The organism is Saccharopolyspora sp. NPDC045941 (genome assembly GCF_056431445.1).
Genome location: NZ_JBWKKU010000023.1, coordinates 1 through 41091 on the forward strand (window position 1 = coordinate 1; position 41091 = coordinate 41091).

The window sequence follows — 41091 nt, forward strand, 5'->3', positions numbered from 1 at the left end:
CACCCCACGCCCCACTTCCTCCGGGCATGTCTCAGCCGATCACCTGCCACGTTTCCGATCGGCACCCACAAACGATTCTTACTGAGATCACCTCAATGGAAATCACGTCTCCGATTTCCATTGAAATTGCGGGAGTTGTCCACAGCCGTCGGCGTGTCGTGGTCCGACGCGCCGACGGTCCGCAATTTCCATTGAAATCGAAGGTTCGATTTCAATAATGGAAATTGCGGGGGATCAGCCGTGGCGGAGGGTGGCGTGGGTGGTGTTGAGGTCGTCGATCGCGTGGACGCCCAGCAGTTGGAGGGTCCGGACGATTTCGGCGCGGAGGATGTCCACCGTCTTCTGGACGCCGCGTTCGCCGCCCGCCATCAGGCCGTACAGGTAGGCCCGGCCGATCAGGCACGAGTCCGCTCCGAGTGCGATCGCCGCGACGATGTCGGCTCCGCTGACGATGCCGGTGTCCAGCAGGATCTCGGCCCGGCCACCGATGGCCTCGCGGACCGACGGCAGCAGTTCCAGCATCGTCGGGGCCCGGTCGAGCTGTCGCCCGCCGTGGTTGGACAGCACCACCGCGTCGGCGCCCCGCTCGACCACGCGCCTGGCGTCGTCGGCGTTCTGGATGCCCTTGACGATCAGCGGCCCCTGCCACAGCTCCCGCAGCCACTCCAGGTCGGCGAGGTTCAGCGACGGGTCGAACATCGAGTTGATCAGTTCCTGCACGGTGCCGGACCAGTGCTTGAAGGAGGCGAACGACAGCGGCTCGGTGGTGAGCAGGTTGAACCACCACGCCGGGTGCATCGCGCCGTCGGCGATGGTCTTGAGCGTCAGCTCCGGCGGGATCGTCAGGCCGTTGTGGGCGTCGCGCAGGCGCGCGCCGCCGACCGGCGTGTCGACGGTGAGCATCAGAGCCTCGTAGCCGGCGTCCTGGGCGCGCTGCACCAGCTCGCGGCTGGCCTCGCGGTCGCGCCAGAGGTAGAGCTGGAACCACTTGCGGGAGTTCGGCGCCGCCGCGGCCACGTCCTCGACCGAGGTGGTGCCCATCGTGGACAGCGCGTAGGGGACGCCCGCGCGGTCCGCGACGCGGGCCACCGCGGGCTCGCCCTCGTGGTTCATCATGCGCGTGAAACCGGTGGGGGCGAAGGAGAACGGCAGCTCGGAGCGGCTACCGAGGATCGTCCTGCTGGTGTCCACCTTGGACACGTCCTGCAGCACGGAGGGGCGGAACTCGACGTTGCGGAAGGCCTGCCGGGCGCGGCGCAGGCTGATCTCGGCCTCGGCGGCGCCATCGGTGTAGTCGAACACGGCGCGGGGCGTCCGGCGGCGGGCGATGGCCCGCAGGTCGGCGATCGAGTGGGCGGCCGATAGGCGCCGCTCGGTCGTGTTCAGCTGTGGGGGCTTGACCCGCAGCAGCGGACGCAGTTCGGACCAGCGCGGAAGTTGCCGCTTGACCATTCGTGTTCCCTTCTCGCCGTGCGCCGGGGCGCGAAGGGCACATTACCTTTTCGTGGCGGCGGAAAAACCCGGCGAAGACGGGGGGAGGGCGCGTCCCGCCCGGACGCGCCCTCCGCCGATCGCGCTCGGTGCTCAGCCGTTCGCGCCGAGCCGCACGATCTCGCCCGTGGCGTTGACCGCGTGGTACTCCAGCAGCGAGCCGGTGCCGGAGAGCACCGGCTTGACCTGCGCCAGTTCGACGGCCTCGGCGGTCGACCCGCTCGTCCCGCCGAACTCGCGCACCGCGTAGTAGTAGATGTTCGCAGTGCCCTTGCAGACCACGTCGCTGCCGCAGACCGAGTACATGTCGGCCTTGAAGTTGTCGTCGACCTTCTTGCGGTCGTCCTCGCCGAACCGGTCCTGCCGCTTGTAGTTGCGGTAGCCGAAGTCGTGCCGCTCGCAGCTGGTGCGGAACTTGTAGCCCAGCGGCTTGTCCGGCGACATCGAACAGCCGTCGGAGGACCAGTCGAGCTGATCCGCATGGGGCTGCTCGGCGCGGGTTTCGGTGAACGTGTCGAGGGAGAACTCGTACAGGTACTCGTCGGTCACCACCCGCAGCTGGGTCTGGCTGAGGTCGGCGTGCGCGGTGCCGGCGGTGAGCAACAGCGCGCCGGTTGCCGCGGCGCAGGTGAAGAAGCCACGGCGAGCAGGGGAACGTTCCACGGCTGGTCTCCTCGGAGCCGAACGGATCACTCCCCGTGTTATAGCTGTTGCAGGTGGTGTTCGCGGGACGTTCGGGCATCCGGCACGAGAACGATGACCCCGAATTCGACCGGTCGGGCGTTATCGGTCGAGTTCGAGGAGCATCCGGGTGTTACCGAGCGTGTTCGGTTTGATGTTGGCGAGGTCGAGGAACTCCGCCACGCCCGCGTCGACGGAGCGGCGCATCTCCTCGTAGACGTCCGGGCTGACCGGGGCTCCGTCGATGGTGCGGAAGCCGTGGCGGCCGAAGAACTCTGTCTCGAAGGTCAGCACGAACACCCGGGTCAGGCCCAGCTCGTGGGCGAGGTCGACGAGCTGGTGCACGAGGCGGTGGCCGATGCCGTGGCCCTTCGCCGCCGGATCCACCGCGACCGTGCGGATCTCGGCGAGGTCTTCCCAGAGCACGTGCAGCGCGCCGCAGCCGACGACGCGGCCGGCGCCGTCCGGCTCGGCGCGCTCGGCGACCCAGAACTCCTGGATGTCCTCGTAGAGGGTGACGAGTTCTTTGGCCAGCAGCACTTCGCCCGCGTAGGCGTCGACCAGGGACTTGATCGTCCGCACGTCGGCGATGCGAGCCCGTCGAATCGTTATCGCCGATGACGCATAGTCATTCATGGGGGCATCGTAGCGCCGCTATCCTGGCGTGGCATGCGCATTCTCGGCGCGTCACGAGCCCAGTCGCAGCAGCATGCGCGAGTTGCCGAGGGTGTTCGGCTTCACGTGCGCGAGGTCCAGGAACTGTGCGACGCCTTCGTCCGGCGAGCGGCGGATCTCGTCGTAGACGTCCGGCGGGACCGGGGTGTCGGCGATCGGCAGGAAGCCGTGGCGGCCGAAGAACTCGGTCTCGAAGGTCAGCACGAAGATTCGCGACAGGCCCAGCTCGCCGGCGGCGGTGACCAGGCTGGCGACGAGCGCGTGGCCGATGCCGCGGCCCTTGGTCGTCGGATCGACGGCGACGGTGCGGATTTCGGCGAGGTCTTCCCAGAGCACGTGCAGTGCGCCGCAGCCGACGATCTGGCCTGCCTGTTCGGCGACCCAGAACTCCTGGATGTCCTCGTAGAGCGTGACGAGTTCCTTGCCCAGCACCACTTTCCCCGCGTAGTGGTCGATCAACGCCTTGATCGCGCGGGCGTCGCGGACTCGGGCCGGACGCACCTCGACGAGAGCTGTCATGTTAGGCAAGCCTAACCAACCGCGGGTTCGAGTGGTCGGGTGGTGGCCGTAATCTTGACCACGGCCGGGGTTTTCGCCCGACGGGCTCGTGCGCAGGGGGCGGCGGCGGGGACGTTACGCTCCTCGCATGTCAACCGAGCAAAATCACCGCCGAGTCGCCATGGTCACGCTCGGTTGCGCCCGCAACGAGGTCGACTCCGAAGAGCTCGCCGGCAACCTGCACGGTCGCGGCTGGGAGCTCGTCGACGCCGACGACGCCGACGTCGTGGTGGTCAACACCTGCGGCTTCGTCGAATCGGCGAAGAAGGACTCCGTCGACACGCTGCTCGCCGCCGCCGACACCGGCGCGAAGGTCGTCGCCGTCGGCTGCATGGCCGAGCGCTACGGCGCCGAGCTCGCCGAGCACATGCCCGAGGCCGACGCGGTGCTCGGCTTCGACCACTACGCCGACCTCGCCGACCGGCTCGACGACGTCGTCGCCGGGCAGGCCATCCAGTCGCACCAGCCGCGGGACCGGCGCAAGATGCTGCCGATCACCCCGGTCGCCCGGCCCGCCGCGGCCGCCGAGGTCTCGGTTCCCGGGCACGGCTGGGTCCCGGCCGCCCGCGCGGTGGCGCGCCGCCGGCTCGACGACTCGCCGGTCGCCGCGTTGAAGCTGGCCTCCGGCTGCGACCGGCGCTGCTCGTTCTGCGCCATCCCGTCCTTCCGCGGTTCCTTCCTGTCCCGGCCGCCGGAGGAGATCCTGGGCGAGGCCGCCTGGCTGGCCGAGCACGGCGCGAAGGAACTGTTCCTGGTCAGCGAGAACTCCACCTCCTACGGCAAGGACATGGCCGACGCGCGGGCGCTGGAGGTGCTGCTGCCGAAGCTCGCCGCCATCGACGGCGTCGACCGGGTGCGGGTGTCCTACCTGCAGCCCGCCGAGACCCGTCCCGGCCTGGTGCGGGCCATCGCCACCACGCCCGGTGTCGCGCCGTACTTCGACCTGTCGTTCCAGCACTCCAGCGAGTCGGTGCTGCGCCGGATGCGCCGGTTCGGCTCCACCGAGTCGTTCCTGGCGCTCATCGAGCAGATCCGCGAGCTCGCCCCGGAGGCGGGCATCCGCAGCAACGTCATCGTCGGCTTCCCCGGCGAGACCGAGGACGACTTCGCCGAGCTGCAGGACTTCCTCACCCGGGCGCGGCTGGACGCCATCGGCGTGTTCGGCTACTCCGACGAGGACGGCACCGAGGCCGCCGGCTTCGACGGCAAGATCGACCCGGACGTCGTCGACGAGCGCGTCGAGAAGCTATCCGACCTCGTCGACGAGCTGATCGCGCAGCGCGCCGAGGACCGCATCGGCACGGAGGTGCGGGTCCTCGTCGAGCGCGTCAGCGACGAGGAGTGCGCCGGCCGCGCCGAGCACCAGGGGCCGGAGGTGGACGGGGAATGCCTCGTCACCGATCCTGGAGAGGTCAACGTGGGTGATGTGCTGCTCTGCCGGGTGGTGGACAGCGAAGGCGTGGACCTCGTGGTGCGCCCGATCGACAGCACGCCCGCGCAGAACAGGCCCGGGGAGCAGCCATGACGGCCGATGGCGCGACGTCCGACTCCGCAGCGGCGAACCCGACCGGGGCGCGGTCCGAACCCGTGCCGCTGGTCAACATCGCCAACATCCTGACCGTCTCCCGGCTCGCGCTGGTACCGGTCTTCCTCGTCGCGCTGTTCTGGGAGGATGGGCACGACACGCTGTGGCGGTGGATCGCCACGGCGGTGTTCGCGATCGCCTCCATCACCGACCGCATCGACGGTGACCTGGCCCGCAAGCGCGGCCTGGTCACCGACTTCGGCAAGGTCGCCGATCCCATCGCGGACAAGGCGCTGACCGGCGCCGCGCTGGTCGGGCTGAGCCTCCTCGGCGACCTCGGCTGGTGGGTCACCTGGATGATCATCGGCCGCGAGGTCGCCGTCACGCTGCTGCGGTTCTGGGTGATCCGGCACGGCGTCATCGCGGCCAGTCGCGGCGGCAAGGTCAAGACGCTGCTGCAGGCACTCGCCATCGGCTTCTACCTGTTGCCGCTCGGCGCCTGGGCCGACGTGCCGCGCTGGATCGTGATGGGCGCGGCGCTCGTCGCCACGGTCGTGACCGGGCTCGACTACGTCGTGCGCGCGGTGCGGCTGCGCGCCGCCGGCCGGGCCAAGGTCGGCGCGTGATCGTCGATCAGATCGGGTTGTCGTTGTCGCAGGTCGCGGCCTTGATCGAGGCATTGCGGCGGCGCGGCGAGACGGTCGCGACCGCGGAATCGTTGACGGCCGGCCTGGTCTCCGCCGTGCTGACCGACGTGCCAGGGGCCAGCGACGTGGTCCGCGGCGGGCTGATCGTCTACGCGACCGACCTGAAGGCGGAGCTGGCCGGGGTCGATCGCGATCTGCTCGCGGCGCACGGCGCGGTGCACCCGCGGGTCGCGGAGATGCTCGCGGACGGCGCCCGGCGGCGCTGCGGCGCGGACTGGGGCATCGGGCTGACCGGCGTGGCCGGGCCCGACCCGCAGGACGGGGTGGCGCCGGGCACTGTGCACCTCGGGTTCGCGGGGCCGGATGGCGCGACGGTGCGGTCGGTGCGCCTCGACGGCGACCGGCACGCCGTGCGGGCTGCGGCCGTTCGGGTGGCGCTGGAACACTTCGCGGGTCTGCTGCGTTGATTCAACGGGGCGCTGTGCGCTGGCAGAAGGCTGCGCCCGGGAACGGTCACCGTGCGTTCGCCCTCGGCGGACTTGTGGACGATCGTTCTCGTTCGGGCCCTCGGATGAGTAACGTAGGTGGCGTTCACGCGTGGTGCACGCGGTAGGCGACGAAGGAAGGGAGGCGCGCGATGACCGTATTGTTGCGGGAGGCGGTCGGTGAACGACTGCGCCGCGCCCGGACCGCACAGTCTCGGACCTTGCGGGACGTTTCGCGCGCTGCCCGGGTGAGCCTCGGATATCTCTCCGAGGTGGAACGGGGCCGCAAGGAGGCGTCCAGCGAGCTGCTCGCCTCGATTTGCGACGCCCTGGACCTGCCGCTGCCGGAACTCCTGGTCACCGTGGCCGGCGATCTCGACGAGACGCTGGTGGTGCCGTCGGTCGTCGAGCAGGCAACGTCGGCGGAGATCGACGGCGGCCGCCTGGTGCCCAGCCTGATCGGCACCGAGCTCTCCGACGCCGAACTGGCCAAGCAGCAGCTGGCCGGCGCCGAAGCCAGCGCGGACGCGGAACCGCGCGCCTGCGCGGACCGGCTGCAGCCGATGCTCAGCCAGCGGATCAGCGCGCCGGTGCGCAAGCCCGGCGGCGTAGTGGTGGCTGCGTAGGAGCAAGACCAACCTCGTGAGTGCCGGAGCGGGTATATGCCCGTTTCGGCACTCACGACCGTTTCGGGGCCCGGTGGCCGGGCGGTGGCGGCTTTCTGGTTCGATCTTGGGTCGTAGCTCCCGGTAAATCCCGGAGAACTACCGTGTTTGGTGGAAGCCGACACGACTACCTGACACGATGGAACCAGCGGGCACGCCCGGTGCGGTCGTGTCGGCATGGGGCAGCCGAGCACAGAAGAAGGCAGGCGGAGGAGATGGCCAACCCGTTCGTGAAGGCCTGGAAGTACTTCATGGCGGCGTTCTCGTCGAAGGTCGATGAGCACGCGGACCCGAAAGTGCAGATCCAGCAGGCCATCGAGGAAGCCCAGAAGCAGCACCAGAGCCTCTCCCAGCAGGCCGCTTCCGTGATCGGCAACCAGCGCCAGCTGGAGATGAAGCTGAACCGGCAGCTCGGCGAGGTCGAGAAGCTGCAGGCGTCGGCGAAGCAGGCGCTGGTGATGGCGGACCAGGCACGTGCCAACGGCGACGAGGCGACCGCGCAGAGGTACGAGGAGACCGCCACCCAGCTGGCCAGCCAGCTGGTCACCGCGGAGCAGGGCGTCGAGGACCTCAAGACGCTGCACGACCAGTCGCTGGGCGCCGCCGAGCAGGCGAAGCAGGCGGTGGAGCGCAACGCGCAGATCCTGCAGCAGAAGATCGCCGAGCGGACCAAGCTGCTCAGCCAGCTGGAGCAGGCCAAGATGCAGGAGCAGGTCTCCGCGTCGATGCGGCAGATGACCGAGATCGCCGCGCCCGGCACCACGCCGTCGCTGGAAGAGGTCCGGGACAAGATCGAACGCCGCTACACCACCGCGCTGGGCGAGGCGGAGCTGGCGCAGAACAGCGTGCAGGGCCGGATGCTGGAGGTCCAGCAGGCGTCCATCGACGCCGCCGGCGCCAGCCGGCTCGCGCAGCTGCGCGCCTCGATGGGCACCGGGCAGCAGCAGGTGACGGGCGGACAGCAGCAGCAGATCGCCGGCGGTTCGCAGGCTGCCGGTGAGCCGGCGACCCAGCCCCAGCAACAGCAGAATCCGCAAGCCGGCCAAGCCTGAGCGAGCGAGGCGTGAAGTCCCGCAAGCAGGAACTGACGCAGTTGGGCGAGGCCGCGCTGGAACAGATGCGCGGCCCGCTCCTCTCCGAGGTGCGGCGGAGGTTCGCCAACTGGCGCGATCCGCGGGCTCGGCTGCTGCGGCAGCGCAAGCGGACGAAGCGGGCTGCTGCGGGCAGCGCAGCCTCGGCCGGCGTGTTCGGCGCCGGCGCCGCCGCCTCGGCGTCCCTGCCGGAGATGTGGAGCGCGCTGGGCGGCATGGGGGAGTTCCTGCAGTACACGAGCACCGTCGGCCTGGGCGGCCTCGCCGTCATCAGCGGCGTGGGCGCGGTCAAGGTGGGGCTGAAGTACCGGCGGCTCATGAGGACGCCGTTGCCCGAGCCACAGCCGGAGCCCGCGGCGCTGCCCCCGCAGGGGTCGGCGGCGCGGGCTCCGATGCAGCGGTTGCGCGATGCGGAGCAGAGCCTGCGCCATGCGCTGGCGCAGCTGACGTCGGCGGGCGCGGGCAGCGCCGCAGCCGACGCGCGGGCCACCGCGGACATCGCGGCAGCGGAGCTGCGGCGCGTCGCAGAGCGGATCGTCGCCGTGGAGGCGGCGATCCCGCACGCGCCGGAGACGCAGAAGCCCGCGTTGCAGGCTGATGCGCAGCGGTTGCGCGAGGAGCTGGACGAGGGCCTCGACGGTTACGGCGGGCTGGTCGCCGCCGCGGGGCGGGCCGTGGCCGCCAGCGGTGCTCCGGAGCAGAAGTACCTGATGCAGGACGCCACCGATCGGCTGGCCGGGCTCGCCGCCGGATTGCGGGAGATCTTCGGGCCGGACGGGCCCAGCGCGGACCCGCAGCGCCGATCCGGCCAGGACTGACGCGACACGCCGGGCCGATATCACTGCTGGTAGTCGACGTTTTCGTCGATCCACCGAGCGGGTTGGCTTGATTGTGTGATGCGAAATAGTAATCTTCCCTCTGTCATCACATGCCGTGGCAGGGCCTCGCCCGACCGGGCGGCTCGGGGGAGGACGATGTGGCGTTGTGGACCGTGCACGGCAACGGTCGACGCCTGGTGCGCGATGCCGTGGTGGCCTCCGAGGAGCGGCTCAGCTGGCCGCTGACCATCGGATTCGGACTGCAACACCTCGTGGCGATGTTCGGCACCACGACGCTCGTGCCGCTGCTGACCGGCTTCCCGCTGACGACCACGCTGCTGCTCTCAGGCGTCGGCACCCTGCTGTTCCTGCTGCTCACCCGGAACCGGGTGCCCACCTACCTCGGCGCGTCGGTGGCCTTCGTGGTGCCGTTGGGAGCTGCCGCGGGCGAGGCCGGTGCGAGCCCGGCCGCCCTGCTCGGCGGGATCATGGCGGTCGGCCTGGTGGTGATGGCCGTCGGCGTGGCGGTCAAGGCGCTGGGCGTGCGATTGCTGGAGTCCGCGATGCCGCCCGTGGTGACGGGCGCGGTCGTGCTGATGATCGGGCTCAGCCTCGCGCCGCAGTCGGTGTCCTGGTTCAGCGAGCAGCGCGTGCCCGCGGCGCTGACGCTCGGCACGATCGTGCTGCTCACGGTCCTCAGCCGGGGCATGGCCGGGCGGGCCGTGGTGCTGATCGGGGTGCTGGTCGGGTGGATCTACGCCGTGCTGGCCGGTGACCTCGTCCCGGAGCGGCTCGACGAGCTGGCCGCCGCGCCCTGGTTCGGGCTGCCCCAGCTGATCGCCCCGCAGGCGCACATCTCGGTGATGCCGTTCGTGCTGCCGCTGGTGATCGTGCTGGTCGCCGAGCACGTCGCGCACCTCAAGGCGGTCGCCGCGATGAGCGGCCGCGACCTCGACCCGTACGTCGGGGACGCGCTGATCAGCGGCGGTCTGGCCACCACGCTGGCCGGCTCGGCGGGCGGGTCGGCGCTGAGCAGCTACGCGGCGAACATCGGGGTGATGGCCGCGACGCGGGTGTACTCGACGGCGGCCTGCCTGGTCGCCGCGGTGGGCGCGATCGTGCTGTCGTTCTCGCCGAAGCTCGGCGCCCTGATCAACACGATTCCGCTCGGCGTGCTCGGTGGCGCGACGCTGGTGCTCTTCGGGCTGCTGGCGCTGGTCGGGGCGCGGATCTGGCTGGACGCCGCGGTGGACTTCGCGGATCCGGTGAACCTGGTGGTGATGGGCACCGCGGTGATCGCCGGGGTCGGCAACCTGACGCTGCAGGTGGGGGAGCTCCGGATCACGGGCCTGGTGTGGGGCTCGGTCGGCATCGTGCTGGTCTACCCGATCCTGCGGAGCCTCGCCGACGCCCGCGACGCGGCCGCCGAAAGCTAGCCTGCGATTCCGCCGGCCAGGTGTCGTGCGTGTTTTGTGCTGCTATGGCGACACAACTCACTCACGGGCACTGACCAGTGGAAACCTGGCCGTGCTGGTCAGGGTTGGCAGCGGGGGCAGTGGTAGGTGACGCGCGCTTCGACGTCGTCGCCCTGGGTGCCGCGGCGGACCGGTCCGCCGCACCGCAGGCAGGTGCGCCGGTCGTAGACCCAGTGCCGGGTGCCGCGCCGCAGGCTCTTGGTGGTGGACTGCTCGGGGTGCCAGGCGTTGCGCAGCAGCAGTTCCCGGCACAGCCGCACCGCGCGGGCCGCGTCGATCTCCGCGACGGGCGTCCACGGCGAGCGGCCCAGCAGGAAGCACACCTCCGTCTTGTAGATGTTGCCGACCCCGGCCATCACGGTCTGGTCCAGCAGCGCCCGGCCGAGTTCCCGGTCCGGGTCGGCGGTCAGCCGCCGGATCGCCTCGGTCGCGTGCCCGTCGTCCCACGCCGGATCGAGCAGGTCCGGCCCGAGATGGCCGATCAGCTCGGATTCCGCCGAGGTCGGCAGCCAGCGGAGGTCGTGCAGGTTGAACCCGACCGCCACCCGGTCGGCCGTGCCCAGGACGGCCCGGGCCTGGTGCGCAGGCCGCCGCCACCTGGTGCCGGGGGAGTAGAGGTGCCAGGCGCCGTCCATGCGCAGGTGGTTGTGCAGGGTGTGGCCGTCGTCGAAGCGGATCAGCAGGTGCTTGCCCGCCGGGCGCACCTCGCGCACCCGCCGACCGTTGAGATCCAATGTGGACAGACGGGGGTGCCGCAGCTCGCCGCGGGTCAGTACCTGCCCGGCCAGCGCCTCGTGCAGCCGGTGGCAGGTGAGGAAGACCGTGTCGCCTTCGGGCAGGGCTCGCTCACCCCTCGGCTGCCAGCTTCAGGCCGAGGCCGATCAGCACCGTCGCGGTGATCCGGTCCAGCCAGGCGCGCACCCGCTGCCGCTGGAACAGCGCGCGGGCCCGGCCGGCGAGCCACACCAGCGCGGTGGACCACAGCAGCCCGATGGAGATGTGCGTCGCCACGAGCAGCGGGCCCCAGGCGAACGCCGCCGCCCCGGGCGGCAGGAACTGCGGCAGCAGGCTGACGTAGAACACACCCACCTTGGGGTTGAGCAGGTTCGTGACCATCCCCGAGCGCAGCGCGCCGAAAGCGGTCAGCGCCACCGGCTCGACCGGGACGTCGTCGGCCTGCGGAACCCTGTTGCGGGGCAACGACTTCCACAGCGCCGAGCCGCCCAGCCAGAGCAGGTAGGCGGCGCCCGCCACCCGCACGATGTCGTAGGCCACCTGGGAGGCGGTGAGCAGCGCGGTCAGGCCCGCGATGCTCGCCGTGCCCCAGATCAGGCAGCCGAGGTTGATCCCGAGGAACGTCGCCACCCCGACGCGGCGCCCGCCGAGCAGCGAATGCCGCAGGATCAGCATCGTGTCCAGGCCGGGCGTCAGGACACCGATCAGCGCGACGAAGACGAACGTCAGGAACAACGTCGTGGTCATTCGGCACCGTCCAGCAGTTCGTCGTCGTCGGGCTCGGCGCGGCGCGGCCGCCCGGCCCGCAGCGTGCGGGCCAGCACCAGGTTGAACGCCAGCGCGACCTCCCGCGCTCCCGGCGTGCCCCACTGGTGGATCGGCATGCACGCCCCTTGCGCCTGCTGCACGGCCAGCCGATCGGGCAGCGCGACCGGCAGCACCAGCGGGCCGAAGATGTCCCGCAGCTCGTCGATGCGGAACTGGTGCTCGTGGGAGCGCGGCCGAACCCGGTTGACGATGACGCCGAGCGGCTGCAGGTCCGGGTTGGTCGACTGGCGCTCAGCCTGCACCGCCTCGAATGCCCGCTGCACGCCGGAGACCGCGAAGATCGTCGGCTCGGTGACCAGCAGCGCGCGATCGGCGGCGATCAGCGCGGAGCGGGTCAGCCGCCCCAGCGACGGCGGGCAGTCCAGCAGCACCAGCTGGTACGGCAGCTCGCCGTCGGCGATCAGGCCGTCCAATTCGGACAGTGCCGTGGTGAGGCGGGACAGGTGCTCGCCGTCGCCGTGCTGGCCGTTGTGGCTCTCGGCGTCCTCGGAACCGACCAGGACGTCGACCTCTTCGCCCCAGGAGCTGCCGGTCACCGCCGCCCGCAGCACCTCCGGGCTCGGATCGGCCAGGACGTCGCTGAGACCCTTGGTGGTCTCCTCCGGCTCCAGGCACGCGGTCGCGTTGCACTGCGGATCGAGGTCGACGACCAACGTCCGAACCCCGCGGCGCATGGCGGCCGAGGCAAGCCCGAGCACCACGGTCGTCTTGCCCACGCCACCCTTGAGACTCAGCACTGCCACCGTCTGCACGGTCGTAGCCTACGGAACCGGGGACCGTCCCAGAACTGCTCCCTGAAACTTGATCAACGCCAGTGGTGCGGGTGGCGGAATGGATTCTGCGGAATGCCGCCGGGGATCCGCCGATCCGCACTCCGGTGAAACCCGCCCGCGATCCCGCATTACGCTGCTCACCATGAGATCCGACGCCGTCCACCAGGTGCTGGAAGCCGAACTCGACGCTGCGCGGCGGCGACGCGGCGGGCGCCCGCCGCGGGTGCTCGACGTCGGTGGCGGCAGCGGCGTGTGGGCCGTGCCGCTGGCTTCCGCGGGCTGCTCGGTGACGGTGGTCGATCCGAGCCCGAACGCGTTGGCGATGCTCCAGCGCCGGGCCGTCGACGCAGGCGTGGCAGACCAGATCACCCCGCTGCAGGGCGACACCGACGCGCTGTCGGCGCTCAGCCCGGAAGGCGGCGCCGATCTCGTGCTGGCGCACGGGCTTCTGGAGGTCGTCGACGACGTCGAAGCGGCGGTGTCGGCGCTGGCCGAGGCCACCGCACCCGGTGGTGCGGTGTCGGTGCTGGCCGCCAACCGGTACGCCGCGGTCCTGGGCTGGGCGCTGGCCGGCCGGCTCGCCGAGGCGCTGCAGCTGATCCAGGACCCGAACGGGCGGCTCGACGAGGCATCGGACACCCTGCAGCGGCGGTTCGACACCGACGGCCTGCGCGAGGCCCTGACAGGTGCCGGATTGACCGTGGAGCTGATCCAGGGACAAGGCGTGCTCAGCGACCTGGTGCCCGGCTCGGCGCTGGACAACAACCCCCGGGCGGCCGACACGATGGCCGAGCTGGAGCGGGCGGCGGCACGCCGAGCGCCGCTGCGCGACATCGCGACCCGGCTCCACGCCATCGCGCGCCGACCGGCCTGACGTCGCCGTTTCCGCCAGGCGTGGAGGCGCGGTGCGGATCGATCACTGCCCCGAGGGGATGATGTCGGCAACCTCGCACAGTTCCGGTGCCGGGACCGGGTAGTACTCGCGTGCCGGGAACCGTATCCTCGGGGGTGACGCCCCCAAGCGTTCGCCGGTCCCCAGCCTGTGTGGGCAATTGCCCACCGGGTCTCCGGCGCCACTGAGAGACCTGTGCCGGAGGAGGAGTCATGCCACTCTCCGAGCACGAGCAGCGACAGCTCGAACAAATCGAGCGCGCGCTCTACGCCGAGGACCCCAAGTTCGCCTCCACCGTGCGCGGAGGACGGCTGCATCGCCCATCCAGACGTCGGCGGCTGCAGGGCATCGCCGTCTTCGTTCTGGGGTTGGCCCTGCTGGTAATCGGTGCGGTGATCCCGGCCCTCAGGCCGGCCGACATCCCCGTGTTGAGCGTGGTCGGCTTCCTCGTGATGTTCGGCGGAGCAGTGATCGTCCTGTCCGCGTTGCGCGGTGGCGGGGACGACATCGAGTCGGGACTGGAGAACGGCGGTGGTGGTCGGCCGAAGCGGGGCGCGGACCGCAGCAAGCCCGGACGCAGCTCCTTCACGCAGCGCATGGAGGAGCGTTTCCGCAAACGCTTCGATCAATAGCGGCTGATCGACCCGGAGATCGCCGCCGGTTCCGCACCACGAAGCGGAACCGGCGGCGATCTCCGCTATGCGCGCACTTTCACGCCGGCCGGTCTCTGCGGCCGTCGCAGGGGAACTTCGCGCCGATTTCGCGAATCGGCGGTCTCCACGCCTGCCGATTGGCGATTTCGCGCGAAATCGCCCACCCTCACCGCAGGGCTTCGTCACTGCAGAGGCAGATTCCTGACGTCGCGGCACCACATCACGCCGTGGCAACCCAAAAGGTTTCCGCGCGTTGCTCCGGGTCAGCGGTTGGCTTGGCGGAGCTCCAGCACAGAGCGGGGGAACAGGCGCGAGCGCCAGTCCAGCGGCGCCGTGCGACGGAGGCTGTCCAGGACGCCGCGCAGCGTCTCCGGGAGCGTCGCCTCCGGCTGCTGCCCCGGTGGTGCGTACCACTCCCGCTCCACCGCCACCACCAGCGCTCGCATCGCCTTGGCGCCGGACTCGTCCAGGCCGTGGCGCTCGATCAGCCCCGTCGCGACCCGGCGCGCGGTATCGGCGGCCGCCGGCCGCGTGCCCCGGTCCTGGAACTCGTCCAGCACCTCCCGCCACGCGATCCCCGCGGCGCCCTCCGCGCCTTCGGCGACCGCGCGCAGCCGTCGCCTCCGGCGGATCTCCCGCACCGCGGCCGGCGCCGCTAGCAGAACCGATGCCAGCACCAGGACGCCGATCACGACCGGCCACGGGTTCGAGCTCTCCGTCTCGCGCGGTGCCCGGGGGGTACCGACGTCAGCGCCGTCCGGGTGCTCCGACCCGGGCACCGAGCCGGCGGTGGGCGGCGTGCTCGGCTGGGGCCGGCCGGGCTGCGGCGCCGGTTGCTGAGCCTGGTTCAACTCGCCGTCGAGGAACTCCGGCAGCGCGGCCCGGCCGTCGCTCAGCGGCGTCGGGTCGAAGGTCTGCCAGCCCCAGCCGGGGAAGTACGCCTCGACCCAGGCGTGCGCGTCCTCGGTGGTGATCACCCGCTCGTCGCCGTCGCGGTAGCCGGGGGTGAAGCCGATCGCCACCCGGGACGGGATGCCGACCGAGCGCAGCAGCACCGCCATCGACGAGGCGTACTGCTCGCAGAACCCGCGCTTGCCGCGGAACAAGAAGTCGGACAGGGCGTCGCCGCCGGTCGACGGGGCCGTCTGCAGGTCGTAGCGGAAGCCGTTGGCCGGGTCGGTGAAGTAGCGGTTGAGCGCGACCGCCTTGTCGAAGTCGGTGGGCGCGTTCGTGGTGAGCCGCCTGGCCAGGTCGGCCACCTGCGGCGGGATTCCCGCGGTGTCCAGGTACGCGGGCGCGATCGGCGCCGGGCCGTGGGCCTGGCGCAGCTGGTCCGGCGTCGGCCGCTGGACGAGCAGCTGCTCGACGTAGGGGCGGCTTTCCTGGTTGGTCTGGGTGAACACGATCCCGGCGGCCGGGTCGTAGCGCCAGTTCGTGCCCATCCCCGAGACGAACAGCGGGACGCCGAACATCGGCAGCCACGGGTCCCGGTAGCCGATCGGCTGGATCTCGACCCGTTCGTAGTCGCCGAGCATGATGTCCGTGCCGTCGGGCAGCGCGAGCTTGGCGTTGGCGTCGACGCCCTGGGTGAGGCCCTCCAGCTCCCAGCCGCGCTCCGGGTCGAACTTCCGCAGCGTCATCGCCCGCAGGTAGGTGTCCTGCCGCAGGCCGCGGACCCGGAACAGCTCGACGACGCGGTCCCGGTTGAGCTGGCCGCGCAGCGAGGTGAACGGCTGCAGCCCGATGCCGTCGGTGCCGCTGAACTGCTCCGGCACGGATCCCGGCAGCCGGCCCTCGGTGCCGACGCCGGTGAACACCACGCCCGTGAGCACCGCGATCACCCCGGCGGTTCCGGCGATCGTGGCGGTGGAGCGGCCGAACACGGTGTGCGCGACCTGGTTGCGGTCCTCCTGCCGCCGCCACCTGCGGTGCTGGCCGCCGGAGGCCAGCAGCACTGCGTAGCCCAGCGCGCCGGCGGTGAAGGCCCACCACGGCAGCATGTCGTCGGCCAGCGACGCCGGGACGGCGAACACGCACAGCAGCACCAGCCCGGCCACCGCCGGGCTGCGGTAGGCCACCACGATGACGTCGACCGCCAGCGCGACCAGCCCCAGGCCGAGGCAGACCATCAACTGCAGCGCCGGTTCGGCGGGCACCGGCGGCACCCCGGTCCGCACCAGGTCGCCGGACTCGGCCAGCAGGTGGCCGAGCTCCCCGAGGGCCGCCGGACCGGGCAGCACACCGAGCACCGCGCTCTCGGCGAACTGCGCGGTCAGGACCACCAGCAGGCCGAACAGCTGCGCGAGCACGGTCAGCGGCAGCGACCACCGGACCCGGCGGCACAGCGCCCCGATGACCGCGATCACCAGCACGGTGATCATCGCGGGGAAGACCCACCGGCTGTCGGCCAGCACCCCGGCGAACGCCGTCGACGCGCACAGCACGGCCAGCGCCGCGGCCGCGGTCGCCACCAACGACATGTCGATGGCCGCCGTCATCCGGTTCGCGGTCACGTCGCGACCTCCGATTCCGGTGCGGTCGTCTCCCGGCAGAGCCGCTGCCAGGCGTCGGAGATCGCGACCTCCGGGCCGTCCACGACGACCACCGTCCAACCGGCAGCGCGCAGCCGCCGGGCGGTCTGCTGCGGGTCGAAACCGCCGCCGTTCTCCCCGTTCCAAGCGCCGACGTCGAGCAGCAGCGCGAGGCTTCGAGTCTCTTGTGGACGAAGCTTGGTCAGCTCGGCGACCGCCGCGGTGGTCGTCTCGCCGAGCACCGCGATGAGCTCCTGCCCGCTGCCCGGGTCGCGGGTGGCCACCAGGTCGCGCTGCGGCGAACTGCGCACCGCGGCCAGCGCGTCCAGCACCGCGTCGTCGTCGTGCCCGCCGTCGGACGGCCCGGTGCCGCCGGTCAGCACTTGCCCGTCCTCGGTGACCAGCCGGACCTGCTGGCCGCTCTGGTGCAGGTGCAGGCAGATGCTGGCCGCCGCGGAGATCGCCCACTCGACGCTGCTGCGCGCGCCGCTGCCCCGGTGGGCTGCCGAACGCCGGTCCAGCAGCACCGTGACGCCGCCGTGCCAGGGCCGTTCCTCGACCCGCACCATCAGTTCGTCGCGGCGCGCGGTGGACTTCCAGTGCACCCGCCGGATGTCGTCGCCGTGCCGGTACTGCCGCACCATCGTGTCGTCATCGCCGTGCCCGGAGCGCAGGCGGGTCGTGCCGTCGTCGCCGGTGCCCAGCCCGGAACCGGCGGGCAGCCCGGTGAGCCGGAACACCCTCGGCACCGCCACCAGCCGGTTGCGGCCGGCGAGCTCCCGTTCGAACTCGGAGAGCCCGAAGGGATCGTTGATCCGGGTGCGCAGCGGCCCGATGTGGTGGATGCCGCGCAGCGTCGGCGTCACCGAGTACTCCAGGATCGTGCCGCCGTGCCGGGGCGCCGCGTCCAGCCGGAACCGCGGCCGCCCGCCGAGCGCGTGCGGGGTGTTGTCCTCCAGCACCAGCCCGTCGACCGGGAGCCGGCCGCTGCCGGTGACGTGCAGCTGGATGCTTGCCTCGGTGCCGACCGGGACGCGCGGCTGCACCACTTGCCGCCGGGCCGCGATGCCGAACCGGGTGCGGCTGGCGAGCACCAGTGCCAGCAGCGGCAGCGCGATCACGAACGCCGACACCCGCAGGAGGTCCCGCTCGTCCAGCACGAGCGCGCAGATGCCGGCGGCCACGCCCGCCGCCAGCAGGCAGCGCCCGCGGATGGTCAGCCCCGAGAGCACGACTACCTGCGTTCGCCGTCGCTGTCGCCGCGCGGCACCGGGATCCGGTTGAGCAGCTGCCGCACCAGGTCCGTCGCCGAGCGGCGCGACGCGCGGGCCTCGCTGGTCAGCACCAGCCGGTGGGCCAGCACCGGGACGGCGATCGCCTGCACGTCGTCGGGGACGACGAACTCGCGACCGGACAGCGCGGCCTGCGCGCGGGCGGCGCGGACCAGCTGCAGGGTCGAGCGGGGCGATGCGCCCAGCCGCAGCTCGGGCAGCTGGCGCGTCGCCGTCACCAGGTCGATCGCGTAGCGGCGGATCTCGGTGGACAGGTGCACCCGGCGCACGGCCCGCAACAAGGCCTGCACCTCGCCGCCGTCGGCGACGGGGCGCAGGTCGCGCAGCGGGTCGTGCCCGGCGTGCTCGTCCACCATCGCCAGCTCAGCCTTGGCGTCCGGGTAGCCGATCGACACCCGGGTCGTGAAGCGGTCGCGCTGCGCCTCGGGGAGGGCGTAGGTGCCTTCCATCTCGATCGGGTTCTGGGTGGCGATCACCATGAACGGCGCGCTGAGCCGGTAGGTCTCGCCGTCGACGGTGACCTGGTTCTCCTCCATGCACTCCAGCAGCGCCGACTGGGTCTTCGGCGAGGCCCGGTTGATCTCGTCGCCGACGACGAGGTTGGCGAACACCGGGCCGGGCCGGAACTCGAAGGACTCGGTCTGCCGGTTGTAGATGGACACGCCGGTGATGTCGCTGGGCAGCAGGTCCGGGGTGAACTGGATCCGGCTCACCGAGCAGTCGATGGACCGGGCCAGGGCCTTGGCCAGCGAGGTCTTGCCGACCCCGGGCACGTCCTCGACGAGCAGGTGGCCCTCGGCGAGCATGGTGACCAGCGCCACCCGCACCACCTCGGGCTTGCCCACCAGGACCTGCTCGACGTTGGCGGCGATGCGCTGGATGGTGCCGTGCAGCCGGTCGATGCTCGGTGCGGGCTCGGTGCCGGCCGGCGCAGCGCCGGACAGCTGGGCTTCAGGCGTCACGCCACCTCCTGCATGTTGCGGCGCGGCAGCACGCCGGAACGGTCGCGCATGCGAACCTCCAAAGTCTGCGGCCGGCGGGTGGCTGTCGCGGTCCGCGCCGGCATCGCCCGGCAAAGCGGAAACGATCACCTGATCGAGACCGGCGGGCACGTGCAGTGTGCCAAACCGGCGGTCCCCGGCGGGACACCCGCACCGAACCTCGCCGCGGGCGGCGGACCGCCTCGCCCCACTTCGCCCCACCGAGCTCGCCCCCACCGGCCGGCCACCGGTGCCCGGTCGGGCGGTTCCCGAGCATAACCGCGCGCTTTGACGGGTTGATCAAGGTCGGGCCGGCGTTACCCCCCACTTCGCCGCCACGCTGTGCTACCAGGGCAAACGGGGCCAATCCTGCCGGGGGAACCGGGGCAACTCGTGTTGACGGTGGAGTGAAGTGGGGTAGTGTGGGGGAAGGTGGGGCTAACGGGGGTCCTGCCGCTTGAGGTGGGGCACCGCTCGAAGTGGGGCGCCGTTTCAGGCGGGCACTGCTTCCGATGGCCATCGGGTTTGGCGACCAGCGGGAGCACCGGCTCGGAGGCCGTTCGGGGAGTGGGCGGCGCCGGGGCGGTCCGGGGTCGTCGTGCGGGCGGCCTGGGTGGGGAGGTGGACCGGGATGTTCCTCGGCACCCACCACCCGAAGCTCGACGACAAGGGGCGCTTGACGCTGCCGGCCAAGTACCGGGAAGCATTGGCGGGGGGGTTGATGGTCACCAAAGGACAGGACCACTGCCTCTACGTCTTCCCGCGCGACGAGTTTGAGCAGATGGCGCGCAAGGTCGCCGAGGCGCCGTTCACCAACGAGGCGGTCCGCGCCTACCAGCGGTACCTGTTCGCCGGCACCGACGAGCAGCAGCCCGACGGGCAGGGGCGGATCAAGATCGCGGCGGAGCTGCGGCGCTACGCCGGACTGGCCAAGGAGTGCGTGGTCATCGGCGCGATCAACCGCCTGGAGATCTGGCACTCGGAGAGGTGGCAGAGCTACCTCGACGAGCACGAGGAGGGCTATGCGAAGGCGCAGGAGGAGGTGTTGCCCGGCGTGTTCTGAGCGTTCCGCCGACCGGCGGGGCGGGAGTTGACGGCAAGGGACCCGGGTTTCGTGAGGCCTCGGTCCGCTCGGCTATCGCATGCCTGGTGCATCTTCCCCGGCACCAGGACGCGACGGGCGGGCGGGGACCTGACGGGATCCGGAAAACCAGGGGGCTTACCGAAGATCGCCACGCGCCGTTCGCGCGTGGCGATCGGCGGTATTTCGACCGCGGTGTCGAACCGGAACGGGGCACGCGGGAAGGGAGGGACCGCCGTGGCCGAACAGCGGCATGATCAGGGCGGATCCGCCCGCGACAAGCACGTTCCCGTGCTGCTCGACCGGACGCTGGAGCTGCTCGCGCCCGCGCTGTCCCGCGAGGGGGCGGTGGTCGTCGACGCCACGCTCGGCATGGGCGGGCACTCCGAGGCGATGCTCGCCGCGCACCCCGGGCTGACGATGGTCGGGCTGGACCGCGACACGGACGCGCTGCGGCTGGCCGGTGAGCGGCTCGCGCCCTACGCCTCCCGGATCCACCTGGTGCACGCGGTGTACGACGAGTGGGCCGACGTGCTCGCCGACCTCGGACTGCCCGAAGTGGACGGTGCGCTGTTCGACCTCGGGGTTTCCTCGCTGCAGCTGGACGAAACCGCCCGCGGCTTCGCCTACGCGCACGACGCCCCGCTGGACATGCGGATGGACCCGGGCGCGCCGCGCACCGCCGCGGACGTGCTCAACACCTACAGCGCGGACGAGCTGGCGCGGGTGCTGCGGACCTACGGCGAGGAGAAGTTCGCGGGCAAGATCGCCGCGGCGATCGTCCGGGAACGCCAGAAGGAGCCGTTCACCAACAGCGCGCGGCTGGTCCAGCTGCTCTACGACACCGTGCCGGCGGCGAGCCGGCGCACCGGCGGGCATCCGGCCAAGCGCACCTTCCAGGCGCTGCGCATCGAGGTCAACGCCGAGCTCGACGTGCTGGACCGCGCACTCCCGGCGGCGCTGGACTCGCTGGCCGTGGGCGGTCGGATCGTGGTGATGTCCTACCACTCGCTGGAGGACCGGATGGTCAAGCGGGCCTTCGCCGACCGGACGAAGTCGCGCACCCCTGTCGACCTGCCGGTGGAACTGCCGGGCCACGGACCGGAATTCCGGTTGCTCACCAGGGGCGCCGAGCTCGCCGGTGAGCAGGAGATCGAGGCCAACCCCAGGGCCGCGTCGGTGCGGCTGCGGGCCGCGGAGCGGGCCGGCCGGGGGAACGCATGAGCGGCAAGGCGAGGGAGGCGAGATGACTGCACCTACGCGTGCCGGCAAGAAAGCCGCTTCGCGGGCGGGTTCCGCCGAGCGAACGCAGCAGACCGCCCAGAAGACTGCGCAGAAGAGCAGCCAGAAGAAGTCCGGGCAGAAGCCCGCCCAGAAGTCCGGGCAGAAGACGAGCGAGAAGCCGCGGACGCGGTCCGCCGCGGCCGAGCGCGCCTACGCGCGTCGCGAGGAGCGGCGGGACCGGTCGGCGCGGGAACCCGCCGAACGGCGGCCGCGCCAGCTGCGGCAGGGCGTGGAGGAGCGGCGTCCCGCGGCGAAGCCCAAGGCGAAGGCGAAGCAGCTGCACGAGCGGGTTTCGCTCGCGCGGTTGCCGCTGGTGGTCGTGGTGATGGCGGTGCTGGCCACCGGGCTGGCGGCGACGTTGTGGCTGTCCATCGCCGCGGTCAGCGGCAGCTACCGGCTGCAGCAGGGTGAGGACCAGATCAACGCGCTGAGCGAGCGCAAGGAGCAGTTGCTGAGCGAGGTCAGCTCGATGGGCGCGACGCCGGAGATCCAGCGTCGCGCCGAGGAAGCTGGCCTGCGGCAGGCGCCGTCCCCGGCCCGCCTCGTCCAACAACCGGACGGCTCGGTGACCGTCATCGGTGAGCCGAAGAAGGTCACCGCGGCACCGCCGCCCGCTCCGCCGCAGCCGCCGGCGGAGCAGCCGCAGGCCGGGCAGCCTCCGGCGGCGGAAGGCCAGGCGCCGCAACAGCCTTCCTCGGACCAGCAGGTCGCGCAGGCGGGCCGCTGATGGCCCGAGGGTCGACCAGCGGCGTTCGGCGGCGCACCGCGCGCACGAACGTGGCCGGCAGCAACCGGCGGCTGCTCGTCGGCCGGTTGCTGCTGGTGATCGCTTTGGTGCTCACCGGCGGCAAGCTGATCCAGGTGCAGGGGTTCGAGGCCAGCGCCCTGTCCGAGAGGGCGCAGGCGCAGCGCGCGGCCAAGCAGATCATCCCGGCCGAGCGCGGATCCTTCACGGACCGCAGCGGGAACGTGCTCGCGTTCAGCGGTGAATCGCGGCAGCTCTACGCCAACCCGAACCAGCTGACCAAAACCTTCGACGAGGAGCACGCGAAGAACCCCGCGAAACCCACTTCGGAGCAGTACAAGCGGGAGATCGCCCGCTACATCGCGCAGGTGCTGCCGGGGGTGATCAGCGAGCAGGAAGTGCTGGACGCGCTGTTCAAGGACGCCGGGTTCACCTACTTCGGCCCGCCGATCGATCCGAGCCAGGCGCGGCTGATCACCGAGAAGTACCCGCACATCGGGGCCGAGTACCGGGCGACCCGCGAGTACCCGGCGCGCGACGTGGGCTCGAACATCATCGGCGTGGCGAACTGGCGACGGGACGACCGGAAGATCAAGGGTCTGATGGGCCTGGAGGCCTCGATGGACCCGCTGCTGGCCGGCACCGCCGGTGAGAAGGTCTCCGACACCGCGAGGGGTTCGAGCCTGGTCATCCCCGGCACCGAGCGGGAGCTGAAGGCGGCGGTCCCGGGCTCCGACGTGCAGCTGACCATCGACTCGGACCTGCAGTTCATGCTGCAGCGCCAGCTCGCCGACTACACCCGCGCGGCCCAGGCCAGGAGCGCCAGCGCGGTGGTGCTGGACGCCAAGACCGGCGAGATCTACGCGCTGGCCAACGACAAGGCCTTCGACCCGGGCGCCCCGTCGTGGGGCGACAGCCCGGACAGCAACCCGGCGGTGACCACGCCGTTCGAGCCGGGCTCGGTGGGCAAGGTGATCACCGCGGCCGGGGCGATCGAGAACGGCATCGTCAAGCCGGACACCGTGCTGCAGGTGCCGGGCTCCATCAAGGTCGCCGACCGGACCGTCGGCGACGCCTGGCCGCACGGCACGCTGCCGCTGACCTTCACCGGCGTGCTGGGCAAGTCCTCCAACGTCGGCACCCTGATGGTCGCGCAGCAGCTCGGCGAGGACCGGTTCTACGACCTGGCCAAGAAGTTCGGGCTGGGCCAGGTGACCGGCAGCGGCCTGCCGGGGGAGAGCGCGGGCAGTCTGCCGCCGCGCCAGTCCTGGTCCGGGTCGACGTTCGCGAACCTGCCGATCGGCCAGGGTCTTTCGATGACGGTGCTGCAGATGGCGGGCATGTACCAGGCGATCGCGAACGACGGGGTGCGGGTGCCGCCGCGGATCATCGCCGCGGAGACCGGGCCGGACGGCTCGCGCGTGGAGCGACCGCGCCCGGAGAGCGTGCGGGTGGTCAGCCCGGAGACGGCGCACACGGTTCGGGACATGCTGCGCTCGGTGGTGCAGAACGGGCCGGGGCGCGAGCAGGACGGCACCGGGCCGGGAGCGGCCCTGCCGGGATTCCAGGTCTCCGGCAAGACCGGGACGGCGCAGCAGGTCGACCCGGCCTGCCGCTGCTACAGCCAGTCGAAGTACTGGATCACCTTCGCCGGGATGGTGCCCGCGGACAACCCGCGCTTCGTGGTGGGGCTGATGCTGGACCAGCCGGCGTACGGGACGCAGGACGGTTCGTCGGCGGCGCCGCTGTTCAACGAAGTCGCGTCGTTCCTCACCCAGCGCTACCAGATCCCGCCGTCCAAGGAGCAGGCGCCGATCCAGACCCTCCAGGTCCCCTGACGGCGGACGTCAGGGGACGAGGGGCGTCTGGATCAGCTGGCGTCCGTCGAGGCGGCTGAGGAGGGTTCCCCGGCCGGGCGGGAGCGGGCGGGAGGGTGTGTTGCCGATCAGCGTGCCTTCATCGGCGTTCGCGCTCATCGCCAGTGCCGGAGCGTTGGTTTCGCGCAGCGTCGCCATGAAGCGCTCGAACATCCCGCGGATCGCACCGGCGGAGTCACGGGTCAGCACGACGTGCAGGCCGAGATCGGCGGCCATCGGCAGGAACTCCGCCAGCGGCGTGAGCGGGTTCTCGCCGCCGGACGCCACGAGTTCGTAGTCGTCGACGACGATGAACAGGTCGGGGCCCGACCACCAGGAGCGGTTCCGCACCTGTTCCTGCGTCACGTGCGGTCCCGGCATCCGCTTCCGCAGCGCCGGGATCACGTCCTCGACGTGGCTCCTGAGCTGGTCGGGGTTGATCACGTGCGCGCCCAGGTGCTCGGTGGCGAGGAACCCGAGCAGCGTGCGCCGGTAGTCGACCAGCAGGATCAGCGCTTCCTGCGGCGTGTACCGCTCGGTGATGCCGCGGATGATGGCCCGCAGCAGCGTGGTCCGGCCGGATCCGCGTTCGCCGATCGCGTAGAAGTGCGGCTCCCGGCGGAAGTCCAGGTGCACCGGTTGCAGGGCCTGCTCGCCGATGCCCAGCGGGATCAGCTTCTGGTCGTGCGTCGGTGGGAACCGGTACGGCAGCTCCGCAGGCAGCAGCCGCACCGGCGGCGCCAGGTATCCGCGCCAGCCGGACCGCACGCGGTCGACCAGGTCCGCGACGGCGTCGGCGTGGCTGTCGCGGTAGACCTCCTGCGCCGGACGGGCCCGCCGTCCCTTCTCCCGGGCGGCTTCCACCAGGTCTGCCAGCTTCGCGCCGTCCACCCGGGGTAGCGCGGTGCGGAAGTGCTGCTTGCTCGGGTGCATGCCGCGGCCCGGCCGGGCCTGCGGCACACGTTCGGCATCCTCGGGGTCGATCTGGGACTGGTCCGGTTCGCCGAGTCGCAGTTCGATGCGGGTCTGCAGCAGATTCCGCAGCCCCGAGCGGATTTCGGACCACCGCTTGGCCGTGACGAACACGTGGATGCCGTACGCCAGGCCCCTTTCGGCCAGGTGGTGCACTGCGGGCGGCAGATCCACGGATTCCTGGTAGAGCGTTCCCCAACCGTCGATCAGCAGGAAAACGTCGCCGTACGGGTCGGGATCCGGCTCGCCGCGCAGCCTGCGGTCGCGTAGTTCCGCCATGTCCTGGACGCCCAGCTGCTGGAAGAGCTGCTGCCTCTTGGCCAGTAGCTCTTCCAGCTCAAGAGTGGTTCGCCGCACCGCATCGACGTCGGGTTCGGTGATCACCGAACCGATGTGCGGCAGGTCCCGGAACGCCGCCAGCGAACCGCCGCCGAGGTCGACGCAGTAGAACTGCACCTCGCGCGGCGTGTGCGTCAATGCCAGCGACGCGATCAGCGTGCACATCGCGGTGGACTTGCCCGAACCGTCCCGGCCCACGATCGCGCCGTGCGCGTCCAGGTCCAGCACCATCGTGTCCTGTCGGCACGAGTACGGGTCGTCGAGCAGCCCCATCGGCACCTGCAACGGCCGGTCTCCCGGGCGGCGAACCGCCGCGTAGCCCCGGACGTCGTTGTGCTGCAGCGGGGGAAGCAGCGCGTCCAAAGTGGGCGACGTGTCCAGTGGCGGCAACCAGATTTGGTAAGCCGACGGGGCCTTGCCGCGCATTTCGGCCAGCGTGGTTTCGAGGAGGCTGGTTTCGGGCTCGCCGCCGGACACGTATGCCGTTTTGAACCGCTTGATGCCGTCGGGGGTGCGCAGGTATCCGACGCCGGGCTCCGGCGGCAGGTCGCAGGCGTCGGGAACTCCGATCGCCGCTCGGGAATCGGCGGCGGTGTAGGTCCTCAGCGCGATGCCGTAGGACAGGTTTCTCCAAAAGGGGCACCACTTCTCGTCGTCGGCCCGTTGCGAGGCCAGCAACATGCGGACGCCCAACGAGCGGCCCGTCCGGTGGATCGTCACCAGCGTGTCGATGAAATTCGGCTGTTGCGCCAGCGTCCCGTCGAGCTGTTCGAGGATCACGAACAGCATCGGCAACGGTTCCTGGCAGCGCTGGTCGCCGGATTCTCGCAGCTGGCGGTATTCCCAGATGTTCCTCGCGCCCACGCCGCTCAATGCATCCATCCGGCGCTTCAACTCGCCGTTCAGCGTTTCCTGGAACCTGCCGAGCAGGTCGTCGGAGATCAAGGCGGGGGAGGTGGCGGAGACGTGCGGCGCGTTCTTGAAGTGGCGGAACGTCGCGCTGCCCACGTAGTTGGCCAGCACGAAGTTGACGTCGGACGGCGGATGCGTGGCCATCAGTCCGAGGACGATGGTGCGCAGGAGTTCCGACTTGCCGGAGCTGCTCGCGCCGATGATCAGGCCGTGCGGCCCGATTCCGCCGAGTTCGGCTTCTTTGAGGTCGAGCTCGAACGGATTCCCGGCTTCGTCCACGCCGATCGGGATCCGGTAGAGGTCCTCGATCGGGCGCGGCGCCCACGCTCGGTCGACGTCGAAGCCCGGCCCTAGGTTCAACAGGTCGGCGGCCAAGTTCGGCGGTGCCTCGGGCGGCAGGATCTGTCGCGCCGGAGCGGCTTTGTCGCGCATCGCTGCCAGGGTGGTTGCGAGCAGCCCGTTCCCGGAATCGCTTTGGGGCACGGTCGCGGTCTTGAACTGCTCGATGCTGTCCGGAGTGCGCAGGTATCCGCGGCCGGTGCCGACCGGTATTTCGCTGGCGTCGGGGATTCCGATCACCATGCGCGACTCGTCGGCGTTGAAAGTCCTCAGCGCGACGCGGAAGGGCAGGAACGGTTCGAGAGATCGCAGATCTCCCTGTTCCAGCCGGTGCGAGGCCAGCAGCATGTGGACGCCCAGAGAACGTCCCAACCGACCGACCCGCACCAGGATCTCCACGAAGTCCGGCTTTTCCTCCAGCACTCTGCGGAATTCGTCGATGACCACGAAGAGGGCAGGCAGCGGTTCCTGGCAACGCTGATCGCCGGACTCCCGCATCTGGCGGTATTCCCAGAAGTTCTTCGCCCCGGCGGCCCTCAGCAATTCCATGCGGCGGCTCGACTCGACTTCCAGCGAGTCCCGCAGCCGCCGGACCAGATCCGGATCGGACTCCAGGCCGGGGGCGAAGGCCGAAACGTGCGGCGCTTTCTCGAAGTCGCCGAACGGTGGGCCGGCGATGTACTCGGCGAGCACCAGGTTCACATCGGTCGGGGAGTGCGTCGTCACAAGCCCGGTCACGATCGAGCGCAGGAGGCTCTCCCCTTGCCGGAGCCGCTACCGCCGATGATCAGGCCGTGCGGACCCATTCCACCGAGGGCCGCTTCCTTGAAGTCGAGCTCCACCGGGGTGCCCGACTCGTCCACGCCGATCGGGATCCGGTAGAGGTCCTGCGCCGGGCGTGGCGCCCAGGCGCGGGCGATGTCCAAGTGCGGTCGCAGGTTCCACAGATCCGCCGGGTCGGCGTCGTGGATCCACGCCTCGGTCATGCACGGTCCCCCTGAACGTCGTGATGCGGCAAGCCATGTATATCAAGCGGCCTGCCGCACCACGGTCGTTCGACCGACCCGCCGTCAGGCGGCTCCTCCGGTCTTGCTCGGTGAGGTCTGGATCTCCTCGGCGGGGGCTTTGAAGCGGGACAGCGTCAGGAACAGCGCCGCCGCCGCGAAGCCGCAGAACGCCAGCAGGTACAGGCCCGCCGTCTGCGAGTGGAAGGAGGTCTCGATCCAGGTCTTCGCGATCGGGGCCACGAACCCGCCCAGGTTGCCCAGCGAGTTGATCAGGCCGATGCCGGCCGCCGCGGCCGTGCCGGTCAGGTACGCCGCCGGGAACGTCCAGAACACCGGCTGCACCGAGATGTACCCGGCGGCGGCCACCGACAGGCCCGCGATCGCCAGCACCGGGCTGCTGAAGTAGGCCGACGCCGCGATGCCGACGGAACCGGTGGCGACGCAGGCCGCGGCGACGAACCGCTTCTTGGGCTGGGCGAGCCGGTCCGCGCCGGTGGACACCGCGATGTTCACCAGCAGCGCCACGGTCCACGGGATCGCCGTCACCAGGCCGACCAGCAGGCCGACCTTGCTGCCCACTGCGGCGGCCACTTGCGTCGGCAGGTAGAACGTCATGCCGTAGACGCTGCACTGGATCAGAAAGTAGATCAGGCAGAAGAACAGCACCCGCCGGTCCACCAGCGTCGACCACATCCGGTGCGGGCCGTGCGCCTTCTTGGCCTCGGCCTCGCGGTCGACCGCGGTCTGCAGGGCGGTGCGCTGGTCGGGCGAGAGCCACTTGGCGTCGGCCGGCTTGTTGTCCAGGTAGAAGTACGCCCACACGCCGACCACGCACGCGATCAGGCCTTCGACCGCGAACATCCACTGCCAGCCCAGGATTCCCGCCACGCCGTCGAGTTCCAGCAGCAGCCCGGAGAGCGGGCCGCCGAGCACCGACGCGAGCGGGATGCCGAAGTAGAACAGCGCGTTGCAGCGCGCCCGGTACGCATGTGGCACCCAGTAGGTGATGTACAGGATGACGCCGGGGAAGAAGCCCGCTTCGGCGACGCCCAGCAGGAAGCGCAGCAGGTAGAACAGGAACTCGCTGTTCACCAGGGCCATCGCGGCCGAGATCAGGCCCCAGGTCACCATGATCCGGCACATCCACCAGCGCGCGCCGACCCGCGTCATGATGAGGTTGCTCGGCACCTCGAACAGCGCGTAACCGATGAAGAACAGCCCGGCCCCGAGCGCGTAGGACGCCTCCGAGATCCCCGCGTGCGCCTGGAATTCCTGCTTGGCGAACCCGATGTTGACGCGATCCAGGAACGCGATCACGTACATGAAGAACAGGAACGGCAGCAGCCGCACCATGACCTGCCGGATCGCGGTCGTGAGCGCCTCGTCGGGCGCTCGCTCGCCGGTGTGCACCATGCCTCCCCGCTGAGGTGGTGAGCGTACGAAATATCGAACTACGTTCGTGATTTGGGTCACGAGCGTAGGGCTGCGGGTCGGGGCCGTCAATGGCGCGTCCGGTATCGCAACCATTGTTCGAGATCGCGGATGGTCGGGGCCGGGCTATTGCGCCCGGCCGAGCGAGCTGGTTACGTCGCAGTGGTCAGACCATGGTCCCGACATGGAGGACGCATGAGTAGCCCTGTGTCAACCCGAGTCCTCCTCAACCGCACCTCAGGGGAACGTGACGCAAACCAGCCACAAGAAACTGCGAAACGTGGGATTGAGCCGGACGCAACCACAACTGTGAAACGCGGAGAGGCGGAACTGGTATGAGCACGCCACGGCGCAGTGCGAGTTGGTTCGGGGCCCACGGCCGGGCCGGGATGACCGCCCGATCCTGGGTCAAGAACCAGGGCTACAGCGACGAGGTGTTCGACGGCCGGCCGGTGATCGGCATCGGCACCACCTGGTCCGAGCTGGCGCCGTGCAACGCCCACCAGCAGCGGATCGCCGAGGCGGTCAAGCGCGGGGTGTGGCAGGCGGGCGGCTTCCCGCTGGAGTTCCCGAACATGGCGCTGGGCGAGACGCTCATGCGCCCGACCACCATGCTCTACCGCAACCTCCTCGCGATGCAGGCCGAGGAGACGATCCGCGCCAACCCGCTGGACGCCGTCGTGCTGCTGTCCGGGTGCGACAAGACGACCCCTGGCCTGCTGATGGCGGCGGCCAGCGTCGACCTGCCCACCGCGATGCTCACCGGCGGGCCGATGCTCAACGGCAAGTACAAGGGCACCGACATCGGCTCCGGCACGGCCGTCTGGCAGGCCGAGGCCGACCTCGTGGCGGGCAAGATCACGCAGGACGAGTGCTACTTCATCGAGGGCTGCATGTCCCGATCCAACGGGCACTGCATGACGATGGGCACCGCGTCCACGATGGCCTGCATCGTCGAGGCGCTCGGCATGCAGCTGCCGTATGCGGCGTCCTGGCCGGCCGTCGACGCGCGCCGCTACGCCGCCGCTCAGCAAACCGGGCAGCGCATCGTCGAGATGGTCGAGGAAGACCTCAAGCCCTCCGACGTGCTGACCCGCGACGCGTTCCGCAACGCGATCCGGGCCAACGCCGCGATCGGCGGTTCCACCAACGCCGTCGTGCACCTGATCGCCATCGCCAAGCGCGTCGGCGTCGAGCTGACCGTCGACGACTTCGACACCGACACCCGCGACGTGCCGACGCTGGTGAACCTGCAGCCCAGCGGCAAGTTCCTGATGGAGGACTTCTGCTACGCGGGCGGGCTGCCCGCGGTGCTGACGGAACTCGGCGACCTGGTCGAGCGCTCGGCGGTGACGGTCACCGGCCGCTCGATGGGCGAGAACATCGCCGGCGCGGAAGTGCACAACCGAGAGGTGATCACCGCGTTCGACGAGCCGTTCCAGGCCGTCGGCACCGGAACGGCGGTGCTGCGCGGCTCGCTGGCACCGGACGGTGCGGTGATCAAGCAGTCCGCGGCGTCGCCCCGGCTGCTGCAGCACCGCGGCCCGGCGATGGTCTTCGAGGACGTCGACGACTACTACGCGGTGTGCAAGAACGACGATCTGGACGTCGACGAGAACACGGTGCTGATCGTCCGCAACGCGGGGCCGAAGGGCTATCCGGGCATGCCGGAGGTGGCCAACGTGCCGGTGCCGAAGAAGGTGCAGGACCGCGGATTCGACGACATCGTGCGGATTTCCGACGGCCGGATGAGCGGCACCGCCTACGGCACGGTGATCCTGCACGTCACGCCGGAGGCGGCCGCGGGCGGCCCGCTGGCCTTCGTGCGCACCGGCGACATCGTCAGCATCGACGTGCCGAACCGCCGTCTCGACCTGGAGGTGCCGGCGGAGGAGCTGAACCGCCGCCGGGCGGAGTGGAAGGACCCCGACAACCCGTACCCGCGCGGCTACCAGCGGCTGTACTACGACCACGTGCTGCAGGCGTCCGACGGCGCGGATCTGGACTTCCTGGTCGGCAAGTCCGGCAGCCACGTGCCCCGCGACGGCCACTGAGGGTGGTCGCGGGTCTTCCGGGGCGTCCTGGGAGACCCGCGACCGGCCAGGAGTGTCCACTGTGGTCAGCCGCGCGGCACCTGCGGGTCGCTCCAGCCCAGGTAGTTGTTGAAGTAGGAGACGCTGTCGGCGTGGCCGATCTTGCCGCCGATGCTGCTCGCGTAGATGCCGCCGTTGCCGTCGGCGATGCCGACGTGCCCGTACTGGCTGATGTTCCAGTACACGAACGCGCCCTTGGGCGGGGTGGAGCCGTCGGTGTGCGCCTTGCCCGCGCGCACCGCGCCCTGCCAATGCGCGATCGCGGACGGCCAGACGCCCGTCGTGCCCCAGGCGTTCTCCACGGCCTTCTCGCAGAGGCCCTGGTAGGAGGTGTCGCCCTGGTGCTTCTGGAACCACTCGACGGCGCCCTGCGCGGTGCCATCGGCGGGACTCATCTGAACGGCCTGCGATGCGGGTTCGGCGATCACGCTCGGCGCGGCGAGCGGAGCGAGCACGAGTGCTGCGGCAACACCGCAGGCGCCGGTTAATCGAACGAGACGGTTCTTGTTCACGAAGTCCTCCCGGAGCGCAAAAATCTCCAACGAACGGAAAGGACGCTAGCGATCCCCGCAGCCGAACACCATCAAGAACACCTGAACAGCCGATGACAGCCGGCTCCACCGCCGATGACAGCCGGCTCCACCGCCGGTGTCAGCCGGCGAGGCACGAGTGCAGGCGGCGAAGCCCCTCGGCGATGTCGGGTACGGCGATCCCGCCGTACCCGAGGATGAGCCCCGGACGACCGCGTTCCGCCTTCCGGTGCGGACGCAGCGCGAGGACTCCGACGCCGGTGTCCCACGCGCGTTCGGCGATCGACTCGTCGTCGGTTCCCTCCGGCAACAGCGCCGCGAGGTGCAACCCCGCAGCGGCTCGGATCGGCTCGACCAAGCCGGTGAAGTCCCGCCGCAATGCGGTTGAGATGAGTTCATGCCGTTGCGCGTATTCGGTCCGGGCGCGACGAATGTGCCGGGCCAGCAAGCCTTCCTCGATGAACTCCGCGAGCGCGGCCTGCAACGGCATCGGCGCGTGCAGATCGGCGACGTACTTGGCGGCCTGCAGCGCGGTGCGGAGACTTCGCGGCGCGATCAGGAAACCGATTCGCAGCACGGGCAGGAGCACCTTGGACATCGAGCCGACGTAGATCACCCGGCCCGCGCGGTCGAGGCTCTGCAACGGTTCGATCGGCCTGCCCGAGAAGCGGAATTCGCTGTCGTAGTCGTCCTCGACGATGACCGAGCCGGTGCGCTCGGCCCACTCCAGCAGCGCCGTCCGGCGCAGCAACGACATCGGCATGCCGAGCGGGAACTGGTGCGACGGCGTGACGTACACGATCCGGGCGCTGTCGGGGATCTGGTCGACCTGGATGCCTTCGGCGTCCACCGGTACACCGACGACCTTCGCGCCCAGCGCCCGGAACAGCTGACGAGGCGGCGGATACCCCGGATCCTCGACGGCAACGCAGGTCCCGGGTTCGATGAGGACCCGGCCGACCAGGTCGAAGGCCTGCTGTGCCCCATTGGTGACCACCACGTCGTCGGCGGTCGCCCGCACAGCCCGGGACACCCCGACGTGCCGCGCCAGCGCGGCGCGCAGCCCGGAATGCCCGGCGGGGTCGCCGTACATCGGCGAACCGACGCCCGACGTGCGGAACCAGTGGGCCAGCAGGCGGCGCCAGGCCGCGTGGGGGAACAACCGGATGTCGGGAATTCCGGCTCGGAAGTCGAAGTCCGGGGTGGGCCGATCCATCCGGGGAACCCGGATCCGCTCCCAGCCGGGGACGGGCCGGATGTCCTGCCCGGCGGCCGATTCCGGTGCCCGGTCGAAGCCGCCCGGCTGCACGTAGGTGCCCGATCCGGTTCGGCCGGCCACGAAGCCCTCGGCGGTCAGCCGGTCGTAGGCGGCGCCGACGGTGTTCCGGGACACCGACAGGCGTCTGGCCAGTTCGCGAGTGGGTGGCAACGCCTCGCCGGTGCGAAGCCTGCCGTCCAGGACCGCTGCCTTGACCTGCCGGTAGATCTGCCCGGCCAGGTCGTCCCGGCCGACCAGGCTCACGTGGAATTCCACGCCGCTAGGGTAGCCGGAATCGGCCCAGTGGAGTTGGTGGAATTTGGCCCTACCGCTGGGCCGATGGCCGTCCATAACCTCGACGCGTGGACATTCGGAACTTGCACCGGCGGGCCATGCGGGGCACCGGTGGCGTGATCGCCCAGATCCGCCCCGGCCAGCTGCGCCTGCCCACGCCGTGCGCGGACTGGACGCTGCACGGGCTGTTGCGGCACATGGTGAGCGAGAACCTGGCGTTCGCTCGCGCCACCACGTCGGGTACAGAACCGTCCGATGTGGACTGGAATGCGGGGCGGCTCAGCGCCGACCCGGCGGAGGACTACCGCAGTTCGGCCGCCGAGTTCGGCAAGGCGTTCGCCGCCGAAGGCGTGCTGGACCGGCAGGTCCGGGTCCGGGAATTCGGCGTGTTCCCGGGCAGGGCGGCCCTGGTCTTCCACTTCGTGGACATGGTGGTCCACGGCTGGGACGTGGCGAAAACCATCGGCGCCCGCTACGAACCGGACGAGGATCTACCGGCCACGGCACTGGAACTCATGCGCCGAAACCCGCCACCCCAGGACGGCACCGGAGTCTTCGCCCCGATGATCGAGGTCCAGGACTCGGCGCCTGCCCTGGACAAGCTGCTAGCCTTCCTCGGTCGCAACCCGAATTGGCCGGAACCTCGGTGAGCACCAGAGCCACTCAAGGCATGGTGGGGTAGTCGAAAACGGTGATCGGCTCCTCGATTCCGTCGGAGGGGGCGCTGCGGAGCTCGGCGAGGATGGCGTCGGCCGATCCCGCGCTGAGGTCTGCCAGTGCAATGTGCAAGGAACGGCCTGCAGCGCGTACCTGAGCAAGTGTTCGAGGAAGGGAATGCAGCAGCTCGATCGCGACCGGCCGGTTCTTGGTCCACAGCTGTTCGAAGTGCCCGAACACGATCCGTGCGGCATCCGCATCGGCGATCTGGCGGAGCATGTACGGACTCGGCAGGCCCAAAATTCGTGCGAACATCGACGATTCATTGATGTCGCGGACGCTGATTGCGCGAAGAGGCTTGTCCTTCTCGTGCTGCCACCGCTGCAGGATTGATGGGGGTAGATCGACGTGGATCGCGGTGGAAGGGGGTTCGATGCTGGAGTTGAACGGCTCGACCCGCACTGCCGGCCGGCGGAGGCTCTCAAGCGTGAAGCTGTCAAAGTCGGACCTGTTCAGTCCGTCCCAGTTCAGCAGGTACTGCTCGAATGGAATATCGTCGTCGGCGGTCTCTCCGCCGACCTCGGTGTACTCCTCCTCGACTTCCTCCATGCCGTCTTCGTAATCGAACCTGATGACCAGCGGATGTCCGGTGTGATCTGCGAGAAACTTCCAGAGCGATTCGTTCAGCAACGTCTGTGCGGGATTGCGCGGGCTGCTCCTCGGGCCCAGGTGGTAGTAGTTGACGCTTTCGTCGTCTTTGAGGACGGGTTTCCCAAGCGTGAGGTACATCTTGCAAGGTGCGCAAATAAGATACCCGAGGTCGCTCATGGGTTCCTCATTCAATCTTTCCGTTGGCTAGGTTTCCCCGGCCGATGATCCTACCGGATGGGTCGCAAAATATCAGATTCACGTTCTCGTGATCGGTCGGGCCGCATCGGCCGCGCCATCGGTCCACCCACGAATTTAATTCTTCCACAGTTGCTCCCTGTGGTATCTGGTAGAAGACTTCGCCTCCTTCTTCGCCGAGTTGTTTGCAGGCCTTCTTGGTGTTCGTGTTGAATGAATTCTCAGATCCGTTGAGTGCCTTGTTCTCCCGGTTCAGGACATCGTTTCCGTTGCTGTCTTGGAATCGGATGTCGGGCCCGAAGGCGTTTTTTTCGTCGACGAACGGCGTCGTTCCGGGAGGGCCGTCGCGGAGTGAGGCGATTGCGGCTTCGCGCGTCATTCCGCCTCGGGAATCGTCGATGACCTTTCTGATCAGGTCTTCCTGTTCGTGGGGTGGAAGTCTGTCGAAAGGATCTTCCGGGTCGGGGTGGCCGGTTTTCGGGTCGTCCGGTGGGTCGTTGGGCGGGTCGTTGGGGTTTCTCGGGGTGTTCGGGTCGGCCGGGGTGTTCGGGGGTTTTCCCGGGGGCTGCGGGGCGGGTTTGGCGTGGGTTATGTCGGTGAGGATCTTCCGGAGCCGGCCGAGGAGGTCGACCAGCCTGCGGAGGAGGGGGATCAGGTCGCCCAGGGCCCGCAGCAGCTTCTGGATGACCTCCATGATCCGGACGGCCCAGCGGGCGACGCGGGCCGAGGCTTGGACCGCTACCGCGGCGATGCCCACTCCGGTGGCCGCTTCGATGGCCCAGGACACCAGCCTGCCCACGCAGTCGGCGATCAGGTCGCGGACCACCTCGCGGATGGTGCCGACGAGCATGCCGGCCGTTTCGGTTCCCTCGGCGAGCGCTCCGGCGGCTTGCGACTGGGCCCGGATGAGCTCGGCGGTGGCCGCCAGCTGGGAGCGGTAGGCGTCGGCCGCCGCACCCGTCCAGCTCGCGGTGTCCCGGCTGACGTCGGCCTGCAACGCATCTGCGGTGGATCGCAGGGATTCGCCGGCGTTGCGCCAGGTCTGGGCGTGGGCCGCGACCGCGTCGGCGTTTCCCGCCAGCCAGTCGAGCATGTCGGTGAGCGGCTGGACGAACTCGATCAGCCAGCCGACGAGCCAGGACACCCCCGTGCCGATGGGATCGAGGACGGCGGACAGGACCTCCAGTCCGGCGCCGAGCACGGAGTAGCCGATCTCGGCCCACGAGCCCGATTCGATCGCCGAGCTGACGTCGGAAATGGCTTCGACGATGCCGATGCCGGTGTACCAGCTGGAGGAGTCCTGCGGTTGTGCGATCAGCGGGTTGTCGCCCACGTCGTCACCCGCCGAGTTCGTCGGCGAGGCGCTGGAGGCCGGTGGCGATCTCGGCGTCGGTCGCCTCGTGGTCTGCGACGGCGTCGCGCAAGGCGGCCGAGAGCGCCGAAACCGCGTCGTGTGCCGCGGACGTGGTGGACAGCACGGTCTCGGCGGTGCTGTCCAAGACCGGCGGTAGGAACTGGCAGATCACGCCGTAGGCGTCGGTGCCCAGCTGCACGCTCCGCCCGGCGTCTGCGGCCTGGCCGATCGCTGAGGCGTGGCCGTCGAGGCGGTCCGCGTGCGCGCGCAGCTGTTCGGCCGGCATCTGGAAGCCCTCAGCCATCGATTCCCCTCAGAAGGTTCCTAGTTCAGGAACGTCTCGTCGCTGAAGTCGCCGTCGTCGTGGGCACCGTGCGCCTGCGTCGGACCGGCCTGCGGTGGCGGGCCGGGTGGTGCCGGCGGGCCGGGCGGTGGAGGCGCAGGTGCCGGCGGCGAGGTCGGGCCCGGCGGAGGGGGCGGAGGCGAAGCAGGCGGTGGTGCCGACGGGAAGCGCTGTCGGTAGTTCTCGGTCACCGCGTTGGCGACTTTCGCATCGCGATCGCCGAGCGCGGACTTGGTGGCTTCCGCCACCTGGTCGGCGATGCGGGACTGGGCTCGGCGCAGGACCGCCATGAACTCGGCGCTCAGCTCCGCTCCCGAGGCCCGTTGGTCGCTGAACCGCACGTCCGTCGGGACGCCCTCGGCGTCGACGGTCACGGTTACCGAGCGGCCGCGTTCGGTGACGCGGATGCGGCCGATCTCCTGCTGCATCGCCGCCGTGCGCTGTGCCTTCTCCTGCAGGCCCTGCGCCCAGTTCTGGAGCGCCTTCTCCGCCTGCGCCGGATCCACCCCGAAGTCCGGTGGCTGCAACCTCGTCCCCCTTGGCCCGAAATCCGAGTCAGGGGAGTTCTACTGCACCTCGGGAGCGCGGTGGTGCGGGCGAATCGGAGCTGGGCCGGACGGCTCAGCCCGTGCTCGGCCGAACAGGTGGCCGACCATGGGGATGCTTCCTCAGGCGGTACCGGTAGCCTGTCGCGACGTGCCTTCCGCGGTCGCGACAGCTCCGCCTCGCCCGTCTCACGTCGAGCCGGTGGAGATCGAGAAGCTCGCCGATTTCATCGGCGCGCGTGTACTTCGCGCCCCTGATCACAGCGCTGCCGCAGCGCCGGTGACCGGGGCGACCCTGCGTGCTCAGCACGTTCGTCCCGGCGATCTGTTCGCCGCGCTGCCGGGCACTCGCGTGCACGGCGCCGACTTCGCCGAGCAAGCGCTGGATTCCGGCGCCGTCGCCGTGCTCACCGACCAGGCCGGGATCGAGCGGGTCACCCTCGCCGAGCACCCCGCCGTCCGCGAGGGCAAGGTCGCGCTGCTCGTGCACGACGACCCGCGCGGCGTGCTCGGCGCGGCCTCGGCGCTGATCTACGGCGATCCGTCGCAGAAGCTGAAGGTGCTCGGCGTGACCGGCACCTCCGGCAAGACCACCACGACCTACCTGCTGGAGTCCGCGCTGCAGGCCGCCGGGTTCGGCACCGGGCTGGTCGGCACCGTCGAGACCCGCATCGCGGGCGACCGGCTGGACAGCGCGTTCACCACCCCCGAGGCGCCGGACCTGCAGGCGCTGCTGGCCGTGATGGTCGAGCACCGGGTGACCTACGTGCCGATGGAGGTCTCCAGCCACGCGCTGGCCATGGGCCGCGTCTCCGGCACCCGGTTCGCCGTCGGCGCCTTCACCAACCTCTCCCAGGACCACCTGGACTTCCACCGCGACCTCGAGGACTACTTCCAGGCCAAGGCGCTGCTGTTCGACGGCCGCGCCGAGCACGAGGTCGTCTGCATCGACACCGACTGGGGAAAGCGGCTGGTCAAGCCGGACACCATCACGGTGTCCACCGCCACGGACGCGTCCTGGTCCGCCACCGACGTGCAGGCGTTCCCCACCGGGGAGCAGACCTTCACCGCGCACGGCCCCGACGGCCTGGAGCTGCACATCCGGCTGCGGCTGCCCGGCCCGTTCAACGTCGCCAACGCGCTGCTCGCGATCGGCGTCCTGCACGCCGCCGGCGTGCCCATCTGGGCCATCGAGCGCGGCCTCGCGGAGGTCGACGTGCCCGGCCGCATGGAGCGTGTCGCGCTCGGGCAGGACTTCACCGCTGTGGTGGACTACTCGCACAAGCCCGGCGCGGTCGCTGCGGTGCTCGACGCGGCCCGCGCGCAGGTCGACGGCAAGGTGATCGTCGTGCTCGGCTGCGGAGGCGACCGGGACGTCGCGAAGCGGCCGTTGATGGGCGAGGCGGCCGCCCGCCGGTCCGAGCTGCTGATCGTCACCGACGACAACCCGCGCAGCGAGGACCCGGCGGACATCCGGGCGGCCATGCTGGCCGGTGCGCAGGAGGTGCCCGCCGACCAGCGCGGGGACGTGATCGAGATCGGCGACCGGCGCGCGGCCATCGCCACGGCGGTCGAGCGAGCCGAACCGGGCGACATCGTCGTCGTCGCGGGCAAGGGCCACGAGACAGGGCAGGAGGTGGCGGGCGTCGTGCACCCCTTTTCCGACCGGGAGGAACTCGCCGCAGCCCTGCGTCTATTTTTGGGCCAAGGGCCCCGGGCCCCAAGGGATACCGATGTTCGTCGGGGGCAGGGCGACGAGGAGGCAAGTTGATCCGGCTCAGCCTCGCTGACATCGCGGAAGCGGTGGACGGCAGGCTTCATCGTGCGGAAGGCCCGGAGATCGTCAGCGCGGGTGTCGAGTTCGACTCCCGCAAGATCGAACCCGGCGGGCTGTTCGTGGCCGTGCCCGGGGAACGGGTCGACGGGCACGACTTCGCCGCGCAGGCGATCGCGGACGGTGCGGCGGGCGTGCTCGCCGCGCGGGAGGTCGACGCCCCGGCGGTGATCGTGCCGCCGGTGGACGACGACAGGCTCGGCGCGCTGGCGCTGGCCGGCGACGTGGACGGTTCCGGTGCCGCGGTGCTGACCGGGCTGGCGAAGCTGGCCCGCCACGTGGTCGACCGGCTGCCGCAGCTCACCGTGGTGGGCGTGACCGGCTCGTCGGGCAAGACGTCCACCAAGGACCTGATCGCGCAGCTGCTGGAGCCGATGGGCTCGACGGTCGCGCCGCCCGGCTCGTTCAACAACGAGCTCGGCCACCCGTGGACCGTGCTGCGCGCCGACGAGAACACCCGGCACCTGGTGCTGGAGCTGTCCGCGCGCGGCGTCGGGCACATCGCGCACCTCTGCGAGGTGGCGCCGCCGCGCATCGGCGCGGTGCTCAACGTCGGCCACGCGCACCTCGGCGAGTTCGGCTCGCAGGAGGCGGTGGCGCAGGCCAAGGGCGAACTGGTCGAGGCGCTGCCCGCGGACGGCGTGGCGGTGCTCAACGCCGACGATCCGCTGGTCGCGGCGATGGCCGAGCGGACGAAGGCCCGCGTCGTGTTCGTCGGGGAGCACCCCGACGCGCATGTGCGCGCAGTCGACGTCGACGTAGACGAGCTGGCGCGACCGACGTTCACGCTGGTCACCGCGCAGGGCGAGGCCCGGGTGACGCTGCCGCTGTTCGGCGAGCACCACGTGGGCAACGCGCTGACCGCGGCCGCCGTGGCGCTGGAGCTCGGCGCGACCGTCGAGCAGGTGGCCGAGCGGCTCGGCTCGGTGCGCCGGGTGTCCGCGCGGCGCATGGAGGTCAGCGAGGCGCCGGGTGGCATCACGGTCGTCAACGACGCCTACAACGCCAATCCGGAGTCGGTCCGGGCGGCGCTGAAGACGCTGGCCGCGATGACCCGCGGGCGTCCGGGCCGGGCGTGGGCGGTGCTGGGACCGATGGGCGAACTCGGCGAGTCGGAGGCCGAAGCGCACGACGAGATCGGGCGGCTGGCCGTCCGGCTGAACATCGACCGGCTGGTGGTGGTCGGCGAGCAGGCCCAGGTGATGCACCAGGCGGCATCGCTGGAGGGGTCGTGGGGAGAGGAGTCGGTTCTGGTGCCGGACGTCGATGCGGCCGTCGCGCTGCTGCGCGCCGAGCTGCGTTCCGGTGATGTGGTGCTGACCAAGGCATCGAATTCCGCCGGGCTGTGGCGGGTCGCCGAGGCCCTGCTGGCCGAAGGGGATGCGGGGAGGCAGCAGCCGTGAAGCCGATCCTCGTGGCGGCCGCCGTGTCGCTCGTCGTTTCGATCCTGTTCACGCCCTACCTGATCCGGGTGTTCTCCAAGCAGGGCTTCGGCCAGGAGATCCGGGAAGAGGTGCAGAGCCAGCACGCCGCCAAGCGCGGCACCCCGACCATGGGTGGCGTGGCGATCCTGGTGGCCATGTGGGTCGGCTACCTGGTGAGCCACCTGATGGGCGGCGACCCGATGACCGCGTCCGGGCTGCTGGTGCTGGGCCTGACCACGGCGCTGGGCATCGTCGGGTTCCTGGACGACTTCATCAAGATCCGCAAGCAGCGCAACCTCGGGTTGAACAAGACCGCGAAGCTGGTCGGCCAGCTGATCGCCTCGGTGCTGTTCGCCATCCTGGCGATCCGGTTCGCCAACCAGAACGGCGTCACCCCGGCGTCGGTGGAACTGTCGTTCCTGCGCGACATCACGGTGATCTCGTTCGGCGCGATCGGGTTCGTGATCTTCGCCTACGTCGCGATCAGCGGCTGGTCGAACGCCGTCAACTTCACCGACGGCATGGACGGCCTGGCCGGCGGCACCGCGGCGATGGTGCTGGCCACCTACGTGCTGATCTCGTTCTGGCAGCTGCGCAACGACTGCTTCGCGCCGTCGGGGCCGATGCCGGGCTGCTACACGGTGCGGGACCCGCTGGACATCGCGGTGGTCGCCGCGGCGGCGATGGCGGCCTGCGTCGGGTTCCTGTGGTGGAACGCCGCGCCCGCGAAGATCTTCATGGGCGACACCGGTTCGCTGGCGCTGGGCGGCCTGCTGGCCGGGCTGTCCATGGTCACCCGCACCGAGCTGCTGATGATCGTCATCGGCGGCGTGTTCGTGGTCGAGGCGCTGTCGGTGGTGCTGCAGATCGTGGTGTTCCGCAGCACCCGGCGACGGCTGTTCCGGATGGCGCCGTTCCACCACCACTTCGAGCTCGCCGGGTGGGCGGAAACCACGGTGATCATCCGGTTCTGGGTGCTGGCCGGGATCAGCTGCATGTTCGGCGTCGGCCTGTTCTACGCGGACTGGCTAGAGAAGGCCATGATCCTCAAGTGACGGTGCGGGGGTGGGGGGGGGGGGGGGGGGGGGGGGGGGGGGGGGGGGGGGGGCGGAGGGGGGGGGGGAGAGGGGGGGGGGGGGGGGGGGGGGAGGG

General features: G+C 70.5%; 37 protein-coding genes. 18 read left to right on the top strand and 19 right to left on the bottom strand.

Going from position 1 to position 41091, the window contains the following annotated elements; genetic code table 11:
- Window positions 1-234: 234 nt before the first annotated feature.
- The 4 genes from AC07FN_RS19885 to AC07FN_RS19900 all read right to left on the bottom strand — a co-directional run bounded on the left by AC07FN_RS19885 (window position 235) and on the right by AC07FN_RS19900 (window position 3366).
- Window positions 235-1452 (bottom strand): alpha-hydroxy acid oxidase, encoded by a 1218-nt coding sequence (locus tag AC07FN_RS19885; protein ID WP_478396938.1) that lies wholly within the window; start codon window positions 1450-1452, stop codon window positions 235-237.
- 132 nt (window positions 1453-1584) lie between these two features.
- Window positions 1585-2154 carry a phospholipase gene (locus AC07FN_RS19890; protein ID WP_478396939.1) on the bottom strand — a complete coding sequence of 190 codons (570 nt, stop codon included), beginning with the start codon at window positions 2152-2154 and terminating at the stop codon, window positions 1585-1587.
- Window positions 2155-2274: 120 nt separating this feature from the next.
- Window positions 2275-2808 carry an amino-acid N-acetyltransferase gene (locus AC07FN_RS19895; protein WP_478396940.1) on the bottom strand — a complete coding sequence of 178 codons (534 nt, stop codon included), beginning with the start codon at window positions 2806-2808 and terminating at the stop codon, window positions 2275-2277.
- Window positions 2809-2859: 51 nt separating this feature from the next.
- The gene (locus AC07FN_RS19900; RefSeq protein ID WP_478396941.1) at window positions 2860-3366 is read right to left on the bottom strand and encodes an amino-acid N-acetyltransferase; all 507 of its coding nucleotides are present in this window, start codon (window positions 3364-3366) and stop codon (window positions 2860-2862) included.
- Between the two features lie 127 nt (window positions 3367-3493).
- On the opposite strand from AC07FN_RS19900, the gene rimO reads away from it, so the two are divergent.
- From rimO to AC07FN_RS19935, 7 genes are all read left to right on the top strand, one after another.
- Window positions 3494-4930: a 30S ribosomal protein S12 methylthiotransferase RimO gene (gene rimO, locus AC07FN_RS19905; protein WP_452615500.1), complete on the top strand. Its 1437-nt coding sequence runs from the start codon at window positions 3494-3496 to the stop codon at window positions 4928-4930.
- Window positions 4927-5556, top strand: coding sequence for a CDP-diacylglycerol--glycerol-3-phosphate 3-phosphatidyltransferase (pgsA, locus tag AC07FN_RS19910; RefSeq protein ID WP_478396942.1), 630 nt, complete (start codon window positions 4927-4929; stop codon window positions 5554-5556). The genes rimO and pgsA overlap by 4 nt, the downstream gene beginning before the upstream one ends.
- The gene (locus tag AC07FN_RS19915; RefSeq protein WP_452615501.1) at window positions 5553-6044 is read left to right on the top strand and encodes a CinA family protein; all 492 of its coding nucleotides are present in this window, start codon (window positions 5553-5555) and stop codon (window positions 6042-6044) included. The genes pgsA and AC07FN_RS19915 overlap by 4 nt, the downstream gene beginning before the upstream one ends.
- Before the next feature lie 170 nt (window positions 6045-6214).
- Window positions 6215-6688: a helix-turn-helix domain-containing protein gene (locus AC07FN_RS19920; RefSeq protein WP_478396943.1), complete on the top strand. Its 474-nt coding sequence runs from the start codon at window positions 6215-6217 to the stop codon at window positions 6686-6688.
- Window positions 6689-6942: 254 nt separating this feature from the next.
- Window positions 6943-7779: a PspA/IM30 family protein gene (locus tag AC07FN_RS19925; protein WP_478396944.1), complete on the top strand. Its 837-nt coding sequence runs from the start codon at window positions 6943-6945 to the stop codon at window positions 7777-7779.
- Window positions 7780-7790: 11 nt separating this feature from the next.
- Window positions 7791-8636 (top strand): phage shock envelope stress response protein PspM, encoded by an 846-nt coding sequence (pspM, locus tag AC07FN_RS19930; RefSeq protein WP_478396945.1) that lies wholly within the window; start codon window positions 7791-7793, stop codon window positions 8634-8636.
- 158 nt (window positions 8637-8794) lie between these two features.
- Window positions 8795-10072, top strand: a complete 1278-nt coding sequence (locus tag AC07FN_RS19935) for a uracil-xanthine permease family protein (protein WP_478397027.1) — start codon at window positions 8795-8797, stop codon at window positions 10070-10072.
- Between the two features lie 98 nt (window positions 10073-10170).
- Here the strand turns inward: AC07FN_RS19935 and AC07FN_RS19940 are convergent, their stop codons facing one another.
- Genes AC07FN_RS19940 through AC07FN_RS19950 form a run of 3 tightly spaced genes read right to left on the bottom strand, consistent with a single transcriptional unit; the run spans window position 10171 to window position 12426 of the window.
- Window positions 10171-10950 (bottom strand): Fpg/Nei family DNA glycosylase, encoded by a 780-nt coding sequence (locus tag AC07FN_RS19940; RefSeq protein WP_478397028.1) that lies wholly within the window; start codon window positions 10948-10950, stop codon window positions 10171-10173.
- Between the two features lie 7 nt (window positions 10951-10957).
- On the bottom strand, window positions 10958-11593 hold the full coding sequence (locus AC07FN_RS19945) for a LysE family translocator (RefSeq protein ID WP_478396946.1): 636 nt from the start codon (window positions 11591-11593) through the stop codon (window positions 10958-10960).
- Complete coding sequence (locus AC07FN_RS19950; protein ID WP_093261620.1) at window positions 11590-12426, bottom strand: ParA family protein; 837 nt, start codon at window positions 12424-12426, stop codon at window positions 11590-11592. Before AC07FN_RS19950 ends, AC07FN_RS19945 begins: the two co-directional genes overlap by 4 nt.
- A gap of 163 nt (window positions 12427-12589) precedes the next feature.
- Here AC07FN_RS19950 and AC07FN_RS19955 point away from each other — a divergent pair, with 163 nt between their 5' ends.
- Window positions 12590-13321 carry a class I SAM-dependent methyltransferase gene (locus AC07FN_RS19955; protein WP_478396947.1) on the top strand — a complete coding sequence of 244 codons (732 nt, stop codon included), beginning with the start codon at window positions 12590-12592 and terminating at the stop codon, window positions 13319-13321.
- Between the two features lie 230 nt (window positions 13322-13551).
- A complete protein-coding gene (locus tag AC07FN_RS19960) occupies window positions 13552-13971 on the top strand; it encodes a DUF3040 domain-containing protein (RefSeq protein ID WP_093261617.1) in 420 nt (139 codons plus the stop codon).
- A 284-nt stretch (window positions 13972-14255) separates the two neighbouring features.
- Here the strand turns inward: AC07FN_RS19960 and AC07FN_RS19965 are convergent, their stop codons facing one another.
- The 3 genes from AC07FN_RS19965 to AC07FN_RS19975 are packed head-to-tail and all read right to left on the bottom strand — an operon-like array spanning window position 14256 to window position 18759.
- Complete coding sequence (locus tag AC07FN_RS19965) at window positions 14256-16505, bottom strand: transglutaminase TgpA family protein (protein ID WP_478396948.1); 2250 nt, start codon at window positions 16503-16505, stop codon at window positions 14256-14258.
- Window positions 16502-17755: a DUF58 domain-containing protein gene (locus AC07FN_RS19970; protein WP_478396949.1), complete on the bottom strand. Its 1254-nt coding sequence runs from the start codon at window positions 17753-17755 to the stop codon at window positions 16502-16504. The genes AC07FN_RS19965 and AC07FN_RS19970 overlap by 4 nt, the downstream gene beginning before the upstream one ends.
- 2 nt (window positions 17756-17757) lie before the next feature.
- Complete coding sequence (locus AC07FN_RS19975; RefSeq protein WP_478397029.1) at window positions 17758-18759, bottom strand: AAA family ATPase; 1002 nt, start codon at window positions 18757-18759, stop codon at window positions 17758-17760.
- 667 nt (window positions 18760-19426) lie between these two features.
- On the opposite strand from AC07FN_RS19975, the gene mraZ reads away from it, so the two are divergent.
- The 4 genes from mraZ (at window position 19427) to AC07FN_RS19995 (ending at window position 23743) form a co-directional block, all read left to right on the top strand.
- Complete coding sequence (gene mraZ / locus AC07FN_RS19980) at window positions 19427-19858, top strand: division/cell wall cluster transcriptional repressor MraZ (protein WP_132485633.1); 432 nt, start codon at window positions 19427-19429, stop codon at window positions 19856-19858.
- 255 nt (window positions 19859-20113) lie between these two features.
- Window positions 20114-21100: a 16S rRNA (cytosine(1402)-N(4))-methyltransferase RsmH gene (gene rsmH, locus AC07FN_RS19985; protein ID WP_478396950.1), complete on the top strand. Its 987-nt coding sequence runs from the start codon at window positions 20114-20116 to the stop codon at window positions 21098-21100.
- 22 nt (window positions 21101-21122) lie between these two features.
- Window positions 21123-21887 (top strand): cell division protein FtsL, encoded by a 765-nt coding sequence (ftsL, locus tag AC07FN_RS19990; RefSeq protein ID WP_478396951.1) that lies wholly within the window; start codon window positions 21123-21125, stop codon window positions 21885-21887.
- The gene (locus AC07FN_RS19995; RefSeq protein WP_478396952.1) at window positions 21887-23743 is read left to right on the top strand and encodes a peptidoglycan D,D-transpeptidase FtsI family protein; all 1857 of its coding nucleotides are present in this window, start codon (window positions 21887-21889) and stop codon (window positions 23741-23743) included. The genes ftsL and AC07FN_RS19995 overlap by 1 nt, the downstream gene beginning before the upstream one ends.
- A gap of 9 nt (window positions 23744-23752) precedes the next feature.
- On the opposite strand, the gene eccCb is transcribed toward AC07FN_RS19995, so the two are convergent.
- From eccCb to AC07FN_RS20010, 3 genes are all read right to left on the bottom strand, one after another.
- A complete protein-coding gene (eccCb, locus tag AC07FN_RS20000) occupies window positions 23753-27049 on the bottom strand; it encodes a type VII secretion protein EccCb (RefSeq protein WP_478396953.1) in 3297 nt (1098 codons plus the stop codon).
- An 8-nt stretch (window positions 27050-27057) separates the two neighbouring features.
- On the bottom strand, window positions 27058-27309 hold the full coding sequence (locus tag AC07FN_RS20005; protein ID WP_478396954.1) for a hypothetical protein: 252 nt from the start codon (window positions 27307-27309) through the stop codon (window positions 27058-27060).
- An 84-nt stretch (window positions 27310-27393) separates the two neighbouring features.
- Window positions 27394-28743, bottom strand: a complete 1350-nt coding sequence (locus tag AC07FN_RS20010; protein WP_478396955.1) for an MFS transporter — start codon at window positions 28741-28743, stop codon at window positions 27394-27396.
- A gap of 353 nt (window positions 28744-29096) precedes the next feature.
- Here AC07FN_RS20010 and AC07FN_RS20015 point away from each other — a divergent pair, with 353 nt between their 5' ends.
- Window positions 29097-30815: an IlvD/Edd family dehydratase gene (locus AC07FN_RS20015; RefSeq protein WP_478396956.1), complete on the top strand. Its 1719-nt coding sequence runs from the start codon at window positions 29097-29099 to the stop codon at window positions 30813-30815.
- 65 nt (window positions 30816-30880) lie between these two features.
- On the opposite strand, the gene AC07FN_RS20020 is transcribed toward AC07FN_RS20015, so the two are convergent.
- Both AC07FN_RS20020 and pdxR read right to left on the bottom strand, forming a co-directional pair.
- The gene (locus AC07FN_RS20020) at window positions 30881-31249 is read right to left on the bottom strand and encodes a CHAP domain-containing protein (RefSeq protein ID WP_478397030.1); all 369 of its coding nucleotides are present in this window, start codon (window positions 31247-31249) and stop codon (window positions 30881-30883) included.
- Between the two features lie 256 nt (window positions 31250-31505).
- Window positions 31506-32918: a MocR-like pyridoxine biosynthesis transcription factor PdxR gene (pdxR, locus tag AC07FN_RS20025; RefSeq protein ID WP_478396957.1), complete on the bottom strand. Its 1413-nt coding sequence runs from the start codon at window positions 32916-32918 to the stop codon at window positions 31506-31508.
- An 86-nt stretch (window positions 32919-33004) separates the two neighbouring features.
- Between pdxR and AC07FN_RS20030 the strand changes: the two genes are divergently transcribed.
- On the top strand, window positions 33005-33586 hold the full coding sequence (locus AC07FN_RS20030; protein ID WP_478396958.1) for a TIGR03086 family metal-binding protein: 582 nt from the start codon (window positions 33005-33007) through the stop codon (window positions 33584-33586).
- 13 nt (window positions 33587-33599) lie between these two features.
- Here AC07FN_RS20030 and AC07FN_RS20035 read toward each other — a convergent pair whose 3' ends face one another.
- Genes AC07FN_RS20035 through AC07FN_RS20050 form a run of 4 tightly spaced genes read right to left on the bottom strand, consistent with a single transcriptional unit; the run spans window position 33600 to window position 36663 of the window.
- Window positions 33600-34421, bottom strand: a complete 822-nt coding sequence (locus AC07FN_RS20035) for a hypothetical protein (RefSeq protein ID WP_478396959.1) — start codon at window positions 34419-34421, stop codon at window positions 33600-33602.
- 7 nt (window positions 34422-34428) lie between these two features.
- Window positions 34429-35772, bottom strand: coding sequence for a WXG100 family type VII secretion target (locus tag AC07FN_RS20040; RefSeq protein WP_478396960.1), 1344 nt, complete (start codon window positions 35770-35772; stop codon window positions 34429-34431).
- A gap of 4 nt (window positions 35773-35776) precedes the next feature.
- Window positions 35777-36097, bottom strand: a complete 321-nt coding sequence (locus AC07FN_RS20045) for a type VII secretion target (protein ID WP_478396961.1) — start codon at window positions 36095-36097, stop codon at window positions 35777-35779.
- Between the two features lie 20 nt (window positions 36098-36117).
- Window positions 36118-36663 carry a YbaB/EbfC family nucleoid-associated protein gene (locus AC07FN_RS20050; protein WP_478396962.1) on the bottom strand — a complete coding sequence of 182 codons (546 nt, stop codon included), beginning with the start codon at window positions 36661-36663 and terminating at the stop codon, window positions 36118-36120.
- Between the two features lie 133 nt (window positions 36664-36796).
- On the opposite strand from AC07FN_RS20050, the gene AC07FN_RS20055 reads away from it, so the two are divergent.
- Genes AC07FN_RS20055 through mraY form a run of 3 tightly spaced genes read left to right on the top strand, consistent with a single transcriptional unit; the run spans window position 36797 to window position 40994 of the window.
- Window positions 36797-38452 carry a UDP-N-acetylmuramoyl-L-alanyl-D-glutamate--2,6-diaminopimelate ligase gene (locus AC07FN_RS20055; RefSeq protein ID WP_478397031.1) on the top strand — a complete coding sequence of 552 codons (1656 nt, stop codon included), beginning with the start codon at window positions 36797-36799 and terminating at the stop codon, window positions 38450-38452.
- On the top strand, window positions 38449-39918 hold the full coding sequence (locus AC07FN_RS20060) for a UDP-N-acetylmuramoyl-tripeptide--D-alanyl-D-alanine ligase (protein ID WP_478396963.1): 1470 nt from the start codon (window positions 38449-38451) through the stop codon (window positions 39916-39918). The genes AC07FN_RS20055 and AC07FN_RS20060 overlap by 4 nt, the downstream gene beginning before the upstream one ends.
- Window positions 39915-40994: a phospho-N-acetylmuramoyl-pentapeptide-transferase gene (mraY, locus tag AC07FN_RS20065; protein ID WP_132485480.1), complete on the top strand. Its 1080-nt coding sequence runs from the start codon at window positions 39915-39917 to the stop codon at window positions 40992-40994. The genes AC07FN_RS20060 and mraY overlap by 4 nt, the downstream gene beginning before the upstream one ends.
- Window positions 40995-41091: the final 97 nt, after the last annotated feature.

Bases quoted from the DNA above. Each gene is read 5' to 3' on its own strand.
- AC07FN_RS19885 (WP_478396938.1), bottom strand. From the start codon at position 1,452: ATGGTCAAGCGGCAACTTCCGCGCTGGTCCGAACTGCGTCCGCTGCTG.
- AC07FN_RS19895 (WP_478396940.1), bottom strand. From the start codon at position 2,808: ATGAATGACTATGCGTCATCGGCGATAACGATTCGACGGGCTCGCATC.
- AC07FN_RS19900 (WP_478396941.1), bottom strand. From the start codon at position 3,366: ATGACAGCTCTCGTCGAGGTGCGTCCGGCCCGAGTCCGCGACGCCCGC.
- rimO (WP_452615500.1), top strand. From the start codon at position 3,494: ATGTCAACCGAGCAAAATCACCGCCGAGTCGCCATGGTCACGCTCGGT.
- pgsA (WP_478396942.1), top strand. From the start codon at position 4,927: ATGACGGCCGATGGCGCGACGTCCGACTCCGCAGCGGCGAACCCGACC.
- AC07FN_RS19920 (WP_478396943.1), top strand. From the start codon at position 6,215: ATGACCGTATTGTTGCGGGAGGCGGTCGGTGAACGACTGCGCCGCGCC.
- AC07FN_RS19925 (WP_478396944.1), top strand. From the start codon at position 6,943: ATGGCCAACCCGTTCGTGAAGGCCTGGAAGTACTTCATGGCGGCGTTC.
- AC07FN_RS19945 (WP_478396946.1), bottom strand. From the start codon at position 11,593: ATGACCACGACGTTGTTCCTGACGTTCGTCTTCGTCGCGCTGATCGGT.
- AC07FN_RS19955 (WP_478396947.1), top strand. From the start codon at position 12,590: ATGAGATCCGACGCCGTCCACCAGGTGCTGGAAGCCGAACTCGACGCT.
- AC07FN_RS19960 (WP_093261617.1), top strand. From the start codon at position 13,552: ATGCCACTCTCCGAGCACGAGCAGCGACAGCTCGAACAAATCGAGCGC.
- mraZ (WP_132485633.1), top strand. From the start codon at position 19,427: ATGTTCCTCGGCACCCACCACCCGAAGCTCGACGACAAGGGGCGCTTG.
- ftsL (WP_478396951.1), top strand. From the start codon at position 21,123: ATGACTGCACCTACGCGTGCCGGCAAGAAAGCCGCTTCGCGGGCGGGT.
- AC07FN_RS19995 (WP_478396952.1), top strand. From the start codon at position 21,887: ATGGCCCGAGGGTCGACCAGCGGCGTTCGGCGGCGCACCGCGCGCACG.
- AC07FN_RS20005 (WP_478396954.1), bottom strand. From the start codon at position 27,309: ATGACCGAGGCGTGGATCCACGACGCCGACCCGGCGGATCTGTGGAAC.
- AC07FN_RS20010 (WP_478396955.1), bottom strand. From the start codon at position 28,743: ATGGTGCACACCGGCGAGCGAGCGCCCGACGAGGCGCTCACGACCGCG.
- AC07FN_RS20015 (WP_478396956.1), top strand. From the start codon at position 29,097: ATGAGCACGCCACGGCGCAGTGCGAGTTGGTTCGGGGCCCACGGCCGG.
- AC07FN_RS20020 (WP_478397030.1), bottom strand. From the start codon at position 31,249: ATGAGTCCCGCCGATGGCACCGCGCAGGGCGCCGTCGAGTGGTTCCAG.
- AC07FN_RS20035 (WP_478396959.1), bottom strand. From the start codon at position 34,421: ATGAGCGACCTCGGGTATCTTATTTGCGCACCTTGCAAGATGTACCTC.
- AC07FN_RS20045 (WP_478396961.1), bottom strand. From the start codon at position 36,097: ATGGCTGAGGGCTTCCAGATGCCGGCCGAACAGCTGCGCGCGCACGCG.
- AC07FN_RS20055 (WP_478397031.1), top strand. From the start codon at position 36,797: ATGCTTCCTCAGGCGGTACCGGTAGCCTGTCGCGACGTGCCTTCCGCG.